At 64.3% G+C, this 55781-nt stretch carries 54 protein-coding genes and 1 pseudogene (2 of these 55 running past the window's edge); 28 read left to right on the top strand and 27 right to left on the bottom strand.

Annotated features, from left to right (window positions below):
* The 10 genes from EO094_RS12925 to EO094_RS12880 all read left to right on the top strand — a co-directional run.
* Positions 1–401 carry the 3' portion of a cytochrome c oxidase assembly protein gene (locus EO094_RS12925; protein WP_128292667.1) on the top strand. It extends 184 nt beyond the left edge of the window, so 401 of the gene's 585 nt are visible here — the last part of the coding sequence; the start codon falls outside the window, past its left edge; its stop codon occupies positions 399–401.
* Positions 402–444: 43 nt separating this feature from the next.
* A complete protein-coding gene (locus tag EO094_RS12920) occupies positions 445–1278 on the top strand; it encodes a cytochrome c oxidase subunit 3 (protein WP_128292666.1) in 834 nt (277 codons plus the stop codon).
* Positions 1279–1324: 46 nt separating this feature from the next.
* On the top strand, positions 1325–1714 hold the full coding sequence (locus EO094_RS12915; RefSeq protein ID WP_128292665.1) for a DUF983 domain-containing protein: 390 nt from the start codon (positions 1325–1327) through the stop codon (positions 1712–1714).
* Positions 1711–2463 carry an SURF1 family protein gene (locus tag EO094_RS12910; protein WP_128292664.1) on the top strand — a complete coding sequence of 251 codons (753 nt, stop codon included), beginning with the start codon at positions 1711–1713 and terminating at the stop codon, positions 2461–2463. Before EO094_RS12915 ends, EO094_RS12910 begins: the two co-directional genes overlap by 4 nt.
* 58 nt (positions 2464–2521) lie before the next feature.
* The gene (ispH, locus tag EO094_RS12905; protein WP_092809594.1) at positions 2522–3481 is read left to right on the top strand and encodes a 4-hydroxy-3-methylbut-2-enyl diphosphate reductase; all 960 of its coding nucleotides are present in this window, start codon (positions 2522–2524) and stop codon (positions 3479–3481) included.
* Between the two features lie 9 nt (positions 3482–3490).
* Positions 3491–4456, top strand: a complete 966-nt coding sequence (gene thrB / locus EO094_RS12900; protein WP_128292663.1) for a homoserine kinase — start codon at positions 3491–3493, stop codon at positions 4454–4456.
* Positions 4453–4941, top strand: a complete 489-nt coding sequence (gene rnhA, locus EO094_RS12895; RefSeq protein WP_205649910.1) for a ribonuclease HI — start codon at positions 4453–4455, stop codon at positions 4939–4941. The genes thrB and rnhA overlap by 4 nt, the downstream gene beginning before the upstream one ends.
* A 55-nt stretch (positions 4942–4996) precedes the next feature.
* Positions 4997–6013 carry a magnesium transporter CorA family protein gene (locus tag EO094_RS12890; protein WP_128292661.1) on the top strand — a complete coding sequence of 339 codons (1017 nt, stop codon included), beginning with the start codon at positions 4997–4999 and terminating at the stop codon, positions 6011–6013.
* Between the two features lie 200 nt (positions 6014–6213).
* Positions 6214–7695 carry an MFS transporter gene (locus EO094_RS12885; protein WP_205649909.1) on the top strand — a complete coding sequence of 494 codons (1482 nt, stop codon included), beginning with the start codon at positions 6214–6216 and terminating at the stop codon, positions 7693–7695.
* A 102-nt stretch (positions 7696–7797) separates the two neighbouring features.
* The gene (locus EO094_RS12880) at positions 7798–8220 is read left to right on the top strand and encodes an MAPEG family protein (protein WP_128292660.1); all 423 of its coding nucleotides are present in this window, start codon (positions 7798–7800) and stop codon (positions 8218–8220) included.
* Here EO094_RS12880 and EO094_RS12875 read toward each other — a convergent pair.
* Together EO094_RS12875 and EO094_RS12870 are read right to left on the bottom strand one after the other, a co-directional pair.
* Complete coding sequence (locus tag EO094_RS12875) at positions 8177–8608, bottom strand: DUF4345 domain-containing protein (protein WP_128292659.1); 432 nt, start codon at positions 8606–8608, stop codon at positions 8177–8179. The two genes, EO094_RS12880 and EO094_RS12875, sit on opposite strands and share 44 nt — an antisense overlap.
* A 160-nt stretch (positions 8609–8768) precedes the next feature.
* On the bottom strand, positions 8769–9434 hold the full coding sequence (locus EO094_RS12870) for a hypothetical protein (protein ID WP_246008498.1): 666 nt from the start codon (positions 9432–9434) through the stop codon (positions 8769–8771).
* 58 nt (positions 9435–9492) lie between these two features.
* On the opposite strand from EO094_RS12870, the gene EO094_RS12865 reads away from it, so the two are divergent.
* Positions 9493–10119 carry a glutathione S-transferase family protein gene (locus EO094_RS12865; protein ID WP_128292657.1) on the top strand — a complete coding sequence of 209 codons (627 nt, stop codon included), beginning with the start codon at positions 9493–9495 and terminating at the stop codon, positions 10117–10119.
* Here the strand turns inward: EO094_RS12865 and EO094_RS12860 are convergent.
* Together EO094_RS12860 and EO094_RS12855 are read right to left on the bottom strand one after the other, a co-directional pair.
* Positions 10095–11009, bottom strand: coding sequence for a helix-turn-helix transcriptional regulator (locus tag EO094_RS12860; protein ID WP_128292656.1), 915 nt, complete (start codon positions 11007–11009; stop codon positions 10095–10097). The genes EO094_RS12865 and EO094_RS12860 overlap by 25 nt on opposite strands.
* A 52-nt stretch (positions 11010–11061) precedes the next feature.
* Positions 11062–12633, bottom strand: a complete 1572-nt coding sequence (locus tag EO094_RS12855; RefSeq protein WP_128292655.1) for a trimethylamine methyltransferase family protein — start codon at positions 12631–12633, stop codon at positions 11062–11064.
* A gap of 223 nt (positions 12634–12856) precedes the next feature.
* On the opposite strand from EO094_RS12855, the gene EO094_RS12850 reads away from it, so the two are divergent.
* Complete coding sequence (locus EO094_RS12850) at positions 12857–13561, top strand: corrinoid protein (RefSeq protein ID WP_128292654.1); 705 nt, start codon at positions 12857–12859, stop codon at positions 13559–13561.
* Positions 13562–13722: 161 nt separating this feature from the next.
* Here the strand turns inward: EO094_RS12850 and EO094_RS12845 are convergent, their stop codons facing one another.
* From EO094_RS12845 to EO094_RS12835, 3 genes are all read right to left on the bottom strand, one after another.
* Positions 13723–13872 (bottom strand): entericidin A/B family lipoprotein, encoded by a 150-nt coding sequence (locus EO094_RS12845; protein ID WP_128292653.1) that lies wholly within the window; start codon positions 13870–13872, stop codon positions 13723–13725.
* A 96-nt stretch (positions 13873–13968) separates the two neighbouring features.
* Positions 13969–14286, bottom strand: coding sequence for a BrnA antitoxin family protein (locus EO094_RS12840; protein WP_246008497.1), 318 nt, complete (start codon positions 14284–14286; stop codon positions 13969–13971).
* Positions 14243–14530 (bottom strand): BrnT family toxin, encoded by a 288-nt coding sequence (locus EO094_RS12835; protein ID WP_246008496.1) that lies wholly within the window; start codon positions 14528–14530, stop codon positions 14243–14245. Before EO094_RS12835 ends, EO094_RS12840 begins: the two co-directional genes overlap by 44 nt.
* Positions 14531–14611: 81 nt before the next feature.
* Here EO094_RS12835 and EO094_RS12830 point away from each other — a divergent pair, with 81 nt between their 5' ends.
* The 4 genes from EO094_RS12830 to EO094_RS12815 all read left to right on the top strand — a co-directional run bounded on the left by EO094_RS12830 (position 14612) and on the right by EO094_RS12815 (position 18954).
* Positions 14612–15262, top strand: a complete 651-nt coding sequence (locus EO094_RS12830) for a DUF1638 domain-containing protein (protein ID WP_128292652.1) — start codon at positions 14612–14614, stop codon at positions 15260–15262.
* 122 nt (positions 15263–15384) lie between these two features.
* Positions 15385–15684 carry a virulence factor gene (locus EO094_RS12825; protein ID WP_128292651.1) on the top strand — a complete coding sequence of 100 codons (300 nt, stop codon included), beginning with the start codon at positions 15385–15387 and terminating at the stop codon, positions 15682–15684.
* 126 nt (positions 15685–15810) lie between these two features.
* Positions 15811–16776: a methyltetrahydrofolate cobalamin methyltransferase gene (locus EO094_RS12820; RefSeq protein ID WP_128292650.1), complete on the top strand. Its 966-nt coding sequence runs from the start codon at positions 15811–15813 to the stop codon at positions 16774–16776.
* 159 nt (positions 16777–16935) lie between these two features.
* Positions 16936–18954 carry an ASKHA domain-containing protein gene (locus tag EO094_RS12815; RefSeq protein WP_128293381.1) on the top strand — a complete coding sequence of 673 codons (2019 nt, stop codon included), beginning with the start codon at positions 16936–16938 and terminating at the stop codon, positions 18952–18954.
* A 167-nt stretch (positions 18955–19121) separates the two neighbouring features.
* Here the strand turns inward: EO094_RS12815 and EO094_RS12810 are convergent, their stop codons facing one another.
* Positions 19122–19310: a ribbon-helix-helix domain-containing protein gene (locus EO094_RS12810; RefSeq protein WP_092809560.1), complete on the bottom strand. Its 189-nt coding sequence runs from the start codon at positions 19308–19310 to the stop codon at positions 19122–19124.
* Between the two features lie 487 nt (positions 19311–19797).
* Between EO094_RS12810 and EO094_RS12805 the strand changes: the two genes are divergently transcribed.
* On the top strand, positions 19798–20655 hold the full coding sequence (locus tag EO094_RS12805) for a hypothetical protein (protein WP_128292649.1): 858 nt from the start codon (positions 19798–19800) through the stop codon (positions 20653–20655).
* A 59-nt stretch (positions 20656–20714) separates the two neighbouring features.
* Here the strand turns inward: EO094_RS12805 and EO094_RS12800 are convergent, their stop codons facing one another.
* The 5 genes from EO094_RS12800 to EO094_RS12780 are packed head-to-tail and all read right to left on the bottom strand — an operon-like array spanning position 20715 to position 26751.
* Complete coding sequence (locus EO094_RS12800) at positions 20715–21332, bottom strand: class I SAM-dependent methyltransferase (protein ID WP_128292648.1); 618 nt, start codon at positions 21330–21332, stop codon at positions 20715–20717.
* 42 nt (positions 21333–21374) lie between these two features.
* Complete coding sequence (locus EO094_RS12795) at positions 21375–22070, bottom strand: sarcosine oxidase subunit gamma (protein WP_128292647.1); 696 nt, start codon at positions 22068–22070, stop codon at positions 21375–21377.
* A complete protein-coding gene (locus EO094_RS12790) occupies positions 22063–25125 on the bottom strand; it encodes a sarcosine oxidase subunit alpha family protein (RefSeq protein WP_128292646.1) in 3063 nt (1020 codons plus the stop codon). The genes EO094_RS12795 and EO094_RS12790 overlap by 8 nt, the downstream gene beginning before the upstream one ends.
* Positions 25125–25490 (bottom strand): sarcosine oxidase subunit delta, encoded by a 366-nt coding sequence (locus EO094_RS12785; protein ID WP_128292645.1) that lies wholly within the window; start codon positions 25488–25490, stop codon positions 25125–25127. Before EO094_RS12785 ends, EO094_RS12790 begins: the two co-directional genes overlap by 1 nt.
* 10 nt (positions 25491–25500) lie before the next feature.
* On the bottom strand, positions 25501–26751 hold the full coding sequence (locus tag EO094_RS12780; RefSeq protein WP_128292644.1) for a sarcosine oxidase subunit beta family protein: 1251 nt from the start codon (positions 26749–26751) through the stop codon (positions 25501–25503).
* 160 nt (positions 26752–26911) lie between these two features.
* Here EO094_RS12780 and EO094_RS12775 point away from each other — a divergent pair, with 160 nt between their 5' ends.
* The 4 genes from EO094_RS12775 to EO094_RS12760 all read left to right on the top strand — a co-directional run bounded on the left by EO094_RS12775 (position 26912) and on the right by EO094_RS12760 (position 32005).
* Positions 26912–27379, top strand: coding sequence for a MarR family winged helix-turn-helix transcriptional regulator (locus EO094_RS12775; protein ID WP_128292643.1), 468 nt, complete (start codon positions 26912–26914; stop codon positions 27377–27379).
* Between the two features lie 5 nt (positions 27380–27384).
* Entirely contained in the window at positions 27385–28692 is a 1308-nt protein-coding gene (locus tag EO094_RS12770) for an HlyD family secretion protein (protein ID WP_128292642.1), read from the top strand.
* Positions 28693–28694: 2 nt separating this feature from the next.
* Positions 28695–30242 (top strand): DHA2 family efflux MFS transporter permease subunit, encoded by a 1548-nt coding sequence (locus EO094_RS12765; RefSeq protein WP_128292641.1) that lies wholly within the window; start codon positions 28695–28697, stop codon positions 30240–30242.
* 113 nt (positions 30243–30355) lie between these two features.
* Positions 30356–32005: a tetratricopeptide repeat-containing sulfotransferase family protein gene (locus EO094_RS12760; RefSeq protein WP_128292640.1), complete on the top strand. Its 1650-nt coding sequence runs from the start codon at positions 30356–30358 to the stop codon at positions 32003–32005.
* Between the two features lie 136 nt (positions 32006–32141).
* Here the strand turns inward: EO094_RS12760 and EO094_RS12755 are convergent, their stop codons facing one another.
* Positions 32142–32900, bottom strand: coding sequence for an SDR family oxidoreductase (locus tag EO094_RS12755; RefSeq protein WP_128292639.1), 759 nt, complete (start codon positions 32898–32900; stop codon positions 32142–32144).
* Positions 32901–32983: 83 nt separating this feature from the next.
* A complete protein-coding gene (locus EO094_RS12750; RefSeq protein WP_246008495.1) occupies positions 32984–34654 on the bottom strand; it encodes a formate--tetrahydrofolate ligase in 1671 nt (556 codons plus the stop codon).
* Between the two features lie 281 nt (positions 34655–34935).
* On the opposite strand from EO094_RS12750, the gene EO094_RS12745 reads away from it, so the two are divergent.
* A complete protein-coding gene (locus tag EO094_RS12745) occupies positions 34936–35871 on the top strand; it encodes a GlxA family transcriptional regulator (protein ID WP_128293379.1) in 936 nt (311 codons plus the stop codon).
* Between the two features lie 9 nt (positions 35872–35880).
* Here the strand turns inward: EO094_RS12745 and EO094_RS12740 are convergent, their stop codons facing one another.
* Positions 35881–36699, bottom strand: coding sequence for a DUF1194 domain-containing protein (locus EO094_RS12740; protein ID WP_128292637.1), 819 nt, complete (start codon positions 36697–36699; stop codon positions 35881–35883).
* 680 nt (positions 36700–37379) lie between these two features.
* Between EO094_RS12740 and EO094_RS12730 the strand changes: the two genes are divergently transcribed.
* Positions 37380–38063: an HAD family hydrolase gene (locus EO094_RS12730; RefSeq protein ID WP_205649908.1), complete on the top strand. Its 684-nt coding sequence runs from the start codon at positions 37380–37382 to the stop codon at positions 38061–38063.
* A 44-nt stretch (positions 38064–38107) separates the two neighbouring features.
* On the opposite strand, the gene EO094_RS12725 is transcribed toward EO094_RS12730, so the two are convergent.
* The 7 genes and pseudogenes from EO094_RS12725 to EO094_RS12690 all read right to left on the bottom strand — a co-directional run bounded on the left by EO094_RS12725 (position 38108) and on the right by EO094_RS12690 (position 44034).
* Positions 38108–38446: a chorismate mutase gene (locus EO094_RS12725; protein ID WP_128292635.1), complete on the bottom strand. Its 339-nt coding sequence runs from the start codon at positions 38444–38446 to the stop codon at positions 38108–38110.
* A gap of 52 nt (positions 38447–38498) precedes the next feature.
* Entirely contained in the window at positions 38499–38753 is a 255-nt protein-coding gene (locus EO094_RS12720) for a type II toxin-antitoxin system HicB family antitoxin (protein ID WP_128292634.1), read from the bottom strand.
* Positions 38754–39073: 320 nt separating this feature from the next.
* On the bottom strand, positions 39074–41590 hold the full coding sequence (locus tag EO094_RS12710; RefSeq protein WP_128292632.1) for a GcvT family protein: 2517 nt from the start codon (positions 41588–41590) through the stop codon (positions 39074–39076).
* A gap of 145 nt (positions 41591–41735) precedes the next feature.
* A pseudogene (locus tag EO094_RS12705) lies at positions 41736–42457 on the bottom strand (di-trans,poly-cis-decaprenylcistransferase).
* Positions 42458–42486: 29 nt separating this feature from the next.
* The gene (locus tag EO094_RS12700; protein WP_128292631.1) at positions 42487–42906 is read right to left on the bottom strand and encodes a winged helix-turn-helix domain-containing protein; all 420 of its coding nucleotides are present in this window, start codon (positions 42904–42906) and stop codon (positions 42487–42489) included.
* The gene (locus EO094_RS12695; RefSeq protein ID WP_128292630.1) at positions 42899–43510 is read right to left on the bottom strand and encodes a hypothetical protein; all 612 of its coding nucleotides are present in this window, start codon (positions 43508–43510) and stop codon (positions 42899–42901) included. The genes EO094_RS12700 and EO094_RS12695 overlap by 8 nt, the downstream gene beginning before the upstream one ends.
* Before the next feature lie 92 nt (positions 43511–43602).
* Positions 43603–44034 carry a hypothetical protein gene (locus tag EO094_RS12690; RefSeq protein WP_128292629.1) on the bottom strand — a complete coding sequence of 144 codons (432 nt, stop codon included), beginning with the start codon at positions 44032–44034 and terminating at the stop codon, positions 43603–43605.
* 151 nt (positions 44035–44185) lie between these two features.
* Here EO094_RS12690 and EO094_RS12685 point away from each other — a divergent pair, with 151 nt between their 5' ends.
* The 3 genes from EO094_RS12685 (at position 44186) to EO094_RS12675 (ending at position 48090) form a co-directional block, all read left to right on the top strand.
* Entirely contained in the window at positions 44186–45331 is a 1146-nt protein-coding gene (locus tag EO094_RS12685; protein WP_128292628.1) for an amidohydrolase, read from the top strand.
* Between the two features lie 158 nt (positions 45332–45489).
* Positions 45490–46971 carry an alkaline phosphatase D family protein gene (locus tag EO094_RS12680; RefSeq protein WP_246008494.1) on the top strand — a complete coding sequence of 494 codons (1482 nt, stop codon included), beginning with the start codon at positions 45490–45492 and terminating at the stop codon, positions 46969–46971.
* 180 nt (positions 46972–47151) lie between these two features.
* Positions 47152–48090, top strand: a complete 939-nt coding sequence (locus EO094_RS12675; protein ID WP_128292627.1) for an alpha/beta hydrolase — start codon at positions 47152–47154, stop codon at positions 48088–48090.
* Between the two features lie 15 nt (positions 48091–48105).
* Here EO094_RS12675 and EO094_RS12670 read toward each other — a convergent pair whose 3' ends face one another.
* From EO094_RS12670 to EO094_RS12655, 4 genes are all read right to left on the bottom strand, one after another.
* The gene (locus EO094_RS12670; RefSeq protein WP_246008493.1) at positions 48106–48816 is read right to left on the bottom strand and encodes a DUF938 domain-containing protein; all 711 of its coding nucleotides are present in this window, start codon (positions 48814–48816) and stop codon (positions 48106–48108) included.
* A 22-nt stretch (positions 48817–48838) separates the two neighbouring features.
* Complete coding sequence (folD, locus tag EO094_RS12665; protein WP_128292626.1) at positions 48839–49774, bottom strand: bifunctional methylenetetrahydrofolate dehydrogenase/methenyltetrahydrofolate cyclohydrolase FolD; 936 nt, start codon at positions 49772–49774, stop codon at positions 48839–48841.
* Positions 49775–50023: 249 nt separating this feature from the next.
* A complete protein-coding gene (locus EO094_RS12660) occupies positions 50024–50194 on the bottom strand; it encodes a DUF1328 domain-containing protein (RefSeq protein ID WP_092809512.1) in 171 nt (56 codons plus the stop codon).
* 117 nt (positions 50195–50311) lie between these two features.
* Complete coding sequence (locus EO094_RS12655) at positions 50312–50878, bottom strand: NUDIX domain-containing protein (protein ID WP_128292625.1); 567 nt, start codon at positions 50876–50878, stop codon at positions 50312–50314.
* Between the two features lie 188 nt (positions 50879–51066).
* On the opposite strand from EO094_RS12655, the gene pepN reads away from it, so the two are divergent.
* The gene (gene pepN / locus EO094_RS12650; RefSeq protein ID WP_342772738.1) at positions 51067–53760 is read left to right on the top strand and encodes an aminopeptidase N; all 2694 of its coding nucleotides are present in this window, start codon (positions 51067–51069) and stop codon (positions 53758–53760) included.
* Positions 53761–53856: 96 nt separating this feature from the next.
* Positions 53857–55781: the 5' portion of a sensor histidine kinase gene (locus EO094_RS12645; protein WP_128292623.1), read on the top strand. 409 nt of this gene lie beyond the right edge of the window; 1925 of the gene's 2334 nt are visible here — the first part of the coding sequence; it begins with the start codon at positions 53857–53859; its stop codon lies off the right edge, out of view.

Raw genomic sequence — 55781 nt, 5'->3', positions numbered from 1 at the left:
TCACGGTGCGCTTCGATTCCAACGTCGTCGGCCTGCCGTGGAGCTTCAAGCCGGAGCAGGCTTCGATCCGCGCCAAGGTCGGCGAGACCTATTTCATCAAATACCGCGCCAAGAACCTCTCAGACAGCACCACGGTCGGCACGGCGGCCTTCAACGTCGCCCCCGATCAGACCGGCGCCTATTTCAACAAGATCGCCTGCTTCTGCTTCACCGAGCAGCGGCTGGAGCCCGGCGAAGAGGCAGAAATGCCCGTGCAGTTCTTCCTGGACCCGGCGCTCGTGAAAGACACGGACATGGATCCGATCACGACCGTCACCCTGTCCTACACCTTCTACCCTGAGAAAAATCCGACGGAGCCGGTGGCGCAGGCGCCTGCCGACAACCCGTCGGCACAGCTGTAACCAATCGGGCGCCCGAAGCGGCGATCCTGCAAGAGAGGAAACGATGGCAGAGGCCCACGCCAAGAACCACGACTACCATCTGGTGGACCCCAGCCCGTGGCCGTTCGTCGGCTCCGTGTCGGCTTTCGCACTCGCACTCGGCGCCATCGCCGCGATGAAAGGAGCGGGCGTCTACTGGATCGCTCCAGGGCTGCTCGGCGTCCTGATCACGATGATCGGCTGGTGGGGCGACGTCATCAAGGAAAGCCATCAAGGCCATCACACCGGCGTCGTCTCCCTGCATCTGCGCTACGGCATGATCCTGTTCATCGCCTCGGAGGTGATGTTCTTCGTCGCCTGGTTCTGGGCCTTCTTCGATGCGAGCCTTTATGCCGGTGAAGCCGTTCAGCCGATGCGCGCGGAACTGACCGGCGGCACCTGGCCGCCTGAGGGGATCGAAGTCTTCGACCCGTGGCATCTGCCGCTTCTCAATACGCTGATCCTTTTGACGTCGGGCACGACCGTCACCTGGGCGCATCACTCGCTGCTCATGAACGATCGGCGCGGGCTCAAATGGGGCCTCGCGGCCACCCTCGTCCTCGGCGTCCTCTTCACCTGCGTGCAGGCCTACGAATATTCCGAGGCCGCCTTCTCCTTCGGCGGCAACATCTACGGCGCCACCTTCTTCATGGCGACCGGCTTCCACGGCTTCCATGTCATCGTCGGCACCATCTTCCTCGCCGTCTGCCTGTGGCGGGCGATGCGCGGCGACTTCACGCCGGAGAAGCATTTCGGCTTCGAGGCGGCCGCGTGGTACTGGCATTTCGTCGACGTCGTCTGGCTCTTCCTCTTCGCCTGCATCTATGTGTGGGGAACGGCTGGCGCGGTCACGCACTGAATTCACACGCAAGGAGGGATGGTCCGCCGGACCGTCCTTTGATGTCATGACGTCCGAGGCGATCCCGACCAAATCCCCCGATCCGGTTTCGGCCGGACTTCGGGGGCGCTGCCCGCGCTGCGGTCAGGCGAGCATCTTCGACGGCTTCTTGAAGCTCAAAGAGGCCTGTCCCGCCTGTGGGCTCGGCTATGGCTTTGCCGATTCCGCCGACGGGCCAGCCTTTTTCGCCATGACGTTCGTCGGCTTTCTGGTGGCGGGCGCCGCCGTCATCGTGGAGCTCGCCTATACCCCGCCCTTCTGGGTGCACATCGTTTTGTGGCTGCCGATCGTTCTCGTTCTCTGCCTCGTCCTGCTCAGGCCCCTGAAAGGTCTGGCCGTGGCGCTGCAATACGCCAACAAAGCGAAAGAAGGCGAAATCGACCGCAGCGGCCAATGAGGAGCCTCCGCCGCCTCCTCGTCCCCGGCGTTCTTGTGGTCGTCGCCGTCGCCATCCTCGTCTCGCTCGGCAACTGGCAGCTCCGGCGTCTCGCCTGGAAAGAAGACCTGATCGCGCAGGTGGCGGAGCGGCCCTCGCTGCCGCCCGTGCCGGAGGAGGCGATCTTCACCGGCGACATCGCCGATCTGCATTACCGCCGCATAGAGTTGTCGGGCCATTACCTGCCGGAAAAGGAAGTGCGCGTCTTCACGAGCCTGCCGCTCGGCGATGCGCGCGGACCCGCCTCCGGCCCCGGCGCCTGGATCATGACGCCGTTTGCCCTCGATGCCGGGGGCACGGTTCTCGTCAATCGTGGCTTCGTTCCGGATCGGGCGGAATGGGCGCCGCCGCCGGAGGGCTCCGTCGAGATTTCGGGCCTCATCCGCCCCGACGATCCGCCGACCTGGCTCACACCCGACAACAAGCCTGGCGAGGATCTCTTCTTCTCCCGTTCGATCGCCGCGATCTCGGCTGCCGAAGACCTCGCCCGGCCGGTCGCGCCGATGACGCTCGACCTTCTCGCCTCGCCCGACGGGCCGGCCCTGCCTCAGGCAGGCGAAACGCGCATGTCTTTCCCCAACGACCATTTGCAATATGCGCTCACCTGGTATGGGCTCGCGATCGCGCTCGTTGCGGTTTTCCTCATGTTTGCCGCCCCGCGTCTGCGCGGCGAAAGGGCTGAAAACGATATGCAATCGGGCCTGCGGTAATGGCGACGCTTGACTTCACCCCACCCTCGGACCTACCTCGCCCTGAACGGGACGACCCATGACCAAACCTCAGATCACACTTCATCTTTGCGCCCCGCGCGGTTTCTGCGCCGGCGTCGATCGTGCCATCCAGGTGGTGGAAGAAGCGCTGAGGCGCTACGGCGCTCCGGTCTATGTCCGCCACGAGATCGTGCACAACCGCTTCGTCGTGGAGACGCTCAAGGAAAAGGGCGCCGTCTTCGTCGAAGAGCTCGACGAGATTCCGGAGACCGAGCAGCCGGTGATTTTTTCCGCGCATGGCGTCGCCAAACGCGTGCCGGAAGCGGCGACCGCCCGAAACCTCTTCTATCTCGACGCCACCTGCCCGCTCGTTTCCAAGGTGCACAAGGAAGCGATCCTGCATGAGCGCCGCGGCCGTGAGATCGTGCTCATCGGTCATGCCGGCCACCCGGAGGTCGAAGGCACGATGGGCCAGCTCGAGCCCGGTACGGTGACCCTGATCGAGACGCCGGAGGACGCGCGCGCCTTCACGCCGAAGGATCCGGAGAACCTCTCCTGGATCAGCCAGACGACGCTCTCGATCGACGATACGGCCGAGATGGTGGAGATCCTGAAGGAGCGCTTCCCCTCGATCGCCGGCCCGCAGAAGGGCGACATCTGCTACGCCACCACCAACCGGCAGGAGGCGGTGAAGGCCGTCGCCCCGACGGTGGAACGCATGCTCGTCGTGGGCGCACCGAATTCCTCCAATTCCCGGCGCCTTCGCGAAGTCGCCGAACGTTCGGGCTGCCCCAAGGCCATGCTGATCAACCGCGCCGCGGAGATCGACTGGGCCGATTTCGACGGCATCAGCCGCGTCGGACTGACGGCCGGCGCCTCGGCTCCGGAAGTTCTGGTTGAGGAAGTCGTCGCCGCCTTCCGCGAGCGCTTCGATCTCAAGATCGAGCTCGTGACGACGGCGGAGGAAGACATCACCTTCCTGCTGCCGCGGGCCCTGCGCGACCAGGCTGCAGCGTAAACGCCACGGATGGCAGTCTATACGGAGATTGGGGACGGCGAGCTTCAGGCGTTCCTCAAAGACTACGAGCTCGGCACGCTGCTCGCCTTCAAGGGCATCGCCGAGGGCGTCGAGAACTCGAATTACCTTCTGCACACCGATGCCGGCTTCTACATCCTGACGCTCTATGAGCGGCGGGTGAAAGCCGAGGATCTGCCCTTTTTCCTGTCGCTCCTCGAACATCTGGCGGCCCGCGGCATCGTCTGTCCGACGCCGCTCAAGGGCCGCGACGGGGTGGCGTTGCGCGAACTCGGCGGACGGCCCGCGGCGATCTTTTCATTCCTCGACGGGATGTGGGTCCGCCGGCCGCAGACCGTTCATTGCGCCGAGCTCGGGCGGGCGCTCGCCCAGATGCACGAGGCGGGCCGCGATTTTCCGATGCATCGCGCCAATGCGCTGACCGTCGCCGACTGGCGGCCGCTGCATGAACGCGCTTACGAGGCGGCGAGCGAACCCGACGAGAGCCTGCACGCCTTCCTCTCCGACGAGCTCGATTTTCTGGAAAACAACTGGCCGAAAGATCTCCCGTCCGGCGTCATCCATGCCGATCTTTTCCCAGACAACGTCTTCTTCCTCGGCGACGCGCTGTCCGGCCTCATCGACTTCTATTTCGCCTGCAACGACTTCTTCGCCTACGACCTCGCCATCTGCCTCAATGCCTGGTGCTTTGAGCCGGAGACGACCTTCAACGTCACCAAGGCGCATGCGCTCTTGTCGGCTTACGAAAAGAGCCGGCCACTGACCCAGGAGGAGCGCGAGGCGCTGCCCATTCTGGCGCGTGGCGGGGCGTTGCGCTTTCTCCTCACCCGTCTCTACGACTGGAACACCACACCGCCCGGCGCCTTTGTTACGCGCAAGGACCCGGGAGAATTCGTGCGCAAGCTGCGCTTCCATCGCAGCGTCCGCTCGAGCAGCGAATACGGCTTCGACCTTTGAGCGATAAAGACACCGATAAAGACGCTATCGTCATCCACACCGACGGCGCCTGTTCCGGCAATCCGGGACCGGGCGGATGGGGTGCCATCCTGCAATATCGCGGGGTGGAAAAGGAGCTCTGCGGCGGCGAAGGCGAAACCACCAACAATCGCATGGAGCTGACCGCCGCGGTGGAGGCGCTCGGCGCTCTCAAGCGGCCCTCGCGCATCGCGCTTCACACCGACAGCGAATATCTGCGCCAGGGCATCACAAGCTGGGTGAAAAACTGGCAGAAGAACGGCTGGAAGACAGCCGCCAAGAAGCCGGTCAAGAACGTCGACCTGTGGCAGGCGCTGACGGCTGCGATCAAGCAGCACGATGTCGAATGGCATTGGGTGCGCGGCCATGCCGGCGACGAGATGAACGAGCGGGCCGATGCGCTTGCGCGCAAAGGCATGGCGCCGTTCAAGAACGGCGGAAGGAAGGCCGGCACACCACGCTCTTGAGCGGATCGAAACGGGGCGCTAGGCGTTCCCTTCCCCGTCCGCAGAAGGAGCCAGGATGCTGCAGATCTACAAGACCCAGGGTGACCGGCTCGTGCCCGTGGATGGCGCAGACCTCACCTCTCCGCCTTCCGTAGACACCGCCCGCGCGCCTCTCTGGATCGATCTTCTGGAACCGACCGCGGCCGAGGCCGCAACGGTCGAAAACTATATCGGCATCGACATCCCGGCCGTCGCCGACCTCGAAGAGATCGAACCGTCCTCTCGCCTCTATGCGGAGGAAGGCGCCGTCTTCATGACTGTCACGACGGTCGTCGGCGTGCAGAGCGGCGAGCCGGCCAAGACGCCTGTCGCCTTCATTCTGCGCAACGGCCATCTGGTCACCGTGCGCTATGCCGAACCGCGTCAGTTCCGCACCTTCCTCGCACAGGCTCAGAAGGGCACGGGCGAACGCTATGATACGGCCGAGGCCATCATGCTCGGCCTCCTCGAAGCGCAGGTGAACTGGCTTGCCGACCTTCTGGAGCTGATCGGCCACGACATCGATTCCATGTCGCACGGGGTCTTTCAGAGCAAGGTGAAGAAGGTCAGCCGCAAGACCGCCGATCTTCGCTCGACCATGGGCGAGATCGGCCGGCAGGGCGATCTCCTGTCGTTGGTGCGGGAAAGCCTCGTCTCGCTGTCGCGCCTTCTGACCTACCACCACACGCTGTCGCCGCGTGCCAAGGGCGACAAGGCGGAAAAGGCCGACAAGGAAGCCAGGAACCGTACCCGCATCCTGGTGCGCGACGCCCAATCCCTGAGCGAGCATGCGAGTTTCCTCTCCACCAAACTCAGCTTCATGCTCGACGCGACGCTCGGCCTCATCAATCTGGAGCAGAACCAGATCATCAAGATTTTTTCCGTCGTCGCCGTCATCTTCGTGCCGCCGACGCTGGTCGCCTCTATCTACGGGATGAATTTCGAAGGCATGCCGGAGCTCGGCTGGAGCTTCGGTTATCCGTTCGCGCTCATTTTGATGCTCGTCTCCGCCGGTCTGCCGCTTCTCTACTTCAAGCGCCGCGGATGGCTTTGATGTCCTTCCGCCACGCGCGCCTCACTCCCCTCTGACGGGTATTTTTCCGCACCTCGGTCGCGCAAGGCGCCTCTTCGCCCGCGTCTGAAAGCCCCCTGCACCGCGTTTTTGCCGGCCTTTTGTCATTTTTGCGCCGCAAAACGAGGAACCCCGATCTCTACCAGGGGTTTGCATCTCCGATCGAACGGAGGTGACAGGCCGTGACGGACAGATACGCGGATACCCAGAGAGACGACGCGGAAACCCAAAAACCGGACCCCATCGAAACCTTGATCCCGGCGCGGCTCGACCGCCTGCCATGGAGCCGCTTCCATTGGCTGATCGTCTTCGCGCTTGGCATCACCTGGATCCTCGACGGCCTGGAAGTCACCCTCAAAGGCGCCATCAGCGGCGTCCTGCAAGAACCTGAAACTCTCAACTTCACCAGCGCGCAGATCGGCGCGATCGCGTCGTTCTATCTGGCAGGCTGCGTCGTCGGGGCCATCGTCTTCGGGTATCTCACCGACCGTTTCGGCCGAAAAGTCCTCTTCTTCGTCACGCTGACGCTCTATCTCGTCGGCGTGCTCCTCACCGCCTTTTCCTGGAACTGGTGGAGTTTCGCGCTCTTCCGCTTCCTGACGGGCGCGGGCATCGGCGGCGAATATGCGGCGATCAACTCCGCCATCGACGAGCTCATTCCTGCGCGGGTGCGCGGGCGGATCGACCTTTTCATCAACGGCTCCTACTGGCTCGGCGCCGCCGTCGGCTCGCTGTCCACCCTCGTGCTTCTCGATCCGGACATTCTGCCGACCGATATCGGCTGGCGCGTCGGCTTCGGCATCGGCGCAATTCTCGGCCTCTGCATTCTCCTGGTGCGCCGCTATGTGCCGGAAAGCCCCCGCTGGCTCGCCACCCATGGCTACGAAGAGCAGGCGGAAAAGGTCGTCAAAGGCATCGAGGACGAAATCGAGAAAGAGACCGGCAAAAAGCTGGAGCGGCCGTCGAAGGATCAGGCGATCACCATTCATCCGCGCCGGGTCTTCGGCTTTGCCATCATCTTCAAGACGATGTTCAAGACCTACCCGAAACGCTCCGTCCTCGGCCTGTCGCTGATGGTGTCGCAGGCGTTTCTCTACAACGCCATCTTCTTCACCTATGCGATGGTCCTGACGCGCTTCTACGAGGTCCCGTCGAGCGATACCGGCATGTACCTTCTGCCCTTCGCCATCGGCAATTTCCTCGGCGTTCTCGTGCTCGGCTCGTTCTTCGACACGATCGGACGGCGGCAGATGATCTCCGCCACATACGGTATCGCCGCGACGCTTCTCGTCGTCACCGGCATCCTCTTCGTCCAGGACGCGCTGACGGCAGCGACCCAGACGGCGATGTGGACGGTGATCTTCTTCTTCGCCTCACCGGCAGCAAGCTCGGCCTATCTCACCGTCAGCGAGGTTTTTCCGCTGGAGATGCGCGCCATGGCGATTTCGCTCTTTTACGCCATCGGGACGGCCACAGGCGGCGTGTTGGCGCCTTGGATTTTCGGCTCCTTGATCGGCACCGGCAACCCGATGGACGTCTTCTACGGCTATTGCTTCGCCGCCGCCCTCCTCTTCGTGGCGGCCGGAATCGCCATCGTCTTCGGCGTCAAGGCCGAGCAGCGTGGTCTCGAAGACGTGGCGGAGCCGTTGTCGGCGCAGGCCTGACGCGCCCTTCGTGCGCGATCTCAAAAGCCAAGGGGCAGTCCCGCCCCTTGGTCTTGCGCGTCACCCGCCTTACGCTGTCCCATCTTTTGAACCGGAGCCTCAATGCCGCTCTTCCTCGTTCTTTTGCCCACCTTCATCCAGGTCGGCCTCACCTTCGTCCTCGCCTTCCATATGGGCCGGGTGCGGTTTGCCGCGATCCGCCGCGGCGAGGTCAGTCCCGACGAGATCGCCCTCAACGAGCCGAACTGGCCGACGAAAGCTCTGCAGGCGGCGAATTGCTATCGCAACCAGTTCGAGCTGCCGGTCCTCTTTTATGCCCTTACGGCGCTGGCGGTCCTGACGAACAAGGCGGGCTTCGTCTTCGTCATCCTGAGCTTCGTCTTCGTCGCGAGCCGCATCCTGCACGCCTATATCCACACCGGCTCCAACGAACTGCGGTCCCGCTTCCGCATCTTCGCCTTCGGCCTCTTCGTCCTTCTCCTCATGTGGGTGATCTTTGCACTGCAGATCCTGTTCGGGATCTGAGGCGGGCCACCCGCCTCTGCCAGATGACGAGACACGGCACCACGGCGAGCTCCATGACGAGCCCGCCGACATGACCGGGCGAAGGCGAGCCCGCAAGCACCAGCGAGAGAAGCCGGGCGAGGCCGCCGAGAGCGATCAGCATGGAAAGAAGTCGGAAGCGCTCTCCCTTCCTTTCAATCGCCGGGACGCAGGAGAGAAAAGCGAGGCCGACGCCGAAGAAGACGCCGGAGAGAAAGCGCAGATGGCTGTCGAGGTCGACCGACCAGGGGGCCGACGCCTGCACGAAGCCGGGTCCGAGGACGACGCCCGCTGCGCCGGCGGAAAGCGGAATCAGCGACAGGATCGCAACGACAATCTGGAGAAGAAGGCGCTCTCGGGAAGCGGGCAAGGGGGATCCGATCTTTCTCGCGCGGGCTTCGTCACGCGCCGCGGCCTGACCGGACAAAAACCGCTCCCCTCTCCCGGTGTTCCCTCGGCGAGGCGAAACCGCACCAGAGCAACCGCACAAATCGGTCCGCGACGAACCGGCGTCGGGCGCTCGTCTCTCCTCAGGCCGTTGCGGCGCGGGGCAGGAAGCGCGCAAAAGCCCGCATGTGAAATGCCGTCTCCGCCGGCTGATAGCGGTAAGCGGCGCCGACCGGACAGGCGTTGCGGGCGTGGCAGCCGACGGCGAGACAATCGGCCTCGCGCCTCATGATATGGGCGGCGGCGCAGGCCGCCACGTCATAGGCCGCTTCGCTGACGGCGCCGGCCGGACAGGTTGTGAGACAAGGCTTTTCGGTGCAGCTCTCACACGGCATGTCTGGAGCTGGACGCGGCGGCAGATCGAGACGTTCGGCGAAGAGCAAAGCGGCGCGGTAGGCGTGCCAGAGCCCGTATTCGGGATGGATCAGAATGCCGAGCGGCGACGGCCCGAGCCCTTCCGCTCTCCCCGCCCAGCGCTGGAACGGGCGATGCGGCCGATCGAACGGGTAGAGCGCCTTGCCGCCGAAAGCTTCCGCAACGGGCTCCACCACGTGCTCAGTCCAGCGGTCGAGCGGGTCAGGGCCCTCCCCCGCATGTGGCGCGAAGGCCTGCCACATCGCCGGCCCGGCATTGCCGACGAGGAGGAGCGTGCCGCAGCCGTCGAGCCCCACCTCGTCCTTGTCAGGGTGAAACCCGCCACGCAGGATGAGGCCGTGGCGTCCCAGCCTCGCTGCGATCTCGCTCAGCACCAGCTTGTCTCCCTCTCGCTGCGCAGGTACGTATTCCTGACCTTTTCAGGGGGCAAGCATGATCCTCATCGGCCAATACGATTCCCCTTTCGTGCGGCGCGTCGGCGTGGCGCTCACGCTCTACGACATGCCGTTCGAGCACCGGCCCTGGTCGGTTTTCGGCGATGGCGACAAGATCCGCGCGTACAACCCCTTGATGCGGGTGCCGACCCTCGTCCTCGACAATGGCGACGTCCTCATCGAAAGCCACGCCATCCTCGATTATCTCGACAATCTCGTCGGGGCGGAGCGGGCGATGTTTCCGATCGAAGAGCCGGCGCGCCACCGCGCGATCAAGATCGCCTCGCTCGCCTCAGGGCTCGCCGACAAGGCCGTCAGCCTCATCTACGAATTGCGCCTGCACGGGGAAAAATCCGACATCTGGATGGAGCGCTGTCGCAACCAGATCTCGGGCGTTCTCGCGGCGCTCGAGACCGACCGCAAGCGGCTCGACGCGCCCTACTGGCTCGGCTCTTCGATCGGCCATGCCGACATTTTCGTCGCGACGGCCCTGCGCTTTTTGAGCGAGGCGCATCCGGGTCTCGTCGACATGGCCACCTATCCGGCGCTCAAAGCACATGCGGAACGGCTCGAGGCACTGCCCGCCTTCAAGACGATCTATCAGCCCTTCGACGCGCCGGTCTGAGCAGCCTTCGCGGCATTGATCTTCTTCATGGCGTCGATGACGTCGATGAGCGGCATGTCGATGAAGGCGACGGCTTCTTCCGGCAGCAGCATATCGAGCCCTTTTTCGGCAAAGCGTAAAAGGATCGGGGTCGCGGGCATGTCCTCTTCTGCTTCGAAGAAGAGCTGCGCGGCCTCGTTCGCCTCGATATAGCCGGACTGGCTCGTGCCGTCGGTGAAATGGACGTGCGTGGAGAAGACGAAGCCGTAGGCGTTCTCTTCGTCGATGTTCATCTCCTTCATGAAGTCGCGGCAGGTCGCGATAAGCGCCGGCGAATAACTCTCTCCCAGGTCATCGTCCGGAGATCCGGCGACATCGGCAAGCGCCCGGTAAAGCTCCAGCGGCACGCCTTCGACCTCGGGATAGGCGACGTCCCAATCACTTTCCGGGGGGTCCGCCTCCTCGGGCAAAAGGCTCAACGCCTTGATGTTCGGCTGATTGATGAGAAGCACGCGGTTGTTGAGGGTGGCGAGGGTCAGCCAGCGTCTCTCGCCGATGCCCTCATACACGCGCTCCGTGTTTGCAGCGCTCAGCGGGTACCAACGGCTCGTATCTGATCCCGACAACCGGATGCCGAGATTGCCCCGATAGCCGTCGCTGTCGTTTTGCAGGAGATGATAATGGCTTGAGGCGGGCTTCGTGCCGAGCGGATTGGTGCCCAGAATATCATCGATGGAGACGCCGAAAATCACGGCAAGATCGCGCAATGCGGCGATGCTCGGATGCGCGCGCCCGCCTTCCCAGCGGGCGATCGTCTGCTGCGTGGTGGAAAGGCGCTCCGCGAGTTGCGCCTGTGTCAGCCCCAGCTCCTTGCGGAGGTTTTTGAGGCGTGTGGGATCGAGGTCTGTCATGCGACAGACCTAAATAACACATGATAAGCGTGTCAACACATATTGTGTGTTATCAGCTAAAAGCGTCCGGCATCGAGGCCTTGGTCGTCTCGATAAACTCCTTCAGAGCCTCGTCGATGCCCTCATCGAGCGGCGGCGCCTCGTAATCGGCGAGCCACTTCTTCCACAGCCCATTGGCGCGTTCCTCGGCCGTCTTTGAGCCTTCCGCCAGCCATTGCTCGAAGGAATTGTTGTCGGCGACGGGCGAGCGGTAGAACGCGGTCTCGAAATTCGCCTGGGTATGGGCGCAGCCGAGATAATGGCTGCCCGGTCCGACCTCGCGGATGGCATCCATCGCCTGGCCGTTTTCCGAAAGGTCCACGCCACGCGAGAGCTGCTGCATCATGGCGAGCTGGTCGCAATCCATGACGAATTTCTCATAGGACGAGACGAGCCCGCCTTCGAGCCAGCCCGCCGCATGCAGCACGAAATTCGTGCCGGCCATCACCGTCGGTGTGAGGGTTTGCGCGCTTTCATAGGCCGCCTGCGCGTCGCAGACCTTGGAGGCGCAGAGCGAGCCGCCGGAGCGGAACGGCAGATTGAGGCGGCGGGCGAGCTGCGCCGCGCCGTAAAGCACCAAAGTCGGTTCCGGCGTGCCGAAGGTCGGTGCGCCCGACTGCATCGAGATCGACGAGGCGAAGGTGCCCATGATGACGGGGGCGCCCGGACGGCAAAGTTGCGTGAAGGCGGCACCCGCGAGCACCTCGGCGAGGACCTGCGTGAGCGTGCCCGCCACCGTCACCGGCGACATCGCACCAGCCAGGATGAACGGCGTCACGATCGTGCCCTGGTTCGCCCGCGCATAGGTCTTGAGCGCGCCCAGCATCGTCGCATCGAAGACCATCGGCGAATTGACGTTGATCAGGTTGATCAGGACGCAGTTCTGGTCGACGAACTCCTCCCCGAAGACCATGCGCGCCATCGCGACCGAATCGGCTGCCCGTTCCGGCGCCGTGACGGAACCCATGAAGGGTTTGTCGGAATAGCGGATATGGGCATAGACCATATCGAGATGGCGCTTGTTGACCGGGATATCGACCGGCTCGCACACCGTGCCGCCGGAATGGTGCAGCGCCGGTGCCTGGTAGGCGAGCTTCACGAGGTTCTGGAAATCCTCGATCGTGCCGTAGCGGCGACCATTGTCGAGATCGCGCACGAAAGGCGGGCCATAGACCGGCGCAAACACCGTCGCCTTGCCACCGATTTCGACCGAACGCTCGGGATTTCGAGCATGCTGCGTAAACGTCTGAGGCGCCGTCTTCAGAAGCTCGCGGCACAGACCCTTGGGAAAGCGTACGCGCTCGCCGGAGACGTCTGCCCCCGCCTCGCGCCACATCTCGAGCGCTTCGGGATCTTCGCGGAACTCGATGCCGATTTCTTCGAGCACCGTGTCGGCGTTTTGTTCGATGAGCGCCAGGCCCTCTTCGTCGAGAACCGTCTGCTCCGGGAGGATGCGGCGAATGAAGGGCATCTGGAGAGAGCGCGAGCCGGACCGTTTCGCCCGCCTCGCCTCCGCTCCGCCGCTTGCCCGGCGGCGCCGTCCGCCACGCTCGTCCACACCGGCCGTTTCGTCGGTCGTGCCCATCCTCAGCGCTCCTGCCTCAGCGGAAATCGTCAGCGAAGGCTAGAGCGCCGCTTGCCCGCATGGTCTTCCGCCTGCGGCAGAGTGTGACGCGGCGGGAAAACTCGAAAAATTCCAGGTCGCAGACAAAATCATCTCAGGTCGTGATCAAAGCATTGGCTTGCTCTAAATGTCCGCATGATGCGAAGACGCTTCCACGTGCAAACGCTTGGCAAGGAGCCTGTCTGTGGCCGAAGAGGAAATTGTCCTGTCCGAACTCAGCGATGAGGATCTCGTCGCGCAGATGCACGACGATCTTTACGACGGGCTCAAAGAAGAGATCGAAGAGGGTGTAAACATTCTCCTGGAGCGGGGATGGGCACCTTATGACGTCCTCACCAAGTCGCTCGTGGAAGGCATGCGCATCGTCGGCGAGGATTTCCGGGATGGGATCCTGTTCGTCCCGGAGGTGCTTCTCTCCGCCAATGCCATGAAGGCGGGCATGGGGATCCTGCGCCCGCTGCTCGCCGAAACCGGCGCGCCCAAGATCGGCAAGATGGTGATCGGCACCGTCAAAGGCGACATCCACGACATCGGCAAAAACCTCGTCGCGATGATGATGGAGGGCGCCGGCTTCGAGGTGATCAACATCGGCATCAACAATCCCGTCGAGAATTATCTCGCCGCGATCGAGGAACATCAGCCGGACATCATCGGCATGTCAGCGCTTCTGACGACCACGATGCCGTATATGAAGGTCGTCATCGATACGCTGAAGGAGAAAGGCATCCGCGACGATTACATCGTTCTCGTGGGCGGTGCGCCTTTGAACGAGGAATTCGGGCGCGCGATCGGCGCCGATGCCTATTGCCGCGATGCCGCCGTAACGGTGGAGACCGCCACGGATCTCATCAAACGCCGGCACAATCAGCGGGCCAGCGCAGCCAGCTGAGGCTTGCAGGTGCAGGCCGACAGCTCCGGTTCAAAAGCCTGAGCTGCGGGACGATCCTTACATAAAAAGAGCGGCGCCCGGGCGCCGCTCATTGCGTTCAAGGGGTTGCTCGGCCCGCCAGGCCGCCCCATTCGGGGCGGTCGCACCAGCCGGAAAACTCCTTACGGGTTGCCCTGGACCGTGTCTTCGACGGCGTTGCCGGTTTCCTGAACATCGCGCCCGACACCGCGCACCGTATGCTCGCAGGCGGCCAGGCTCAGGCCGAACGAAGCAAGGACCACGAAAAACACACCACGACGCACAAGATTCATCACTGAACTCCCTGAGGCCGCCACCCCGGCGGCTTTCTTGTGCAACGGCGCCTGAGCGCGATTGGTTCCGGCTCCGATGCGGGCTCGCACACGTCCTCAAGGCTCGCGATGGTGCTCGTAGTATTGCCGCAGAACCGCATTGATGCGCGTCTGGTAGCCACGCCCTTGCGACTTGAACCATTCGAGGACATCCGCATCGATCCTGATCGAGGCGTGGGTCTTCGTGCGCGGCAACGGCACTTCGGTCATGACCCAGTCCGGCGACACCGCATTAAGCGCGTCGTCCGGATCGCTTCCATCCGGCACACCCTGCCGGGCGGCCCGTTTCCAATCCGAACCGACCTCGCCTCGGCTGCGCATCTCCTCCAGGTCATTCGCCGTGAATCGTACGATGCGCTCTTTCTTCTCCGGCATGGGCTCTCCTCATCGAAATCACGCGGAGCACGTCGCCGCGCCACATCCAAATCAACGCGTAATAGGCTCCTTCGATCTTCGCGATCGTCCGCCAGCGCTCTTCTCCATCTCGCGGAGACGGAATGACGACGATTTTCCGGCCATCGAAGAAGAGGGGCGCATCGGCAAAATCGAGGCCTCTGTCGAGCCGCGTTCTCTCTCGCTTCGCCTCATCCCACTCAAAGATGATATCGCCACGCTTCATGTATATACACTTTGTAGCACAGCAAGGCCTACAGAGCAGCAGACTTTGCCGACAGAGCTCAGGAGCTCTATAGAAAGCCCGATGAGCGACATTCGCGCAGACGGCCGAGCGCCGCAGCCGGGCGCGGCGAAAGCCGACGATCTCCTCGTCATCGCCTGCGGTGCGCTGGCGCGCGAGATCGGCGATGTCGTCGAAGCGAACGGCCTCGCCCATGTCCGCCTCACCTGCCTGCCTGCCATCCTGCACAACCGGCCGGAAAAGATCCCGGAAGCCGTCCGAGAGGCGATCCGCAAGGCCCGCGCACAAGGCTTTGAGCGCATCCTCATCGGCTATGGCGATTGCGGGACGGGCGGGCGCCTAGACGAGGTCTGCGCGGCCGAAGGCGTCTCACGCATCGACGGACCGCATTGCTATGCGTTCTATTCCGGCAACGCCCGCTTCGCCGCCCAGGGCGACGCCGATATGGACGCCTTCTTCCTGACCGACTTTCTCGCCCGTCAGTTCGAGGCTTTCGTTATCGAACCGCTCGGCCTCGACCGGCATCCGGAGCTGCGCGACGCCTATTTCGGGCATTACCGCCGCCTCGTCTATCTGGCGCAGCGGCCGGACCCCGTGCTCGAAGAAAAAGCCCGCCAGGCGGCGAACCGCCTCGATCTCGCCTTTGAGATGCGGGTGACCGGCTATGGCGATCTCGCAAGCTTCCTCGGTGCGGCACCGGCAGACGCCGGCTGAAGCACCGCAATTTCCCGTCGATGTTGCGCAAGTCGGCAGAAAGTCGCAATTCGGAGCCGACTTGTCGCGGCCAAGCTCGCTTGCGGCCGGGGCGCTGCAACAATCACCCAGGAGAACAACGAATGGCTCAGCGGATCATCCTGTCATGGCGCGATATTCCGGCTCAGGTGATCATCAAGGCGGGGCGGAAAAGCGCCAAGCGCGAATTGCCGATCCGCTTCACGGAAGCGATCGACCGCTGCGCCATGAAGGTGGGCGCGCGTGATTCCGACGCCTATCTCGCGGAATGGCGCCGCGGCGAGCCGACCCCCTGCGGCGACGATCTCGAGGCGGAGGCGGATGCCTCAGCGGCGTCGATCGAGGCCGATTATCCGCCCGAGCGCCTCAAAGCGCTCGTCGATCAGGAAGGCTTCGAGCGCTGAGATCGCACGGCGCAGGCGGCGCGCTTTTGACGCGCCGGGCGCCTGCCGCTACAGACCAGCCCGAAACGAGGGGCGACACCGCCCGAAAACGGGCCCCGCAACGGGACCAGTGAAGGAAGAGCAGGCATGACACGCACCATCGTCGCTTCGGCCAAAAAGGAGATCGCGATCGGCTTCGACCAGCCCTTCTGCGTCATCGGCGAGCGCATCAACCCGACGGGCCGCAAGAAGCTCGCGGCGGAGATGGTGGAGGGCAATTTCGAGACGGTGAAAGCCGACGCGCTCGCCCAGGTCGCCGCCGGCGCCACGATGCTCGACGTCAATGCCGGCGTCACCGCCGTCGACCCGAACGAGACCGAGCCGCCGCTTCTCGTCGAAACGCTGAAGATCGTGCAGTCGCTCGTCTCCGTGCCGATTTCGATCGACAGCTCCGTGCCGGCCGCCCTGGAGGCGGGGCTCGAAGTGGCCGAAGGCCGCCCCCTCGTCAATTCGGTGACGGGCGAAGAGGATCGGCTCGAAGCGATCCTGCCGCTCATCAAGAAATACAACGTGCCGGTGGTGGCGATCTCCAACGACGAGACCGGCATTTCTGAAGATCCGGACGTGCGCTTCGCCGTCGCCAAGAAGATCGTGGAACGCGCCGCCGATTACGGCATCAAGCCCGAAGACATCGTCGTCGATCCCCTGGTCATGCCGATCGGCGCCATGGGGACGGCCGGACTGCAGGTCTTCGCGCTCGTCAGGCGGCTGCGCGAGGAGCTCAAGGTCAACACGACCTGCGGCGCCTCCAATGTCTCCTTCGGCCTGCCGCATCGCCACGGCATCAACGCCGCCTTCCTGCCGATGGCCATCGCTTCCGGCATGACGTCGGCGATCATGAACCCGGTCCGGCCGCAGGAGATGGAGGCGGTGCGCGCGGCGAACGTCCTCATGGGCACCGACAAGGACTGCATGACCTGGATCCGCTCCTACAAGGACTACCAGCCGGCCGCGGGCGGCACGCCAGCCGCATCACCCGCCCCAGCGGATGGCAGCGGTGGTGGCCGCCGCCGCGGCGGCCGTGAAGCGAGAAGGGCCAGGTCGGGGAGCTGAAGATGGCACGGCGCAACTCCCCTCCCCCTTGCGGGGAGGGGAATCCCGCCCTGCCAACCGCGGGCAGCACAGCGCAAGCCGCACGACCGTGTATTCTCAATCCAGCCCAATCGATCCTGAAACGTGACCGAACCTCAAAAAGACCCCCTCGTCCTGTTCATGCCGTCAGGAAGGCGCGGACGTTTTCCGAAAGGCACGCCCGTCCTCGATGCGGCGCGCCAGCTCGGCGTCTATATCGAGAGCGTCTGCGGCGGGCGCGGTATCTGCGGCCGCTGCCAGATCGAGGCGCAGGAAGGTCATTTCGCCAAGCACGGCATCTCCTCCGCCGCCGACCATCTCTCCGGTGTCACTGAGGCGGAGAACCGCTACGCCGAAAAGCGCGTGCTGACCGAAGGCCGCCGCCTCTCCTGTCAGGCGCTCGTCGAAGGCGATCTCGTCGTCGACGTGCCGCAGGACGTGCAGATCAACCGCCAGATCGTCCGAAAGCGTGCCGAAACGCGGGTGATCGATCGCGATCCGGCGACCCAGCTTTGTTATGTCGAGGTCGAGGAGCCCGACATGGAAAAGCCGCTCGGCGATGCCGACCGGCTCCTCCATGCGCTTGAGAAGGAATGGGGCTTTCAGAAGCCGCGCATCGCCTCGCGCCTCCTGCCGCAGATACAGAAGCTCTTGCGCGCCGGCGAGTGGAAGGTCACCTGCGCCGTCTATACCGACGGACGCGCGGAGGCCGGCGGACCGATCGTGACGGCGATCTTCCCGGGCTTCCACAATGTCGGCTGCGGGCTTGCCGTCGACATCGGCTCGACCACGATCGCGGCCCACCTCACCTCTCTCCTCTCCGGCCGCACGATGGCGTCCGCCGGCGCGCCCAACCCGCAGATCCGCTTCGGCGAGGATCTGATGAGCCGCGTCTCCTATGTGATGATGAACCCGGAAGGCCGGGCGCAGATGACCAAGGCGGTGCGCGACGCGATCGGCGTTCTCATCGCCGAGCTCGTCCAGGGGGCCGGCATCACCGCCGACGACGTTCTCGAAGCGGTCTTCGTCGGCAATCCGATCATGCACCACCTCTTCCTCGGCATCGATCCGACGGAGCTCGGCGGCGCGCCGTTCGCGCTTGCCGTCTCCGACGCGGTCACCTTGGAGGCGCGCGAGATCGGCCTGCCGATCAACGACGGCGCGCATGTCTACGTGCTGCCCTGCATCGCCGGCCATGTCGGCGCCGATGCCGCCGCGGTGACGCTCGCGGAAGGCCCGCATCGCGCCGAAGAAATGACGCTCGTCGTCGATGTCGGCACCAATGCGGAGATCGTGCTCGGCAACAAGGAAAAACTCGTCGCCGCCTCCTCGCCGACGGGACCGGCCTTCGAAGGCGCGGAGATCTCGGGCGGTCAGCGCGCCGCCCCGGGAGCGATCGAGCGTGTCAGGATCGACCGCGAGACGCTGGAGCCGAAGATCAAGGTGATCGGCGGCGATGAATGGTCGAACGAGGAAGGTTTTGAGAAGGTCGCGCGCGATGTCGGCGTCACCGGCATCTGCGGCTCCGGCATCATCGAGGTCGTGGGCGAGATGTATCTCGCCGGCATCATCGACGAAGACGGCGTCATCGACGGCAGTCTTGCGGCGAAGTCGGAGCGAATTCAGCCGACGGGCCGCACCTTCTCTTATCTCCTCTGGCGGGGCGACGAGGCCGCCAAAAGCCAGGAGATCAAAATCCTGCAGACCGACATCCGCGCCATCCAGCTCGCCAAGGCCGCGCTTTATGCCGGCGTGCGCCTGTTGATGGACAAGCTCGGCCTCGAACAGGTCGAGGCGATCAAGCTCGCCGGCGCCTTCGGCTCCTATATTGACCCGACCTACGCGATGGTGATCGGCCTCATTCCCGACTGCCCGATCGACAAGGTGAAGGGTGTCGGCAACGCCGCCGGCACGGGCGCGCGCATGGCGCTCCTCAACCGCTCCTACCGGCGCGAGATCGAGGAGGTCGTCAGAAGGATCGAAAAGATCGAGACGGCGATGGAGCCGCGCTTCCAGGAGCATTTCGTGGCGGCGATGGCGTTCCCCAACAAGGTCGAGGCGTTCCCCCACCTTGCCGGAGCCGTCACGCTGCCGCCGCGCAAGGTGCTCGGCGGAGGCGAAGACGGACGTCCGCGCCGACGCGGCGGGCGCCGGCGCTGAGCCGCCACCTCTGCGTCTGCCCCGCGCGTGCCGAGAGAACTCGCATGGCACAGAAGCCGGACACACGCGTCCCGTGACGATGCGGCAGAGCCGCATCGCCGGCGAAGAAATCGACTGTCTTGGAAGCGTGGGAGCGCGTCAGCGCTCTTCAGCGTCAGCCCCCCGCGTCAACCCTCGGCGCGGCGCGGAATCGCATGTCGCGTCGGGCCGGCCGTTTCGCGGCGCTCACGCCATTCCAGAAGAGCCTCGCGTACCACATCGTTCATCGATTCATAGAGACCGTCCCGAACGGCTTGCTGCAAGATCACAGCGAGCTGTGGCGGAAGAGCGATACTTATCTTCTCGATGGCACTCATGGCTGACTGGCCTTCCTCCAGGACCACCCCGACTAGCCCCTGTTGAGGGGGGTCCGACCTACCGCTTAAGCGACGAGCGGAGATTTACGGGCGATCATGGTCGTATTAGGGCGGATCGACGTCCATTTCCGCCATCAGCTATTTGCCCCTGCGACAAGATTCCTCAAGTATTCATGAGTTCATTCACAGCGCCGTCTGCAAGTCGCAAGCCGCCCTGCGGCACTTGAGAATTTCTACGTGAGAACAACCAGCAGAGTAGCGAACAGCATCGCCCCGTTGCGCGGTCGCTCGGTGCATCTCGGAGGATTGCGTCAGGACCGTTCTTAGCCGTCTTGCCTGTCCGGACACGCGGCATGAAGGGCTGCTCTTTCCCGCACTTTAGAATCAACTTATTTCGCGCGGTGCTGTCACTCTGGCAGCGCTCGATCGCTTCGCTCGCCTGGTGCACCTCGCTGCCGACACATCCCGACACGATCTGGAGACAATCTTGAGTTCTGAGCAAGCTATGAGCGTGGGTACGCTGCTCACGTCGCTGGTCATCGGCTTTCTTGTTTTTATCGCCTACGACACCGTCAAGAAGACGGGCCCTCTCGATGAGGAGCCGATCACGTCGAATAAGGGCTCGATCATGATCTACATGATCTGGCAGGCCGGGATTTCTCTCGTGCTGACGTTCGGCGCGACGCTTCTGACGATCGAAATCTACGGGATATTCGATGGCAATCCGCCGGAAGCCGCCTTCTGGAGCGTGCCGGCCATGTTTGCGCTGGCAGGCGTCGCCTATGCCTACGCCGCGCTGCTTCGTGCAAAAGATGCGGGGCGGACACGCGGCTTCGCGCTTCTCGGGATCGTGCCGATCGCCAATCTCTGGCTCATCTTTGCCTCCCCGAAGAAAGCTCCCGAACGGCCGGCCTATGTCCCGGCATGGCGCATCGTGCGCATCGCCATCGCTCTCGTCGCGGTCGTCATCAGCGTCGGATTGCGCACGTTGCAGGACGAGGCCTCGCGCATGCTTTTCCAGGCACAGGTCGCCGATCGCGTCGAAGAGAGGGTCGCCATCCAGAACGAGCGCCTGCCCAAGCAATTGAATGAGATGACGACGCTGGAAGAGGTGAATTTCGATGCCAGCCAAAAGGAGATCGTCTACCGATATTCGTTCGCATCGTCCGACATCGATGCCGCGTCCATCCAAGCCTGGCTCGCGAATACGATGAAACCGCGCGTCACGCCATCAACGTGTCAGGATCCGGTCGTGGCCGAATTCGGCTGGGTGACGCGCTTCCGGTATCTGGATGCAGACGAAAATCTCGTCGCCGAAATGTCGATCTCGAACGAGGATTGTTGAGGAGGCGGCTGGCGCGCCAGCCGCCCTGCCTGCGCATCGACGACTTTGGCGAGGTCGTCTCAGCCTTTCCGTGCGACGATATAGGGACCATGCGGGTTCGTGCCGAAGACACGTTCGTCGACGATCTCGAAACCCGCCTGGCGGATCGCCTCGCGCAGAGCCGTTTTGGTCAGCGCGTTCGCCTTTGGAAAGAGCCCGAAGGTTCGCAGCCCGAGGAACAGGGCGCGCAGCTTCAGGCTCATATCAGCAAAACACCAGGTTTTGGCGATCATCATCCCGCCGGGCTTCAGATGCGCGTGGATCTCAGCCAGCGTGCCTTCAAGGTCATCGACCAGATGCAGCACCTGGAAGGCGCAGATCGCATCGAACGGACCACCGTCGAAAGCGCTTTGCGCATCGGCGAGAACGAAGCGCAGATTGCCCGGCGCCGGCTTCGCCTTGGCGATGCGCAGCATCTCGGGAGAGAAATCGGTCGCGATCCATTCCGCCACGAAGGGCGCAAGGCGGATCGCCGTTCCGCCCGTGCCGCAGCCGATCTCCAAGACGCGGTCCGTCGGCGCAAACCGGCCGGACGCGTCGGCCAGCATCGCTTCATAAGCTTCCGGATCCTTGATCGGCCGCGCCGCATAGCGCTCGGCGATCTTGTCCCAGAAGCTCGCATGTGCCGTCTGTGTCATCGCCTGCCCCCCGCCGCGATCACGCTGTGGCGCCGAAGGCGCTCACGCTTTCTTTGAATGCACGCTCTCGGTGAGGAAGGTTTCGTCGGCTGCCGGGATTTGTTCCGGCACGCCCCATTCGCGTCCGGCATCGGCGAGCACGCACCACAGATAATCCGCCATCGACCAGCGCACATAAAGGCGGAAGCGTGCGGTCTCCTCCTCCCCGTGCTCCAGCCACAGCCAGCCCTGGGCGCGCGCGAAATTGGAGCCCGCGACATGCCCGACCGGAAAGCCGCACGGATGCAGATCGAGCGTCGTCAGCTTCATCAAGGCTTCGCGCGCCTTGCGGCCAGAGATCTCGATCGCGGTGTAATAATCGCTGACATCGACGAGCTGGTGGTGCTGACCCGCGAGGCCTTTTTCCACCGCCTCGGCAAAGGCTGCAGCCTCCGCCTCTGGCACCAGAAGCAGGAATTCGTCGGGTCCGAGCCAGAAGACGACCCGCTCGCCGTTGACGACGGACATCAATGGCGCGGCCGGCAGATCGAGACCCGCGGCTTCGCGAAACGCCTCTCCCCCGCTCGCCGGATCGAGCCGCAGAATGAACTTCCCCGCAAACGGCATTTCGGCCAGGCGCAGCGTTCCGGGCGCCCCTTCCACGGGCTGACGCAGCGCCAGCGGCGTGCGCCTCTCAGGCGGGGTCAGGCCTTCAGGCGGCGCCGCAGCTTCAGACGACTTCGTCGCATTCTCAGCCATGGCCGCCCTCCCGGCGCACCGCTTGCGGCAGCGCGCCCTTTGCCTTCAAATCCAGGAAGTCGATCTCCGTCACGCGCACCGGCACGGTCGGCTCGCCGCCGCGCGTGGCAAAAATCCGATCGCCGATCCGACCGCCGCCCCCGGAGACGAGCGCAAGCGCGATCGAACGGCCGATATTGGGGCTGTAATAGCTCGACGTGACATGCCCCAGAACCGGCACGGGCGGTTCGGGCTCGTTGCGACGCTCGATCAGATGGGCGCCTTCTTCCAGAACGAGATCGGGGTCTTCCGTCAAAATGCCGACGAGCTGGCGGCGATCCGTCCGCACCGTATCGGAGCGAAACAGCGAGCGGCGGCCAATGAAATCGCCGTTCTTCTTGACGATCCAATCCATTCTGAGATCGCCGGGCGTGACCGTCCCGTCGGTGTCCTGGCCGACGATGACAAAACCCTTTTCGGCGCGCAGGAGATGCATCGCCTCCGTGCCATAGGGCGTGATGCCGTGCCTGGCGCCCTTCTCGATGATCTGCCGCCACATCCAGCGCCCATAGGTCGCCGGAATATTGATCTCGTAAGACGTCTCGCCGGTGAACGAGATGCGGAAAACCCGCACCGGAATGCCGCCCATGGTCGCGTCTCGCCAGTCCATGAACTTGAAGCGCTCGGGATCGGCATCGAAATCGTCGAGAAGCTCGGCCATCAGCGCCGGGGATTTTGGTCCGCAGATCGAGGCGACGGCCCATTGTTCGGTGACGGAGGTGAGGAAGACCTTCAGATCTGGCCATTCCGTCTGCAGATAATCCTCGAGCTTGGCGAGAACCGAAGCCGCGCCGCCCGTCGTCGTCGTCATGTGGAAGTGATCGTCGGCGATGCAGGCGGTCACGCCATCATCGGCGACCATGCCATCCTCGCCGAGCATCAGCCCATAGCGGCAGCGGCCGGGCGCAAGCTTCGACCAGGAATTGGTGTAGACGCGGTTCAAAAACTCGCGCGCATCCGGCCCCTTCACGTCGATCTTGCCGAGCGTGGAGGCGTCGAGAACACCGCAATCGGTGCGTGCCGCACGGGCCTCGCGCTGCACCGCCTGGAAGAAATCCTCGCCCTCGCGCGGATAGGCCCGCGGGCGCAGCCAATCGCCGACGGGCTCGAAGACCGCGTCACGACGGCGATGCCAGCCATGCATCGGCGTCGTCCGCCGCGGGGCGAAATGGGGCCCGACATGCTGACCGGCGATCGCCGCAAACGTTACCGGCTTATAGGGCTGGCGGAACGTCGTCGTGCCGACGGCCGGCAGTTCCTCGCCGCGCTCGTTGGCGATGAAGGCGAAGGCGTTCAGATTGGCGATCTTGCCCTGGTCATTGCCCATGCCGGTGGTGGTGTAGCGCTTGGCATGCTCCACCGCCTGATAGCCCTCTTGCAGAGCAAGCCGCAGATCTTTCGTGGTCACGTCGTCCTGAAGATCGATCCAGGCACGACGGCGGTGCGGCGGCAGATGCGAGGGCATCTCCGGCATCACCTTCAAATGGCCCTGGCCGAGTTCCACGCCATCGACGTCCGGAACCGTCACATCGCCGGAATCAAAGCCTGCCTGCGCCGCCGCTTCCACACCGGCGCGCGCGCCTTCGGCCAACACGTCGGTGAGCGCATAGGTGCCGTTGCAGGCGCCGGCCGAGCGCTCTTTCTGCCAGGAGCGGCCGGGACGGAAGGCGGCGAGTTCGGAATCGTAGCGCAGCTTGCCGCGCGACTGCGAAAACAACGCCGCGTTCGGCGCATAGCCGCCCGCAACCGCCAGAAGATCGCACCCGATATGGGAGAAACTCGTGCCCACGCTGCCGTCGCGATGCAGCGGGCGCACCTCGACCTGACTGACGCGGTGGCGGCCGGAGGTGCCGACCACCGTCGAGCTCGCATGGATCGGAATGCCGAGCCGTGCCGCCTCTGCCATATGCTCGCCGGAGAGATCGGAGCGCACATCGATGATGCCGGCGATCTCCGCACCATTGCGGGCCAGATCGAAGGCCGTCACCCAGCCGGTATCGTTGTTGGTGAAGATCGCGGGCCTTTTGCCGGCAAGCACGCCGTAGCGGTGCAGGAAAGTGCGCGCCGCACTTGCGAGCATGATGCCCGGACGGTCGTTTTCGTGAAAGACGAGCGGGCGCTCCAGCGCGCCGGTCGCCAGCACCACCTCCCTCGCCCGCACCCGCCACAGGCGCTGGCGCGGCAGATGGCCGAGGCGCTTCTCCTTCGGCAGATGGTCGGAGACCTTCTCCCAAAGACCCAAGAAATTGTTGCCGTAATAGCCGAAGGCGTTGGTGCGGGTGAGGATCGTCACCTCGGGCAGCGCGGCAAGCTCGTTCTGGATGTCGGCCACCCATTGCGCCGGCTGTACGCCGCCGAGCGACAGCTTCTCGGGATCACGCGACAGAATAGAGCCGCCGAGGCGGTCCGTCTCTTCGACCAGGATGACGCGCGCGCCGGAGCGTCCGGCGGCAAGGGCTGCCATCAGGCCGGCAGGGCCGGCTCCCACGACGACGACGTCGCAGTGACGGTTGACGGTCTCGTAGCGGTCGGGATCGCCCGCCTCCGGCGCACGCCCGAGGCCCGCGAAGGCGCGGATCAGCGGCTCGAACAGCGCAGTCCAGGTGCCCGGAGGGCCCTTGAATGTCTTGTAGTAGAAGCCCGCCGGCATGAAGCGCCAGAACGGATCGAGGATGCCGCCGATATCCGTACCGAGAGACGGCCAGCAATTCTGCGAGCTCGCCACAAGACCGTCGTAGATTTCCTGCTCGGCAGCGCGTGTGTTGGGATCGAAGCGCTTGGAATCGACGCCGATCGCGACAAGGCCTGCCGGATCGGCGGAGCCTGCCGCGTAGATGCCGCGCGGACGGTGATATTTGAAAGACCGCGCCACCATGTGACGGCCATTGGCGATCAAGGCCGAGGCGAGCGTGTCGCCCGGATGGCCGTGATAGGAAATGCCGTCATAGGTGAAACGGATGGTGCGCGAACGCTGGACGAGACCACCCTGCGGCGTGCGGAACGGCTGCTTCGACATCACTCGGCCTCGCCCGGCTGCATCACCTTGACGGCATCATTGCCCGAGCCGATCGGCGCTTCGCCGCACGGCGTCGCGGGCAGCTTCGCCTGCACCTCCGGAGCCCTCTCGCCGATCTTATAGACGGCGAGGATCTCGTCGGTCGCGGTGTTCCTCAGCATGTTGAAGAAGCGGCGGCAGCCGGCGGAATGCACCCAGCGCTCGGCGAGAACGCCTTTCGGGTTCGATCGCATGAAGACGAAGTCGGCCCATTCGGCATCGCTCATATCCTCGCGCCATTCCGGCCGGGCGATATGGGCCTCGCCGCCATAGGAAAATTCGGACTGGTCGCGCGCGCCGCAATAGGGGCAGGAGATCACAAACATCGGGCTTCTCCTAATGCGCGACGGCTGCCGCGCCGTGCTCGGCCACGAGGTTGCCGGTGACGAAGCGCTCCAGCGTGAACGGTGCGGCGATCGCGTTCGGCTCGTCATTGGCGACGAGATCGGCCAAAGCGTGACCGGACCCCGGCGTCGCCTTCCAGCCACCGGTGCCCCAGCCGCCGTCGACATAGAAGCCCTTCACCGGCGTCTTGGAAATGATCGGCGAGGCATCCGGGCAGACATCGACGATGCCGCCCCACTGGCGCATCATCCGAACCCGCGAAACGAACGGGAAGAGCTCGATCAGCGCCGCCATCTGATGCTCGATGATGTCGAAGGAGCCGCGCTGCGTATAGGACAGATAAGGATCGATGCCGGCGCCGATAACAAGCTCGCCTTTCGAGGACTGGCTCATATAGACATGCACGGCATTCGACATGACCACACATGGCAGAACCGGCTTCAAAGGCTCGGAGACGAGCGCCTGCAGCGGATGACTTTCGATCGGCAGGCGCAGGCCGAGCATGCCGGCGATCACCGAGGTGTGGCCGGCCGTGACGCAGGCGACCTTTTCGGTCGCGATCGTGCCGCGCGTCGTGCGCACGCCCGTGATCACGTCCTTATCCGTGTCGATGCCCGTCACCTCGCATTGCTCGATGATGTCGACACCCATATCGGAGGCGGCGCGCGCAAAACCCCACACGACGGCATCATGTCGATTGACGCCGCCGTCGCGCTGCAACGTGGCGCCGATCACCGGATAACGGGCGTCCGCCGCCACCGAAATCGGCGGGCAAAAGGCCTTCACTTCCTTGGCTTCCAGCCACTCGGCCTGGACACCGTTCAAGCGGTTCGCTTCCACGCGGCGCTTCAGCTGGCGCGCCTCGCCCTCATCATGGGCGAGATTGAGAACACCGCGGTGGCTCATCATGATGTTATAGTTGAGCTCGCGCGACAGATCCTTCCACAAGGTCAGCGCGTGATTGTAGAGCGCAGCCGACGCATCATAGAGATAGTTGGAGCGGATGATGGTGGTGTTGCGGCCGGAATTGCCGCCGCCGATCCAGCCCTTTTCCACGACGGCGATGTTGGTCATGCCGTGGAGCTTGGCGAGATAATAGGCGGTCGCCAGCCCATGGCCGCCGCCGCCGATGATCACCGCATCGTAGGAGGGTTTAGGCTCCGCTTTGCGCCACGCGGGCTGCCAGCCCTTGTGGCCGCTCAGGCCTTCTCGAATGAGGCGGACGACGTTGTAGCGCTGCATGAAAGCCGTTTAGCCGCCGCAGGCGTTAAGGGCAAATGCACGAGCGACGTCCGATTGTCGCTCTACGCCCTTTTCGCCTTATCCGACTACGCCATTTGGATGAGGTCCCTTACGGACATTTCATTTGCACATTATAAGCACGCTTATTATATGCCTGACCATGGAGCACAAAACCTCACTCGGATTTCTGATCACGGATGCGGCGCGCCTGCTCAGGCGGCGCTTCGAACAGAGTTCACGGCAGTTCGGCATGACCGCGGCGCAACTTCACATCTTGGGGCGCCTTTCCAAGATCGAAGGCATCAACCAGGCCGGTCTTGCGGCACTTCTCGACATGGAGCCGATCACCGTCTGCCGTCACGTCGATCGCATGGAGACTGCTGGCCTCATCGAACGCCGTCAGGATCCGAACGATCGGCGCGTCCGCACGCTGCACATCACAGACAAGGGACGTGAGCTTTTGCCGGACATGCGCAATCTCGCAAACGAGATCTTCGAGGAAGCGCAAAACGGTCTCTCGGAGGGGACACGCGCGACCCTGCTTACCGCGCTCGAACGAATTGTCAGCAATCTGTCGGAACGGCCCGGGGAAGAGGTCGAACCGCAGCGTCAGCATGTGGAAGCCTGAAGCCTATGAGTGAAGATTTAAAGCCACGTGAGGAGCCGCTCTTCCCCGACGACGACGTCGCGGATGCGCGCCCATCCAAAGCTCCGGCACAAAACCGGGTGGACGAGACGAACGACGAGGACGAAGGCTCCAGCGAAGTGTTGGAAGCCTTGGACAGTCGCGAACAGAATCCTGCCCCACCCGAACCCGAAAAGAAGCGGCCGCGCAAGAAGCGGGTGGCGCTGATGATCGCGCTGCCGCTCGCCCTTGCCATCGGCGGCGGCTATTTCTGGCTGACCTCCGGACGCTACATCTCGACCGAAGACGCCTATGTCCAGCAGGACAAGGTCAATGTCGTGCCGGAAGTCGCCGGGCGCATCGTCAAGGTCGGGGCCGGCGAGAACCAACCCGTGACGACCGGTGATCTCCTCTTTGCCATCGACGATGCGCAGTATCGCGTCGCCGTCGATCAGGCCAAAGCGGCGGTCGCCTCTGCCCGCCTCGAGGTGGAGCGCATGAAAGCCGCCTACGCCTCGGCGGTCGCGGATAAGGAATCGGCGGATCAGTCTCTCACCTTCGCCGAGGACACGTTCAATCGCCAGGACCGCCTGCACGATCGCGGTTTCGTCTCGCAATCGGCCCTCGACAAGGCGCGCCTCGATCTGCAGCAGGCGCAGGCGAAGGCCCGGTCAGCCGAGCAGAGCGTGATGAGTGCCAAGGCGGCGCTTGCCGGCAATCCCGACATCGCGACCGACGATCATCCGGAAGTCATGCAGGCCCTCGCAAAGCTGGAAGCAGCCGAGCTCGACCTCGATCACACCGTGGTGACGGCGCCGGCGAACGGCATCGTCAGCCAGACGGACCGGCTGCGCGTCGGCCAGTACGTCACCTCCGGCACGTCGGTCCTGAGCCTCGTGGAGACCGACGAAGTCTGGGTCGAAGCGAATTACAAGGAAACCGAGCTCACCTATATGCGTGAGGGCCAGCCCGTCGAAATCGACGTCGACACCTATCCCGACCATCCGCTGAAAGGCCGGGTGGCGAGTGTCGGCGCGGGCACCGGTTCGGAGTTTTCGCTTCTGCCGGCGCAGAACGCCACCGGCAATTGGGTGAAGGTCGTCCAGCGCATCCCGGTGCGCATCGCAATCGCCGATCTGCCGAAAGACGTCCCCCTGCGCACCGGCATGAGCGTCAGCGCCACCGTCGATACCGGCCGCTCGCCGGAACTGCCAGAGTTCGTCGAAAAAGGCCTCGCCTTTCTCGGCTTCGATTTTCCCACCACCACGGCCCAGGCGCATGAGACGGTCGCGGCCCAGGGTGTGACGCAGCACTGACCATGGCCACTTCCACGACCCAGGACGCGGCGGCCCCTGCGGCGCCGCGCGAGATCAATCGCCCCATGGTGACGGTGTTCATCATGCTGGCGACGATCATGCAGATCCTCGACACGACCATCGCCAACGTGGCGTTGCCGTCCATGCGCGGCAGCCTCGGGGCGACGCAGGATCAGGTCACCTGGGTCTTGACCTCGTACATCGTCGCCGCCGCGATCATGACGCCGGTCACCGGCTGGCTGTCGGATCGCTACGGCACGCGCGAGCTGTTTCTCGGCAGCGTCGTCGGCTTCACGGCCACCTCCATGCTCTGCGGTCTCTCGACCAGCCTCGAAATGATGGTCGTCTTCCGCGTCCTACAGGGATTGTGCGGCGCTGCCCTCGTGCCGCTCTCACAGGCGGTGCTCCTCGACATCAATCCGAAGGAGAAGCACGGCCAGGCGATGGCGATCTGGGGCGCCGGCATCATGATCGGCCCGATCATCGGCCCGACGCTCGGAGGCTGGCTCACGGACACCTTCGACTGGCGCTGGGTGTTTTTCGTCAACCTGCCCGTGGGCATCGTCGCCTTCATCGGCATGCTGGTCTTTCTCCCGGATACGGAGCGCCGGCATCGCGGCTTCGATTTCTTCGGCTTTGCGATGCTCGCCATCGCCATCGGCGCTCTTCAGATGCTGCTCGACCGCGGCGAACAGGTGGAATGGTTCTCTTCGCCCGAAATCTGGATCGAACTCGGCCTGACGATCTCCGGCCTGTGGATTTTCATCATCCACGCCCTGAGCACGGAGCATCCGTTCCTCGACCTCAAGATCTTCAAGGACCGCAATCTCGTCACCGGCCTCGTGCTGATCTTCATGGTCGGCATGATCCTGCTCGCCGCCCTCGCCCTTCTGCCGCCGATGCTGCAGAACATCATGGGTTATCCGGTGGTGACGACAGGTCTCGTTCTGGCCCCCCGCGGCGTCGGTACGATGATCTCCATGATCGTCGTCGGACGGCTCGTGCAGCGGGTCGATCCGCGCATCCTGATCTTCTGCGGCCTGTGCCTCACCGCGTATTCGCTGCATCAGATGAGCAGCTTCACCCCGCTGATGGACAACCATCTGCTCATCTCGAGCGGCATCATCCAGGGATTGGGGCTCGGGCTCGTCATGGTGCCTCTCTCCACCGTCGCCTTCGCGACCCTGGAGCCGCGCTTCCGCACGGATGGCGCCAGCCTCTTCAGTCTGTTGCGCAATATCGGCTCGAGCGTCGGCATTTCCGTCGTCACGACGGTGCTCGCCCACAACGTCCAGATCAACCACGCCGAACTCGGCGCGCATATCACGCCGTTCAACCCGATGCTCGATCAGGCGGCGAGTTCGCTCGGGGCGAGCCGCGAGACGGCGATCGCCGTCCTTAGCCAGAGCATCAACCAGCAGGCCATGATGATCGCCTATATCGACGACTTCAAACTGATGATGTTGATCACGCTCGCTGTGCTCCCGCTCATCCTCTTCATGCGCAAACCGCAGCATATGGGCGGCGGTGGGATGGTCGCCGCGGACTGAGCCGGCCCCGGCGCCATCACTATTTCTGAAGGGAAACGCACGGTTTCCAAAAAGCCCGTGCGGCTTCCCACCCGTCGATTGACAAGCATGCCGGGATTCATCTTCATACATCCATGACCCACGACAATTCGCATTCGGCCGACGGCAAGCAGCGGCGCTCGCCGGAGGAAAAGCGTGCCATGGCCGCCTCCATCGTTGCCAAAGGTGCAGGCTTTGAGCGCGCCGGACGGCTCGATGCGGCACTCGCCCATTATCGTCAGGCCCAGACGCTTTTGCCTCGGGACGCACAGATCAATTTTGCGATCGGGCGCATCTTCCTCGGGGTCGGCCGCCCGGCCGACGCGATCGAACCGCTGAAGACGGCCGTCGCCGCCAAACGCAAGGAGCCCGAACCGCGCCATCTTCTCGGCCTCGCCTATCTGGAAAGCGGCGATATCAGTTCCGCCCTCCGCCAGCTCAAGGAGGCGGTTTCGCTCGCGCCCAAGGCGCCGGCGCTTCTGTCTGCCCTCGGCAGCGCCTATCTGCGCGCCGGCGACGCCGACAAGGCGGAAGAGATGCTGCGCCGGGCGGCCGAGCTCAATCCGCGCGACCCGACGGCAAAGCTCAGGCTCGCGGGCCTTGTGCTCTATCGCGGACGCAATGCCGACGCCGAAAAACTCTACCGGGACATGCTCGCCTCTGGCGACAGACGCCCCGTCGTCTATGCCGGCCTGCTGGAAGCCGGCCGCTTTGAGGCCGAACCGCCGGAATATGCCGACATCGAAGCGATGGCCGAGGACGCAAAGCATCCAAAGGTCGAACGGCGGATGCTGCATTTCGGCCTTTCCGGCCTCGACCGACGGCTGAAGCGGGAAGAGAAATCCTTCGCCCATGCGACCGCCGGCAATGCCCTGCTGCCGGAATTCGATCTCGGCTATTTCGCCGAGATGGTGGCGGCCTTCAAAGAGGCGGTGACGCCCGACTTCTTCTCAGAGCGCCGCAGCATCGGCCACGACAGCGAGGTGCCGGTTCTGATCTTCGGCATGCCGCGCTCGGGCACCAGCCTCATGGAGCAGATCGTCACCGCGCATCCGCAGGCGGCGGCTGCAGGCGAGCTCCCCTTCTTTCAGCGCGCGGTCTCCGAACTCGGCATCCGCTTCACGCGAGAGCGCAACGCCGTGCCGCCAGAAAAGCTCGCCGCACATCTGCACAGTCTCGATGGGGCACAGCTGTCGCGCATCGCGCCCCTCTACCTGGAGCGGCTCAAACAGATCGCGGGACCTGCGGCGCGCATCACCGACAAGACGCCGCACAATTTCCTGCATCTCTGGCTGATCGCCCTTCTCTTCCCCAAGGCGCGCTTCATTCACGCCAGGCGCGATCCGATGGCGACCTGCTTTTCCTGCTTCACCACCGATCTCGGGGACTGGCACGCCTATCGGCGCGATCTCACTACGCTCGGGCGCTATTATGGGCTCTATGAAGAGCTCACCGCGCACGTCACGACGGTGCTGCCGCAGACGGTGTTCGAATGCCGCTATGAAGAGCTCGTCGGAGATCCGGAAAACGCCGCGCCGAAGCTCGTCGATGCGGCCGGCCTCCCCTGGGATCCGCGCTGCCTTGCCTTCCACGAAAGCAAGCGCCTCACGCAGACTGCCTCGCATGCGCAGGTGCGGGAGCCCGTGCATACCAGGCGCGTCGAAGCCTGGCGCGCCTACGAAGCCTATCTCGAGCCGCTGAAAGCCGCGCTTTCCGAAACAAAGGCCGGTGCGCGCGCGGCCTGAGCCTCCGCGCCTGACGCCGTCATCCGGGAGGGGCCACGCGCGTCCTCTCTGGCCCCGACACAGCCGGGACCAGGGAAAGTTCAGTGAGGACTGCCGAACAGTGCGCGTTCGCTCCGAAGACGCCCGATGGCCGCTGTCAGCCGCGGCCGACGAACGGCATCTTGGTCGCCATCACCGTCATGAAGAGGATGTTGCTGGACAGAGGCAGCGACGCCATGTGCAGGACGGCATCCGCCACCTCGCGCGCATCCATGAGCGGCTCGACGGCGACGCTGCCGTTCGCCTGGGGCACCCCCTTTGCCTGGGCCGCCGCCATATCGGTTCCCGCATTGCCGATATCGATCTGGCCGCAGGCGATGTCGAAGGGCCGCCCGTCGAGAGCGAGCGTTTTGGTCAGACCCGTGATCGCGTGCTTCGACGCGGTATAAGGCACGCTGCCCGGCCGCGGCGCATAGGCCGAAATCGAGCCGTTGTTGATGATGCGGCCGCCCTGCGGCTTCTGCCGCCGCATCAGGGCGAAGGCACCACGTGCGCACAGGAAGGAGCCGGTCAGATTGATGTCGACGACCTTCTTCCATTCTGCGACCGGAATCTCGTCGATCGGCGCGCCCGGCGTGTTTGCCCCGGCATTGTTGAAGAGAAGATCGAGCCGGCCGTAAGCCTCCTCGATCTTCCCGAACAAGGCATCGACGGATTGCGGATCCGCGACATCGGCCGGCACGACCAGCGCATCCCCCTCGTCGGCTTCCGCAAGCGCAACCGTTTCCTTCAAGGGCGCCTCGCGCCGGCCGGTCAGCACGACCTTCCAGCCCGCCATCAAAAAGGCCGAAGCGGTTTCCCTGCCGATGCCGGACCCGGCGCCGGTGACGAGTGCGATCTTTGCGGCTTCCGCCATGCTGTTTCCTTCCCTGAGATGATCGTTTCTTGTCGTTCTTCCTTGTGGCTGGTGCGGTGTCCGCACCAGCCGCTTTAAAAGCTTCAAAAGAGACCTTCGATCAACCCTTCTGCGTTCAGGCGGATCTTTTCTGCCGCCGGCTCCTTCGGCAGGCCTGGCATGGTCATGATCTCCCCGCAGATGGCGACGACGAAGCCTGCGCCGGCCGACAGCCGCACCTCGCGCACGGGGACGGTATGACCCGCCGGCGCGCCGCGCCGATGCGGATCGGTGGAGAAGGAATACTGCGTCTTCGCCATGCAGACGGGAAGATGGCCGAAACCCTTCTCCTCCCACTCGGCAAGCTGCGCCAGAACCGTCTCGCTCGCAGCGACATGCGCGCCGCGATAGATGCGCCGCACCACCGCCTCCATCTTCTTGAAGAGCGAGAGGTCGTCCTGATAGAGCGGCGAAAAATCCGCCGTGCCGCTGTCGGCGAGCATCACCGCCTCGCGCGCCAGATCCTCGATGCCGGCCGACCCCTCTTCCCAGTGCCGGGCGACGATCGCCTTGGCGCCGAGCTCTCCCACATAGGCTTTGACGCAATCGATCTCGGCCTTGGTATCGCTGGTGAAATGGTTGATCGCGACGACCGCCGGCACGCCGAACTGACCGATATTCTCAAGATGCCGACCGAGATTGGCGCAGCCGCGTTCCACCGCTGCCACATCTTCGCGGCCCAGATCTTCCTTCGCCACGCCGCCGTTCATCTTCAAGGCCTTGATGGTCGCAACCAGCACCACCGCATCGGGCTTCAATCCCGCCATCCGGCACTTGATGTCGAAGAACTTTTCGGCACCGAGATCGGCCCCGAAGCCCGCTTCCGTCACCACGTAATCGGCGAGTTTCAACGCCGTCTTGGTGGCGATGACGGAATTGCAGCCATGGGCGATGTTGGCGAACGGTCCGCCATGCACGAAGGCCGGGTTGTTCTCCAGCGTCTGCACCAGATTGGGCTTCACCGCCTGCTTCAGGAGCGTCGCCATCGCCCCGTCGGCCTTCAGGTCGCGCGCCGTCACCGCGCTCTTGTCGCGGCGATAGCCGACGATGATGTTGCCGAGCCGGCGCTCCAGATCCTCCAGATCCTCCGCCAGGCAGAGAATGGCCATGACTTCCGAGGCGACGGTAATGTCGAAGCCCGTCTCGCGCGGATAGCCGTTCGCCACGCCGCCCAGCGAACAGACGATGTCGCGCAGCGCCCGGTCGTTCATGTCCATGACGCGCCGCCAGGTGACCCGGCGCGGATCGAGATCCTGCTCGTTGCCCCAATGGATGTGGTTGTCGATCATCGCCGCCAGCAGATTGTGAGCGGTCGAGATCGCGTGGAAATCACCTGTAAAATGCAGGTTGATGTCTTCCATCGGCACGATCTGCGCATAGCCGCCGCCGGCCGCGCCGCCCTTCACGCCGAAGCAGGGTCCGAGCGAGGGCTCGCGCAGGCAGATCACAGCCTTCTTGCCGATGCGATTGATGCCGTCGCCGAGGCCGACGGTGGTCGTCGTCTTGCCTTCGCCGGCCGGCGTCGGGCTGATGGCGGTCACGAGAATGAGCTTACCGTCTGGCCGCTCGTGCAAGGATTCGATGAAAGGGGTGGCGACCTTGGCCTTGTCGTTGCCGTAGGGCTCCAGAAATTCTGCCGGAATACCAAGCCCTTCGCCGATTTCCCAGATTGGCCGGCGCGCAGCCGCCCGCGCAATCTCGATGTCGCTCTTCAAAAGTCTTCCCCTTTGCCTGTCTGCCTCGTTTGATCGAAACGGCTTTGCCTCAAAAGCAAGGAAAGCCGCCGGCGGGCGCGTCATGCCATTGTCACGCGAGCAAAGACCTACTAGCGTTTCCAATCTGGGCCAATGGCCCGTTTGCGACATAGGCGCTCGACCTGATCGGTCGGTGGGAGGTGCCATTGCACGGACCGTCGGTGAAAGAAAAGCCGAACAAGCCTGTCTCACCGGCGTCCCGGACGCATCACTACGCCTTTTTCCTGCTGCCGAACTTTACGATGCTCGCCTTCGCGATGGCGGTCGAGCCCCTGCGCATCGCCAACCGGATGAGCGGCCACGCCCCTTACCGATGGAGCGTCATCACGCTCGACGGCACCCCCGTTGCGGCCTCCAACGGCATTGCGGTGAATGCCGACATGTCGCTCAAGGAAGCGAAGGAGCGGGCGCGCACGGACGACCGTCCGGACTTCGTCTTCGTCTGCGGCTCGCTCGGCGTGGAGCGTTTCCACAACCGCGAGCTCAACAGCTGGCTCGGCACGCTCCACCGCCAAAAAATCGGCATCGGTGCCCTCGACACCGGCGCCTGGGTGCTCGCCGATGCCGGCCTCCTCGACGGCAAGCGCTGCGCCATCCATTGGGAATCGCTGCCCGCCTTCCAGGAGCGGTTTCCGGAAGCCGAAGCCTACGCCGATCTCTTCGAAGTCGACGACAACATCTCCACCTGCGCCGGCGGCACGGCTGCGCTCGACATGATGCTGCATCGCATCGGCATCGATCTCGGCGACACCACCGTCACCAAGGTCTGCGAACAGGCTCTGACGGACCGCATGCGCGGCTCGCAGGACCGCCAGCGCCTGCCTTTGCGCGCCCGCCTCGGCCTGCAGAACTCGAAACTTCTCTTCATCATCGAGTTGATGGAAGCGAACGTCGCCGAGCCCCTGTCTCTGCTCGACATCGCCCGTTACGCCGGCCTGTCGCGGCGCCAGATCGAGCGGCTCTTCCGGCGCAATCTCGGGCGCTCCCCGGCGCGCTATTATCTGGAAATCCGGCTCGACCGCGCGCGCCATCTCCTCATCCAGTCGGACGTGCCGATCGTAGAAGTGGCCGTCGCCTGCGGCTTCGTCTCCGCCTCGCATTTTTCCAAATGCTACCGCGAGCTCTACGGCCGCTCGCCGCAACAGGAACGCCAGGGGCGCGAGAAGCCGATGGCGTAGCCCGTCGCCTCAATAATCGTCGTTCATGCGCCGCCAGCGCATCCACATTTTTTCGCCGATCATACAATCGACACGTGGAGCGTCCTCCACCTTCTGCACAAAGGGCTTTGCCGGCCGGTAATCGGCGATCTCCAACAGCAGTTTTTGGCGGATGGCCGTCGAAAACTCGCTGACATCGCGGATTGGCAATGCGAAGGCGCCGGTGCCGCCGATGACGCAATCCTCGTAATAGGCGTCGAGGTTCGGGATCGACATGAAGCCGCGGCCGCTCGACCCTTTCAGGAGGATCGGCAGGCCGTTGATGATCACCCCTGCGGCCACGAGCCGGTCGCGCTCCACCGTCACCGGCAGGCCCTGATTGTTGGGTCCGTCGCCGGACACGTCGATCACCCGGCGCAGCCCCGCATAGCCGTTGTCGTCGAAGGCGGAGAAAGAAAAGCCGAGCGCACCGGAGATGGAGGTGCGGCGCAGGCGGCCGGTCGTCGTCGTATCGAGCGCGTGCGCAAAGGCATGGGCGGTGGGCGCATCTTCGATCAAGGTCCAGGGCACGATGACCTCTTGCAGGCTCGAGCCCGCCCATTCGACATAGGTGACGGCGATGCGCCCCCAGCCGCCGGAACGGATGGCTTCAATCACCTCCGGATCGCGGAAGGCGGCGACATAGCCCGCGCGCTGAAACACCTGCTCGTCGTAATCCATCGACCAGGAAACATCGACGGCGAGCACGAGTTCGAGATCGACGGGCGTGTCCTCGGCCGCAAAGGCCCGCATGCCCGCGCCGGCCAGCGCAAGTGTCAGGCACAGAGACAGGATCGGACGAGGCCGCATGCAAGAAGCATCCGGCATCGGTCGCGTCCGTCCAAATCACATTTGCCGGATGGGGGTCAGTGGAAGCTGCCCGGCCAAGGTGTAATACGGCTCCCCTAGAGCGAACTGCACGAGATCATGTGCCCAACCCTCTGACACTGCGTGGTAGTCGGCATACGAAGGGGTGGGCCGGCATTCACATTTATCGATGGGCCACCGCGGTATTCGAACCTCGGCATTCGTCCATCTGACTTTCCGCATTGATATGTCAGGTAGTACCAGCTGATGATACCGGAGCCATCATCGATGATGAGCCCACCACGGCTGCTATGGCTGTCGAGAACCTGGTAAGGTCCGCCGCAGGTGGCAGCAGCTTTCCTTAGACAGGCGTCCGAAGAGCCGGAGCATTTTGCTTGATGAACTGGCTGACCAGACGGCCCTGGAACCGTCGACTGCGTCGATGTGCACGCCGCCAAGCCGAGCGCCGACAAAAGATGTAGAAATCGCATGCACAACCCCAATCATCAAATACTCTGGTTCGGTCGACAGAACGCATCAACAGCTATAACCTAAAGTTGTTAATCGCTTGCTTTTCGCGTCGATCAGCGCATGGCTGCTAATGCCTGAGCCTCCGACCGATTGACGTGATCGCTTATCGCCCTCTTTCCCCTGCAGCGCCCCTCCCCCCAAGCGAGCGCAGCATGGAGATTTCCTTGTCCAACGCCTTCCTCTTCGATCTCGACGGCACGCTCGTCGACAGCGTCTATCAGCACGTTCTCGCCTGGCGCGAAGCGCTCGACCATGAAGGCATTGCGCTTTCCGTCTGGCGCATCCACCGCAAGATCGGCATGAGCGGCGGGCTCTTCACCCACCAGCTCCTGCGCGAGATCGACAAGGATGTCGGCCCGGATATGGCCGAGCGGCTGCGCGTTCTGCATGCGGAGGCCTATCAGCGCCTCGTGCATTCGGTCGTGCCGCTGCCCGGCGCCTCGGAGCTTCTCAAGACCTTGAGCGAGCAGAACCTCCCCTGGGCGATCGCCACCAGCGGGCGGATGGAGACGGCCGGTGCGAATTTGAAGGCGCTCGGCGTCGACCCCGACACAGCGACCGTCGTCACGCGCGACCAGGTGCGCCACGCCAAGCCCGATCCGGATCTCTTCGTGGAAGCCGCCCGCCGTCTCGATGTCCCGATCGAACGCTCGATCGTCGTCGGCGATTCCATCTGGGACATGCTGGCGGCGGCGCGCTGCCGGGCACTCGGCGTCGGGCTTCTTTCCGGCGGCTACGGGCAGAACGAGCTCGAACGCGCCGGCGCGCTCCGCGTCTATGAAGACCCGGCCGACCTCCTCCATCACCTCGACGAGGTCGCCTCGCGCTCGACTTAAGGGTGGCTCGGCGTCGCCGGCATACGGCGGCCGATAGAAGCGCTCTAGGAGCTCTTTTCCGCGGCCGCTGACCGGTGCCGGTCCCAGACCTCGTGCTCATGGTCGATCGAGCGATCGATCAGTTCGCGCCAGACCGGCTCGGCGATCTTCTCCGAGAGCCCTTGCGCGCGGGCTTCCGCAAGCACCTTCGCGACGACATCCTCGATCCGCCAGGGCAGCCGAACCTCATCGGCGCGCGGTTTGATCCGCCCGGCGGCTTCGATGTATCGCTGGCGTTCGGCCAGGAGCGTCACGAGGATCCGGTCCAGCCGGTCGATCTCGGCGCGCACCTCGTCCATCGTGGTGCAGTCTTCGGGGGGCGTCTGGGCGGTCGGAAAGGTCATGGCGCCCTCTCTACAGCCACCCGAGAAAGCCCGGCAAGACGCTTTCGCCGCCCTATCCCCTGAGCCTCTCATTGTTCGGATCGAACGACACGGTGAGATTGCTTCGACCGGCCCCGGGCTCAGGCAAGCTGCGACCTAGGCGTCTGCACTCCTCGATCCATTCCACGATCGCCAGCTGCGTGTTCCTCAGCGCCTCTTCGGCGCTCGCGCCATCCGACATGCAGCCTGGAAGATCAGGGACACGCCCGACAAAGCCGCCTCCATCCTCGTTCGACAAGGGAGCAATCACGATCGCGTAGTCAGTCATGCCCATTTTCCCTGTTGGCAGACCAATACCGGTGAGCATCACAAAGGCTCACCAGATGCCGTATGTAAACGGGCTTTATCGGCCGTCTTGCCGGCACGGTCAGGATATCAGGTAGCGCAGGAGAAGAAATCTTGTAGTGACTGCCACTTGTCGGAGGCACAATGACAAGCCCGTGCTCCGCACAAACCCGCATAATATCCGTCATCTGCCAATCCGCTCGCGGATTGGCTCTCATCTTCTCAAGCAGAGACCTCTTCCGAACCATACCCCATGGTGATGCCGGAAGATCACCTCAAGTCAATCATATATTGTGTCTCAGACTATCCCCGCAATCTCTCATTGTTCGGGTCGAACGGGCTCTCCTCGATGATCGTGACACGCTTGCGCTCGCCGAGAATCTGGATCTCCAGCTCGCCGCCGAGATCGGCCTCTTCGGGGCGGACCATCGCAAGCGCCAGCGAGGCACCAAGCCGCCAGCCATAGCCGCCGGAGGTGGCGCGGCCGACGAGTTCGTCGGTTCCCGGCTTGAAGATCGGCTCGGAACCTCGCGCATCGGCATCAGTGACGCCCGACACCTCCATCGTCACGAAGGTCCAGCGGTCGCCCTTCTCGCGCGCTTCCACGAGCTGGTCGCGGCCGATGAACTGGCCCTTGTTGGGATGCACGAAGCGGTCGAGGCCGCTCTCATAGGCGGTGTATTCGATCGACAGCTCGCGCGGGATGAGCCGGTAGCTCTTTTCGAGCCGCATCGTATCCATCGCGCGGATGCCAAAGGGCTTGATGCCGAATTCTTCGCCCGCCCGCATAAGAAGGTCGAAGATCGTGTTCTGCATCTCGATCGGATGATGCAGCTCCCAGCCGAGCTCGCCGACGAAATTGACGCGCAGCGCATGCGCCTGGGCAATGCCGATATTGACGAAGCGACCCGACAGCCACGGGAAGGCGGCGTTGGAGAGATCCGCATCGGTGAGTTTCTGCAAAAGCTCGCGCGAGCGCGGGCCGGCGACGACCAGAACCCCCATCTGCGTCGTGATGGGACGCAGACGGACCGTCCCGTCCATCGGCGCGAGCTTCATCAAAACATCGTGGTCGTGGCGCTCATAGGCGCCCGCGGAGACGAGATAGAAGCGGTCCTTCGCCCATTCGTAGACGGTGAATTCGGAGCGCACGCCACCAGACGGCGTCAGGAGATGGCAGAGCGCGATGCGCCCACGTTTCTTCGGAATGCGGTTGGCAAAAATCGTCTCGAGCCAGGCACGCGCGCCCGGTCCCCAGACCTCGATCTTGGCGAAGGCCGACATGTCGAGCACGCCGACGCCGTTCGTAACATTCTTCACCTCTTCGCCGACGAAGGGGAAATAATTGGAGCGGCGGAAGGACCAGCGCTCACGGATCTTTCCCGTATGGTCGGCGGGCGGATGGTTGTCGTTCGTCAGCGTGTCGTCGACGTCGAGCTCTTCGGCCGGCACTTCATAGCCTGCCGGCGCAAACCAGTTCGGCCGCTCCCAGCCATAGACGGAGCCGAAGACCGCCCCGAGATCGGCCATGCGCGAATAGCACGGCGCGGTCTTCAGGGGCCGGCCCGCCGCCCGCTCCTCGTCGGGATAGTGCATGGTGAAGACGTTGGCGTAAGCCTCTTCGTTCTTCGCCTTGAGATAGCCGCGTGAGGCATAGGGGCCGAAGCGGCGCGGATCGACGCCGGTCAGATCGAGCGAGGGTTCACCTTCGACGATCCATTCGGCGAGCTGCCAGCCGGCACCGCCCGCCGCCGTCACGCCAAAGGAATGCCCCTCGTTCAGCCAGAAATTCTTCAGATCCCAGGCCGGACCCACCATCGGCGAGCCGTCAGGCGTATAGGCGATGGCGCCGTTATAGACCTTCTTCACGCCGACCTCGCCGAAATAGGGCACGCGCGTGATCGCCGTTTCCACATGCGGCATCAGCCGGTCGAGATCTTCCTGGAAGAGCTCGTATTCGGAATCGGGATCGGGTCCCTCGACATAGCAGACCGGCGCGCCTTTCTCGTAAGGTCCAAGCAGAAGGCCGCCCGCCTCCTCGCGCATATACCAGGAGGAATCGGATTCTCTCAAAACGCAGAGTTCGGCGCCGCCGCTCCGGCGGAATTCCTGGATCGCGGGGATGGGCTCCGTCACGATATACTGGTGCTCCACCGGGATGACGGGGATTTCGAGACCCACCATCTCGCCGGTCTTGCGCACGAAATTGCCCGTGGCGGAAACGACATGCTCGGCGTGGATGTCGCCCTTGTCGGTCTTCACGATCCAGGAATGGTCCGGCTGCTGCTCGAGTCCCAAAACGGTCGTGTAGCGGTTGATCTCAGCGCCCAGATTGCGGGCCCCGCGGGCGAGCGCCTGCGTCAGATCGGCCGGCTGGATATAGCCGTCATCGGGATGGGCGATGGCGCCCAGGATCCCGTCGGTGTCGACGTAGGGCCAGCGCTCCTTGATCTCCTCGGGCGTCATCTCGACGACGTTGACGCCGATCGTGCGCGCCACGCCCGCATAATATTGATATTCGTCCCAGCGGTCCCTGGTGCGCGCAAGACGCACATTGGAGACTTTGCGGAAGCCGGTATCCATGCCGGTCTCTTCCGCCAGCTCCTGGTAGAAGCGCACGGAGTATTTGTGGATCTGGCCGACCGAGTAGCTCATGTTGAAGAGCGGCAGGAGGCCGGCGGCGTGCCAGGTGGAGCCGGAGGTGAGCTCGCGCCGCTCCACCAGAACGACATCCGACCAGCCCTTTTTCGCCAGGTGATAGAGGGTCGCAACGCCCACGACGCCGCCCCCGATCACCACCACGCGCGCTTTGTCCCGCATTCCCCGCTCCCTTGAAGTCCCGATCCTCAAAGATGAGCTTAGGGCGCGTCATCGCGCGATCATGGCTCTTCCGCGACACGCCGTAATCTCTGTGAGGCACGCGGGCACGCGCGGCGAGAATGTCGGCTCGCGAAATGTACGGATTTCAGGCGGCGGAGCGGTCTTCGACCGCCTCACCCGGCAGGCCTCCGAAGCGGCGCTCGCGGCGATGGAAGGCAGCGACGGTCTCGGCGAGATCGCCGGCCGCAAAATCGGGCCACATCACCCCGGTGAAGGCGAGTTCGGCATAGGCGCATTCCCAGAGGAGAAAATCGCTTAAGCGTTTTCGCCGCCGGTGCGCAAAAGGAGATCGACGTCGGGCGATGCTGCGGCTCCCGACATTCGGCTCGCGATCGCTTCCTCGGAGATGTCGCCCGCTGCGGCGCAGTTTCTTGCGGCCTCGGCGATCGCCCAGCGGGCGGAATAATCGAAGGCGATGCGCAAATGGAGTTTTCGGCCCGCCGCCGTCGCCCGCTCCGCCCTCGATATCGCGGCGCCAAGCCCGAAGGGAAGCCGGTCTCGCCGCCCGATCACGGAGAGCCGGACACCGTTTTCGACGAGTTCGTCCACCTCGCCGGCGAGATAGTGCCGCAGAAGCTGCATCAGCGCCGCCACTTCCGCCTTCGGCCGGCGCCAATTGTCGCTCGAAAAAGCGTAGAGCGTCAGCGTGCCGATGCCTTCCGAAGGGGCGGCGCGCACCACCCGGCGTACCGTCTCGATGCCAGCCTCGTGGCCGACTTTCCGGGGAAGGCCGCGCGCCGTCGCCCATCGTCCGTTGCCGTCCATGATGATGGCGACATGAAGTCTGTCGTCGCGATCACTTTGCATTACAAAGCCTCCTGGCAAAAAAAGAGAAATCAGGCGAGCTTTGGCCGAAGCCGCCCCTTCGCGTCCTCGGCATCGACGGGCTCTCTCTCCTCATCCGCAGCCCCCGTCGCACCCGCAGCATCGCGCACGACCCGCTCCAGAACCGCGAGATACTCCACGAAACGGCGGCGCCCCTCTCCCGTCATGCGGCAGGTGGTGAGCGGGCGCTTACCCTCGAAGCCCTTGTCGAGACGCACGAGCCCCGCCTCTTCGAGCACCTGCAAATGCCGGCTCAGATTGCCGTCCGTCAGCCCGCAGAGTTTTCTGAGATCGGCGAAGGCAAGGCCTTTCGGATGCGTGGCGAGCGAGGTCAGAACGCCGAGCCGCGCCTTTTCATGGATCACCCGGTCGAGCCCTTCATAGGAATAGGGCGCAGCAGGCGGGGCGGACGTGCCCTTCGTCTCAACCATCGGCCTCTCCCGGCGCGAAATAGAGGATCGCGGCGATCGCCACCTGTCCGACCGAAAAGGGAATACCCATCATCCAGGGCGACAGATGCGGGCCTTCGCTCGCAAGCGCCAAGACGACGAAGCCCGAAACGAAATACCAGACACCGGCGAGGTGGATGCCGCGCGGCAGCGACCGTGCCGAGGCGAAGACCCCGAGACTGACGAAGACGAGCCACAGGCCCGGCAGCATCCACAGGGCCTGCGGCGCGACGCGCGCGATGGCGAGCGTCAGAAGCGCTCCCGCCGCGCCCGCCGGCAGAAATTGCTGCACGGCATTGTAGAGCATCGCGTCGGCGAGCCCGGCATGATGGCGCCGGGTTCGCACCGCCATCTCCACGCCGATGATGATTGCCGAAATCATGGCCGTGGCGATCCAGCCGCCGAAAAAGGCGATGGGGTTCGCAAGCGGTGCGCCGATCAGAGCCTGCTGCGCCGCCGCCATAAAAAAGGCGAGCACCCCGGTCGTGGCGAGCGCGCCCGGCCCAAAACCACGAAACGCCGTCGCCGCCGCCATCTGGTTGCGGATCTCATCGATATCGGCGAGGGCCTTTTGAAGGTCGCGCACCAGCGGCTCCGATTAACTCTGCAATGCAAAGTATACGGATTTGCAAAGTGGCGCAAGTTCGACCTGTCCGCCGGCCATTCGGCGCGCCAGACTTATTCGGCGAGTTCGACCAAAGCGCGCTCGATGTCTCTGTCGGAGATGACCTCGACCTCCTCGAATTCACGCAAGCCCGCCTCCTGCGTGAACTGGAACTGCAGATCGGTGAGTTTTTGCGTGCACGCCTGGTCCTCGGAGGCACGCGCCGTCGTCACACGAATCTTCAGGACGCGGGCGATGCCCGCCGTCTCGCTTTCCCCCTCTCCGACCGCTTCCGCCGTCGCGACCTGGCAAGGCTCCGGCGCCGTGATCAGGCCGCGCACGCGAAGCGTCGCCGGGGAGGAATCGGGCGTGTCCTCCAGCGTCGCCTGAACGCTCGTCAGTTCGCCGACTTCATGCGCCCCGCTGAGGTTCGACTGGGCCGCCGCCCATGCCGGAAACATCGCCATGGAAAGGCTCAAAAAGGTCGCGGCTGCGGCAGGCTTCATTCTGATCTCCGAACTTGTTCTCATGCGCGCAAGGTGGCACGCCTCAAAGGGTCGTGCCACCTTGCGCCCTGGCACGCCGAACGGGCGAGGGTCTCCAACGTTCCCTCGTCCGCCGCTCTCGCCTCGTCTTTTTCAGCCTCCGGACACGTCCATGCCCCTCTCCAATCGCGACATCGTCGAACTGACGGAATGGCGGCGAAAACTCCACCAGCGCCCCGAAATCTCCGGCGAGGAGGAGAAGACCGCCGCGGAAGTCGCCGCCTTCCTTGAACCGACGACACCCGACCGGCTCATGAGGGGGCTCGGCGGGCATGGGCTCGCGGCCTTCTATGAATCCGGCCGGCCCGGCCCTACGCTCATGTTCCGCTGCGAGCTCGATGCACTGCCGATCGTGGAATGCACGGAAGCGCCGCACCGCTCGGAGATTTCCGGAAAGGGCCATCTTTGCGGGCACGACGGGCATATGGCGATCCTTGCCGGCGTCGCCCGCGGCCTTGCCTGCCGGCGCCCCGAAAGCGGCCGCGTCATTCTCCTCTTCCAGCCGGCGGAAGAGACAGGCGCGGGCGCGGCCGCCATCCTCGCCGATCCGCGCTTTGCCGAGATCGCGCCCGACTTCGCCTTCGCGCTCCACAATTTTCCGGGTCTCCGCCTCGGCCATGTCGCCCTGAAGGACGGCGCCGCCGCCTGCGCCTCGCGGGGCATGAAGATCACCCTCACCGGTCGCACCGCACATGCCTCGCAGCCCGAGACCGGCCTCTCGCCGATGCCGGCCATCGCACGGCTGATGCCGGAGCTGACGGCTCTCGCGGCGGGCGGCGCGCTCGTGGAGGATTTCTCGCTCGTCACCATCACCCATGCGGCGATGGGCGAGCCGGCTTTCGGCATCGCTCCCGGCGAGGCGGAGATTTTTGCGACGCTCCGCACGCTTCAGGACGCGCGCATGGAGGCGCTCGTCGCCCGCGCCGAGGCGCTGGTGGCGGAGATGGCAGGCGCTTTCGGCCTCTCCTTCGACATCGCCTATGAGGACGTCTTCTTCGCCTCAGACAACGATCCCGACGCGGTTGCGCATCTCCGCGTGGCACTCGACCATGAGCGGATCTTCCATTCTCCCGGCGAGCCGATGCGCGCCTCGGAAGATTTCGGGCGTTTCGGCGCGAGCGCGAAATCGGCCCTCCTCTTCCTCGGCGCCGGCGAGACCCATCCGCCCCTGCACGATCCCGAATACGATTTCCCGGACGATCTCATCGCCATCGGCGCGCGCATCTTTCTGCGCACGGCCTATGACATTCTGGGCTGAGCATCGGGCTCCCGCGCGACGATGGCGCCGTTGACAGGCGCACGCAGCGTTTTACCACGGTCACCGCGTAGCCGCCGAGGTTCCATGCTCGATTCGTCCGTGACATCTGCCCGCGCGACGGGCACGCCGAAAACAGGCGCGCCGAAAGACGACACCCCATGACCGGCCGCGTCCCAGACATGGCCGACAATGCCGAATTGCAGCGCCTCGCCGGACGGCTGAAGCCGCTTCTCTTCCTGCGCGGTATGGAGGGGGACCGCGTGCGGCTCGCCGTGCTCCTCATCCGCCCGTTCATGCCGGAGCTTCCGAACCTCGTCACACGCAACGGTGCGGTCGAGCCGGAGCTTCTCCTGTCGCGCTATGGCCTCCTCGCGCTGCGCTACACCTTCACCTTGCCGACCGGCGCCGACGTGCAGAAAGCCGCCTGGTACGAGCTCGAAGGCACGCGTTATGTCGTCAACACCGCTTATGACGGCGATCTCGCGGTCGCCTTCGTCTCCTGCAACGGCCAGGAGGAGGGCGACCGGGAACGGCCGGAGGAAAGCCGCAATGTCCTCTGGGCGCGCCTCGACGCGGCGCATGCGCGAGAGCCGCTGCATCTTCTTCTGCATGGCGGCGACCAGATCTATGCCGACGAGATCCTCCAAGCGCATCCGCTGACGCGCGAATGGGGCCGCGATCGCGGCGATCCGGGCTCCAATTCCGGCGCGGAAGTGCCGGAGGTCGTCGCCGCCCTGCGCCGGGTTTTGTTGCAGCGTTATCTCGAGCTCTACGGCCAGCCGGCTATTGCCGACATTCTCTGCCGCGTCCCCTCGCTCGCCATGTGGGACGACCACGACATCTGCGACGGCTGGGGCTCGCTTCCGGACAAGAAACTCGATTCACCCGTCGGCAACGCCGTCTTCGCGGTGGCACGCGAGCACTTCCTGCTCTTCCAGATGGGCGCCGTCGAAGGGGCCTTGCCCGAAACCTGTCTCGACCCCTCCGGCACCTCGCTCACCTGGCGCGTCGACATGCCGGGGCTGACACTGGTCGCGCCCGATCTGCGCTCGGAGCGACGGCGCGACCGGATCATGGGACCGGCGGGCTGGCGCACGCTCGCAACCGCGCTCGCCGACGCCGAAGACGGCCGCATCCTTCTGTTGTCGAGCGTGCCGGCTCTCGGACCTCGTCTGTCGCTGATCGAGGCGGTGATGCGGATCACGCCGATCGCGGAGAAATACGAGGACGATCTGCGCGATCAGTGGCAAAGCCGCACGCATCGCGAGGAATGGTGCAAGTTCCTGCGCACGCTTCTTGCCGCGCATGAGCGGGACGATACGCGCCTCACGGTTCTTTCCGGCGAGATCCATCTCGCCACCCGCGGCACGCTCGCCTCCGATACCGGCGACCTCCATCAGCTCGTCGCCTCCGGCATCACCCACCCGCCGCCGCCGAAAGCCTATGCAGCCACCCTCGGCGCGCTTGCAAGCTTCGGCTCCGCCCCCTTGAAGCAGCATCCGATCAAACTCCTGCCTCTCCCCGGCAAGAGCACGATCTACACGGCGGAACGAAACTATCTGAGGCTCGCCCGTCGACACGGCGCCTGGGAAGCCTGGTGGGAGCTTGAATCCGGGCCGACGGAAAAGCTCGTCATCTGAGGCTGGCGGCGGATCGATCCGCCGCCACGGCCCATGCGCTCGCCGGTCATCTCCTATGCCGGGCCGGGTTTTTCCTCGCGGCGCTCCGGAACCCACCTAAATCCGACCTGACAGCCGACGCTCGGCAGCCAGAGGCAGCGCCTCTGCGCCAGGCGCGTCGGCAGACAGGAAAGGACGAACATGCCCATCGATCCGCAAGTCGAAAAAGTGCTCCAACGCATGGCAAAGGCCGGCGGGCCGCCTCTGCACACAATGAGTGTCGCGGAGATGCGCGCCACCCAGGGCGTGCTGCAGCACACATTCGGCGGCCCGATCATCGATATGGCGGAGGTGAGAGACGTGGCGGCCGACGGGCCGGCCGGGCCGATCAGGCTCAGGCTCTACACGCCTCACGGCGTCGACGAGACCGGACCCGCGATCATCTATCTGCATGGCGGCGGCTGGGTGCTCGGCACGCTCGACACGGCCGACACCCTCTGCCGGCGCATGGCCGATACCGCCCGCTGCCGGATCGTTTCCGTCGATTATCGCCTCGCCCCGGAAAACCCGTTTCCGGCGGGCCCTGAGGATGCGATCGCCGCCACGCGCTGGATCGGCGCCCATGCCGGCGAGCTCGGCATCGATGCGAACCGGATTGCCATCGCAGGCGACAGCGCCGGCGGCAGCCTTGCCGCCGTCACGACGCTCGCGCTTCGCGAAGACACGCCGAAGCTCGCCTTCCAGGTGCTTCTCTATCCTGCGACCGACAACAGCGAAGCCTCCAATTCGCGCCCCTCGCGCATCACCAATGCCAAGGCGCCGCCGATCACGCTTGAAGACATGATCGCGCTCGTCCGCAACTACCTGCCCGATGCCGAGGCAGGCCTTGATTGGCGCGCCTCGCCGCTTCTTGCCGAAGACCATCACGGCCTGCCGCCAGCCCTCATCGTCACCGGCGGTCACGATCCCCTGCTCGATGACGGCGCGGCCTATGCGCAAAAGCTCCGCGATGCCGGCGTCGAAGTCCTGCACCGGCATTTCCCCGGGCAGGTCCATGGTTTCATGGAGCTCGGCGGCGTCGTCGATGCCGTCGGCGAGGTCATGGAGACGATCGCGCTTCTCGCCAGGCAGCGCTTCTAGGAGAGCTCGCCTGGCTCAGCGCCCGTAGACCAGAATGTGGTTGTTCGCCGGCATCTCGATCTTGTCGAGCGGCTTCAACCCGTTCGCGCCGGCAAGGACGCAGAGCGCCTGCACGTCGCGCAGGCCCCATTCCGGGTTCGCCGCCCGCAATTGCGCGTCGAACTCGGCATTGCTTTCGCTCATCGCACCGTCATGGGCGAACGGGCCGTAGATGAAGAGCAGGCCGTCATCGGCGAGATAACGGCCTGCCCCCGCCATCAGATGTCCCGACACGGCGAAAGGTGTCACATGCAGGATGTTGATGGTGAGGATGGCAGCAAGCTTCGCCGGCGGCCGCCCCGTCGCACCGCCCTCTTCGCCGAGCCGCCAGGTCTCGCAGAGATTGAGATCGACGACGTCGCGCAGATTGGGCTGCGGGTCGAGCGCCGCCCAGGCGGCAATGCTCGCCCGGTGCATGGGCTCTCTGTCGGACGGCCAGAAGGTGAGATGCGGAAAGGCTTTGGCGAAGCCCACGACATGCTGGCCGGAGCCGGAGCCGACTTCCAGAACATCGCCTGAGCGCGTCTCCAGAAACGGCGTCAGCGCCGCGCGGATCGGCACATGGTTCTTGTGGAACGAGCGCGTGTCGAGGCGTTTGTCGCCCGCGGCCACGGGGCTCGTGCTTTGACGGCCAGGGATGAAATCGGTCATCTCCGGAAAATAGAGAAGGCCGGCGGCCACGGCCATACGGCCCGCCGTCGCGGCAGGCTCAGCCCTGAAAGATTCCCGCCCCGATCTCCGGGCGTCCCGCCTTCCTCGATGCCGCGATCACGGTATTCGCCATCAGCATGGCGATCGTCATCAGCCCGACGCCGCCCGGCACCGGCGTAATGGCGCCAGCGACGTCCGCGGCCTCGTCGAAATCGACATCGCCGACGAGCCGCGTCTTGCCCTCGCCCTTCTCTGGTGCGGGAATGCGGTTGATGCCGACATCGATGACGGTCGCGCCCGGCTTAACCCAATCGCCCTTGATCATCTTCGGCCGCCCGACGGCCGCGACCAGAATATCGGCGGAGCGGCAGACAGAGGGCAGATCGCGCGTCCGAGAATGGGCGATCGTCACCGTGCAGTTCTCCGCCAGAAGCAAATGCGCCACCGGCTTGCCGACGATGTTGGAGCGCCCGACGACGACGGCATTGAGCCCGCTTAGATCGGGCGTGACCGATTTCGCCATGACGAGACAGCCGGCCGGCGTGCAGGACACGAGCGCTTCATCGGCCGAGCCCGACACGAGACGGCCGACATTGATCGGCGAAAGCCCGTCGACATCCTTGTCAGGATCGATGGCGGCGATCACCGCCTTCTCTGAAATATGCTTCGGCAGGGGAAGCTGCGCCAGGATGCCGTGGATCTTCGGATCGGCATTGAGCCGCGTGATCAAGGCGAGAAGCTCGGCCTCGCTCGTTGCCTCCGGCAGGCGATGCGTCTCGGAATGGAAACCGCATTCCTCCGCCTTCAGACCCTTGTTGCGGACATAGACCTGGCTTGCCGGATCCTCACCGACGATGACGACCGCAAGTCCCGGCTTCACGCCAGTTTCCGCTTCGAGCTTTTCGCGCGCCGCCTTCACCTTGTCGATCGTCTGCGGTGCGATCACCTTGCCGTCGATGATGTGAGCTTTGGGGCGCGCTTGGGGCTCGGACATATGCTTCTCCGTCAGGATCGCGCTCAAGGCGCGTGCGGGCCTGATAGCGTGCACGGATCGCAAGCGCAAAGGGGCCTTTCGGCGATGTCCGCAGAGCTTTGCCGAACCTCAAACCAAGGCCGACGCACAAAAGTGAGAGACAAAGAAAAAGGCCGCCGCCGTTTTGCCGGCAGCGACCTGTCTGGTTTTCCGCCCCGATCTGAGGATCTTGGCGAAGATCCCGAGCGGGAGATTTGGCTCAGGCGAGCGTCAGATGCGACGCCCGCGGATGCCGCCGAAGATGGCCGAGATAAGGAAGAGGACCACGGCGACGAAGAAGATAATCTTGGCAATGCCCACAGCCGTGCCGGCAATACCACCAAATCCAAGAACCGCAGCAATCAGCGCGATCACGAGAAAGGTTAATGCCCAACCGAGCATGACAAACTCTCCTGTCTACTGCGCCAATTGGCGCTTTCGGGACAGATAACGCGCAGGAACCTGTTCGGTTCAATTGCACGCTTGAAAAAGTTTGCTGCCTCGCAAGAGGACGAGGTGTCACAGACCGCGTAAAAGCAGCGCCTGAGCCAGGATCAGCGTTTTGGCGTCGTTGATCCCCGCTTCCCGCACGAGAGCGAAAAGCCGATCGAAGGAGATCTCCACGACCTCGATCGCCTCGCCTTCCTCGTCCTTGCCGCCACCTGCGTTCTTGCGGTCCTCGGGCCGATAGGGCGCCAGAAAGAGATGCGCGAGTTCCGTGAGACAGCCGGGAGCCGGATAGACGCTTGCGACATGTTCGGCCTTGCCGAGCGTCACGCCGAGCTCTTCTTCCGCCTCGCGCAGGGCCGCTTGCTCGGGCGTCTCGCCCGGATCGATGATCCCGGCGCAGGCCTCCATGATGAAGCCGCCTTCGGGGCGCTCGGCGAGCGGCGCGCGCCATTGCCGGACGAGAAGAACTGTCCGGCGTTCGGCATCGTAGGGAAGCAGGCTCGCCGCATCGCCATGGTCGATGACTTCGCGCTTGTGCACCTCTGACGAGAGCCCCGTCACCGTCAGTTCGTCCATCCGGTTCCAGCCGTCATAGACGCGGCGACGTTCGACGATTTCTGGCAGCGGTTTCTTCATGGCGGTCCGAGGCTCGGCTATGAACGGAAGGAGACTTTTGCCGCGGCATGGACGATTGCAGAGAGGCCGGCAAGGGCGAAAGCCGGAAAAGGCGCAGCAAATTCCGCGAAATCGCAGGCAAACCGCGGTTTCCTGCCTTTTCGTCGGCTCATTTCACCTCTACATCGGCAACGAGATGCAAGGAGCCTATGATGCAACGTGAGGGCGCCGCAGTGGTGCGGCTCGAAGATTACCGACCGACCGATTACGCCATCGACACCGTCGATCTCGATTTCCGCCTCGATCCGACGGCGACCCAGGTCACCGCTTCTTTGGCGCTTCGTCGCCGCGAGTCCTCAGATGCTGAAGCCAAGCAGCCACCTCTCGTTCTCAATGGCGACGGGCTGAAACTGAAGCAGGTCTTCGTCGATGGCCGCACGCTCAGCGCCGACGAATACGAAGCGACGCCCGACCGCTTCACGCTCTCCACACCGCCGCACGAGCCCTTCACGCTCAAGATCGTCACCGAGATCGATCCGGAGAACAACACGGCCCTGATGGGGCTTTATCGCTCGAGCGGCGTCTACACGACGCAATGCGAGGCGGAAGGCTTCCGTCGCATCACCTATTTCTACGACCGGCCCGACGTGCTCGCCGTCTACACCGTGCGCATGGAAGCGCCGCGGGCGGCGACGCCCATCATGCTCTCCAACGGCAATCTCATCCAAAGCGGCCCGGTGGAAGGCACCGACCGCCATTATGCCGTCTGGCACGACCCGTTTCCGAAGCCGTCCTATCTCTTCGCCCTCGTCGCCGGCGACCTCGGCTCCATCCACGACGAATTCGTCACCGCATCCGGCCGGCGCGTGCGCCTCGGCATCTTTTGCGAGCACGGCAAGGAAGAGCGCTGCCGCTACGCCATGGATGCGTTGAAGCGCTCTATGCGCTGGGACGAGGAAGTCTTCGGACGCGAATACGATCTCGACGTCTTCAACATCGTCGCCGTGTCCGATTTCAACATGGGCGCGATGGAGAACAAAGGTCTCAACGTCTTCAACGACAAATACGTCCTCGTCGATGCAGAGACCGGAACGGACATGGATTACGCCCATGTCGAAGGCGTGATCGCGCACGAATATTTCCACAACTGGACCGGCGACCGCATCACCTGCCGCGACTGGTTCCAGCTCTGCCTCAAGGAAGGCCTGACCGTCTTCCGCGACCAGGAATTCTCCTCCGACATGCGTTCGCGCCCGGTGAAACGGATCTCCGACGTGATCGGCCTGCGCCAGGCGCAACTCCCGGAAGATGCCGGCCCGCTCGCCCATCCGGTGCGCCCGACCGCCTACCGCGAGATCAACAACTTCTACACGGCGACCGTCTATGAAAAGGGCGCCGAAATCTGCCGCATGCTGAAGCTCGTCCTGGGCGATGAAGGCTTCCGCGCCGGCATGGACCTTTATTTCGAGCGCCATGATGGCGGCGCCGTCACCATCGAAGATTTCATCGCGTGCTTTGCCGATGCGACCGGCAGAGATCTCACCCAGTTCTCGCTCTGGTACCACCAGGCCGGCACGCCGAAAGTGACGCTCCGCCACGCTTATGATGCGCAGAGCGAAACGCTCTCTCTCAGCCTTGCCCAGGAGCTGCCGCAGACGCCGGACAACAAGCCGAAAGAGCCGCAGCTCATCCCGCTGTCCTTCGGTCTCGTCGGCCCCGACGGTCAGGATCTCTCCTGGGAGGACGTCGATGCCCCGGCCGGCCTCGGCGATGGCGGCAAGGAGGCGCTCGGGCGCGGTCTCATTCTTCTCACCGAGAAGGAAGTGAACCTCACCTTCCGCGGCGTGCGTGCCGAAGCCGTCCCGTCGGTGCTGCGTGGATTTTCGGCGCCCGTGCATCTCGAGGCGGATCTCACCGACGACGACCTCTTCTTCCTGGCACGCCAGGACACTGACGCCTTCAACCGCTGGGAGGCGCTGCAGAGCCTCGCCCGCCGGGCAACCCTCTCAGGCTATCAGGCGCTGTCGAGCGGCGGCACCGCATCCTTCGATCCAAGGCTTGCGGCGGCCTTCGCGGAACTTGCCGAGAACACCGATTTCGACCCGGCCTTCCGGGCGCTCGCCCTCGCCTTGCCGTCGGAAAACGAGATCGCCCAGTTGATCGCCAAGGATGTCGATCCCGACATCGTCTACGAGACGCGGCAGGCGCTTGCCGGCTTCATCGGCGAGAAGTCGGCCGAGCGCATCGTCGAGGCGGCCAAGCGCGAACCGGCAATGCCGGCCTATTCGCCCGATGCCGACAATGCCGGGCGCCGCGCCCTCACCTTCGCCGCCTGGCGCTATCAGATCGCCGCCGGCAAGGCGCGCGGACAGGACGAAGGCGCGCAGGTGCGCAAATCCTTCGAGACGGCGACCAACCTCACCGAGCGTCTCGCGGCGCTGAGGCTTCTCGTGCACGAGGACCTCACCGGCGCCTCGGCCGCGCTCGACGCCTTCTTCGAGCGCTACCGCGACAATCCTCTCGTCCTCGACAAATGGTTCGCCGTGCAGGCGATGCAGCCCGGCCACGAGACGCTGAAAAAGGTCGAGGGGCTCACCCAAAATCCGGCGTTCTCCTGGAAGACGCCGAACCGGGTCTATTCGCTGGTGCGCACCTTCGGGGCCGGCAATCCGACGGCCTTCAACCGTCCAGACGGCGCCGGCTATCATTTCCTCGCCAATGCGATCGCCGATCTCGACAAGAGCAATCCGTCCGTCGCCTCGCGGCTCGCCACCTGCTTCCGCAGCTACGGGCTGCTCGAACCGGGGCGCCGAACGCATGCGGAGGCCGCCTTGCGGGCGCTCGCCGACCGTCCGGACCTCTCCACGGACGTGGCCGATATCGTCATTCGCACGCTGGGGTAGGAGCCGATCTCCCTGCGGGTCTGGACAATCTGATTCGGTCAGATTCAAATGAGGTGATTCGGGGGTGCGGCTGCCCCAAATCACTGGAGGTTCTGCATGGCGCGGGCTCATCAAGCCATCGCGTCCGCGTTCAGGCGTCTACCCAACGTAAGACGCCTCGACCGGCAAGCGCTGGCGGGCCATGCGCGCCTCTTCATCCACCCTGCCTATGCGCGGCTGGTGCGAGCGGAGCCGCTGATCCGCCGCCTCATCCCGTTCCTCATCGTCCTCTTCATCGTGACGCTCGGAATGATGCGGATCGTGGTGTTGAGCGATGCGCGGGGCGACATTGAAAACCGCGCCAAGCTGACGCTCGGCCTCCTCGCAAGCTCGATCGCCACCAATCTCGAAGAGATGCGCGGGCAGATGCCGGCAACGGCGATGTCGGAGACCTATCACGGCATCCTCGCCAACGCTCTGCCGCCCGGCGCGGAGGATTCCGGCCGCGTCACCGTGCTCGCCGATCCGCTCGGCAAGATCGTTGCCGTCGATCCTTATGCGGTCGAACTCGTCGGCCGCTCGCTCGATGATCTTCTCGGTCCCGGCCAGCCGCTCACCACGCTCGGCGAGCGCGCAGGCGTCCTCTCCATCCGCCTGCCGGACGGCAACGACGTGCTCGCCACCGTCCATCATATCGGCGAGGCGACCGGCTCCGTCGCCGTCTACCAGCCGCTGTCCGCCGTCTTCGCCAACTGGCGCAGCAACGTGTCCCGTGAGGCCACGGTCTTCGTCGGCACCTCGATCATCCTGTCGATCTTGGGCTTTGCCTATCAGGCGCAGACGACGCGGGCGGAAGAGGCCGATTACATCTACAGCGAAACCCAGAACCGCGTGCATATGGCGCTGATGCGCGGCCGTTCGGGGCTGTGGGACTGGGATCTGTCGCGCGGGGCGATCTTCTGGTCGCCCTCGATGTACGACATCGTCGGCCTGCCCGCGATCAACAACCTCCTCTCCGCCGGGGATGTGTCGTCGCGCATCCATCCGGAAGACGGCGATCTCATCGAAATGGCGAACGCCCTCATCCAGGCCGAGGGCGCGCAGATCGACCGCGAATTCCGCATGCGCCACGAATCCGGCCGCTGGATCTGGGTTCGGGTGCGCGGCGAGGTCGTGCGCGATGCCGACGGGCCGCATTGGATCGGCATCGCCGTCGACGTGACGGAATCGAAGCTCGCCGCGGAAGCCTCCCGCACCGCCGATCTTCGTCTGCACGATGCGGTTGAGGCGATTTCGGAAGCTTTCGTCTTGTGGGACGCATCCAACCGCCTCGTCCTGTGCAATTCCAAATATCAGGAGCTCTACCAGCTCCCGGACAATCTGGTACGGCCGGGCACCGCCTATGCCGACGTCGTGGCGAGCGGACGGCGCCCGCAATTCGCAAGCCTCCTGCCCGCCGCCGAAAGCCCGCAGCTCGGCGGTCGCTCCGTCGAAGCGCGCATCGAGGACGGGCGCTGGCTGCAGATCAACGAACGGCGCACCAAGGATGGCGGCTTCGTCTCCGTCGGCACCGACATCACCGCCTTGAAGCAGCATGAAGCCCAGCTTCTGGAGAACGAGCGCAAGCTGACGGCCACCGTCGCCGACCTTCGCGGCTCGCGCCAGCAGCTCGAAAAGCAGGCGCAGCAGCTCGTCGAACTCGCGGAGAAATACGCGCTCGAAAAGGAGCACGCCGAGGAGCTCTCCCGCGTCAAATCGGAATTCATGGCCAATGTCAGCCACGAGCTCAGAACGCCGCTCAATGCCATCATCGGCTTTTCGGAGATGATGCAATCGGGCGCCTTCGGCCCGCTCGGGAACGAAAAGTACGAAGAATACTGCGCCGATATCCGCGATTCCGGCGGCTATCTCCTCAGCGTCATCTCCGACATCCTCGACATGACGCGGCTGGAATCGGGCCACATCTCCCTCGATCCGAGCGAGGTCGATCTTGCCGAACTCGCCGAAGAGGTGGTCGCGAGCCTCGGCAAGGAAGCCGCCGA

Origin of the sequence: Afifella aestuarii (assembly GCF_004023665.1) — a bacterium.
In the GTDB taxonomy this organism is placed as follows: domain Bacteria; phylum Pseudomonadota; class Alphaproteobacteria; order Rhizobiales; family Afifellaceae; genus Afifella; species Afifella aestuarii.
The sequence above is the reverse complement of the archived record's forward strand: the minus strand, read 5'-3'. Positions and strand labels throughout refer to the sequence as shown.

Bases quoted from the DNA above. Each gene is read 5' to 3' on its own strand.
- ispH (WP_092809594.1), top strand. From the start codon at position 2,522: ATGACCAAACCTCAGATCACACTTCATCTTTGCGCCCCGCGCGGTTTC.
- EO094_RS12745 (WP_128293379.1), top strand. From the start codon at position 34,936: ATGCTCGCCTTCGCGATGGCGGTCGAGCCCCTGCGCATCGCCAACCGG.
- EO094_RS12700 (WP_128292631.1), bottom strand. From the start codon at position 42,906: ATGGTTGAGACGAAGGGCACGTCCGCCCCGCCTGCTGCGCCCTATTCC.
- EO094_RS12755 (WP_128292639.1), bottom strand. From the start codon at position 32,900: ATGGCGGAAGCCGCAAAGATCGCACTCGTCACCGGCGCCGGGTCCGGC.
- EO094_RS12910 (WP_128292664.1), top strand. From the start codon at position 1,711: ATGAGGAGCCTCCGCCGCCTCCTCGTCCCCGGCGTTCTTGTGGTCGTC.
- EO094_RS12720 (WP_128292634.1), bottom strand. From the start codon at position 38,753: ATGACTGACTACGCGATCGTGATTGCTCCCTTGTCGAACGAGGATGGA.
- EO094_RS12675 (WP_128292627.1), top strand. From the start codon at position 47,152: ATGCCCATCGATCCGCAAGTCGAAAAAGTGCTCCAACGCATGGCAAAG.
- EO094_RS12880 (WP_128292660.1), top strand. From the start codon at position 7,798: ATGCCGCTCTTCCTCGTTCTTTTGCCCACCTTCATCCAGGTCGGCCTC.
- EO094_RS12660 (WP_092809512.1), bottom strand. From the start codon at position 50,194: ATGCTCGGTTGGGCATTAACCTTTCTCGTGATCGCGCTGATTGCTGCG.
- EO094_RS12730 (WP_205649908.1), top strand. From the start codon at position 37,380: ATGGAGATTTCCTTGTCCAACGCCTTCCTCTTCGATCTCGACGGCACG.
- EO094_RS12860 (WP_128292656.1), bottom strand. From the start codon at position 11,009: ATGACAGACCTCGATCCCACACGCCTCAAAAACCTCCGCAAGGAGCTG.
- EO094_RS12815 (WP_128293381.1), top strand. From the start codon at position 16,936: ATGCCGTCAGGAAGGCGCGGACGTTTTCCGAAAGGCACGCCCGTCCTC.
- EO094_RS12685 (WP_128292628.1), top strand. From the start codon at position 44,186: ATGCCCCTCTCCAATCGCGACATCGTCGAACTGACGGAATGGCGGCGA.
- EO094_RS12770 (WP_128292642.1), top strand. From the start codon at position 27,385: ATGAGTGAAGATTTAAAGCCACGTGAGGAGCCGCTCTTCCCCGACGAC.
- EO094_RS12825 (WP_128292651.1), top strand. From the start codon at position 15,385: ATGGCTCAGCGGATCATCCTGTCATGGCGCGATATTCCGGCTCAGGTG.
- EO094_RS12760 (WP_128292640.1), top strand. From the start codon at position 30,356: ATGACCCACGACAATTCGCATTCGGCCGACGGCAAGCAGCGGCGCTCG.
- EO094_RS12830 (WP_128292652.1), top strand. From the start codon at position 14,612: ATGAGCGACATTCGCGCAGACGGCCGAGCGCCGCAGCCGGGCGCGGCG.
- EO094_RS12690 (WP_128292629.1), bottom strand. From the start codon at position 44,034: ATGAAGCCTGCCGCAGCCGCGACCTTTTTGAGCCTTTCCATGGCGATG.
- EO094_RS12710 (WP_128292632.1), bottom strand. From the start codon at position 41,590: ATGCGGGACAAAGCGCGCGTGGTGGTGATCGGGGGCGGCGTCGTGGGC.
- folD (WP_128292626.1), bottom strand. From the start codon at position 49,774: ATGTCCGAGCCCCAAGCGCGCCCCAAAGCTCACATCATCGACGGCAAG.
- EO094_RS12845 (WP_128292653.1), bottom strand. From the start codon at position 13,872: ATGAATCTTGTGCGTCGTGGTGTGTTTTTCGTGGTCCTTGCTTCGTTC.
- EO094_RS12740 (WP_128292637.1), bottom strand. From the start codon at position 36,699: ATGCGGCCTCGTCCGATCCTGTCTCTGTGCCTGACACTTGCGCTGGCC.
- EO094_RS12810 (WP_092809560.1), bottom strand. From the start codon at position 19,310: ATGAGTGCCATCGAGAAGATAAGTATCGCTCTTCCGCCACAGCTCGCT.
- EO094_RS12655 (WP_128292625.1), bottom strand. From the start codon at position 50,878: ATGAAGAAACCGCTGCCAGAAATCGTCGAACGTCGCCGCGTCTATGAC.
- EO094_RS12670 (WP_246008493.1), bottom strand. From the start codon at position 48,816: ATGGCCGTGGCCGCCGGCCTTCTCTATTTTCCGGAGATGACCGATTTC.
- EO094_RS12785 (WP_128292645.1), bottom strand. From the start codon at position 25,490: ATGTTTGTGATCTCCTGCCCCTATTGCGGCGCGCGCGACCAGTCCGAA.
- EO094_RS12820 (WP_128292650.1), top strand. From the start codon at position 15,811: ATGACACGCACCATCGTCGCTTCGGCCAAAAAGGAGATCGCGATCGGC.
- EO094_RS12765 (WP_128292641.1), top strand. From the start codon at position 28,695: ATGGCCACTTCCACGACCCAGGACGCGGCGGCCCCTGCGGCGCCGCGC.
- EO094_RS12725 (WP_128292635.1), bottom strand. From the start codon at position 38,446: ATGACCTTTCCGACCGCCCAGACGCCCCCCGAAGACTGCACCACGATG.
- EO094_RS12920 (WP_128292666.1), top strand. From the start codon at position 445: ATGGCAGAGGCCCACGCCAAGAACCACGACTACCATCTGGTGGACCCC.
- pepN (WP_342772738.1), top strand. From the start codon at position 51,067: ATGATGCAACGTGAGGGCGCCGCAGTGGTGCGGCTCGAAGATTACCGA.
- EO094_RS12775 (WP_128292643.1), top strand. From the start codon at position 26,912: ATGGAGCACAAAACCTCACTCGGATTTCTGATCACGGATGCGGCGCGC.
- EO094_RS12855 (WP_128292655.1), bottom strand. From the start codon at position 12,633: ATGGGCACGACCGACGAAACGGCCGGTGTGGACGAGCGTGGCGGACGG.
- EO094_RS12865 (WP_128292657.1), top strand. From the start codon at position 9,493: ATGATCCTCATCGGCCAATACGATTCCCCTTTCGTGCGGCGCGTCGGC.
- EO094_RS12795 (WP_128292647.1), bottom strand. From the start codon at position 22,070: ATGGCTGAGAATGCGACGAAGTCGTCTGAAGCTGCGGCGCCGCCTGAA.
- EO094_RS12840 (WP_246008497.1), bottom strand. From the start codon at position 14,286: ATGCCGGAGAAGAAAGAGCGCATCGTACGATTCACGGCGAATGACCTG.
- EO094_RS12890 (WP_128292661.1), top strand. From the start codon at position 4,997: ATGCTGCAGATCTACAAGACCCAGGGTGACCGGCTCGTGCCCGTGGAT.
- EO094_RS12915 (WP_128292665.1), top strand. From the start codon at position 1,325: ATGACGTCCGAGGCGATCCCGACCAAATCCCCCGATCCGGTTTCGGCC.
- EO094_RS12835 (WP_246008496.1), bottom strand. From the start codon at position 14,530: ATGAAGCGTGGCGATATCATCTTTGAGTGGGATGAGGCGAAGCGAGAG.
- thrB (WP_128292663.1), top strand. From the start codon at position 3,491: ATGGCAGTCTATACGGAGATTGGGGACGGCGAGCTTCAGGCGTTCCTC.
- EO094_RS12800 (WP_128292648.1), bottom strand. From the start codon at position 21,332: ATGACACAGACGGCACATGCGAGCTTCTGGGACAAGATCGCCGAGCGC.
- EO094_RS12780 (WP_128292644.1), bottom strand. From the start codon at position 26,751: ATGCAGCGCTACAACGTCGTCCGCCTCATTCGAGAAGGCCTGAGCGGC.
- EO094_RS12790 (WP_128292646.1), bottom strand. From the start codon at position 25,125: ATGTCGAAGCAGCCGTTCCGCACGCCGCAGGGTGGTCTCGTCCAGCGT.
- EO094_RS12680 (WP_246008494.1), top strand. From the start codon at position 45,490: ATGACCGGCCGCGTCCCAGACATGGCCGACAATGCCGAATTGCAGCGC.